Here is a 56,035-nt window from a genome sequence, read left to right as displayed (position 1 = left end):
CGCCCGGCGCCGGGTCCGCGAGCCCGAGAAGACCCTGGCCTACCTGCGGCAGACCGTCGTCAACCTGTCCCGCTCGACCCTGCGCCGACGGATCCTCGGCCTGCGCCTGCTGCCCAAGCCCATGCCTGACATGGCCAGTGCAGAAGAAGGCGCTTACGATGCGCTGGAGCGCGACCAGTTGAAGGCCGCGCTGCGTGGTCTGCAACGCCGTCAGCGGGAGGTTCTGGTGCTGCGTTACTTCGTGGACATGACGGAGGCGCAGGTCGCCGAGACCCTCGGCATCTCGCTCGGATCGGTGAAGGCCTACGGCTCGCGCGGACTCGCCGCCCTGCGCATCCAGATGGAGGCCGGGCATGGCTGACGGCGCCGGGCGGTGGCCCTCGGACGGTGAGGGCGACGGGCTCTCCGCCGAGGAACGAAGCGTCCGCGACCTGATGCGCGGCGCCGTCGCCGGCATCCAGCCCGAACCCGGCGGCCTGCCGCGGATCCGGTACGCCGTACCCCGCCGCCGGGCCGCCCGGCGCGGAGCCTGGACCGGCGCCGTCGCCCTCGCCCTCGCCGTCGCCGTCGCCCTGCCCGCCCTGCACGACGGTGAGCACCTGGGCCTGTCCGGCGGCCCCGGCTCGGCCGACGCCAGCAGCCCGGCCCCCGCCGCACCGACCGGCACCAGGGCCGGCGGCGCCTCCGGCACCGGCACGCCCTCGCGGCCCGGCCCCAGCGGCACCGGCGACACCGCGTCACCCTCCGGCACCCCCACCGCCTCACCCAGCCCCGGCGCCAGCACCACCCGCGCCGATGGCACCACCGCCCCGGCAGCCCCCGCCGCCAGTACCGGCGACAGCCCGATCACCCCGCTCTGCACCCGGGCGGACCTCGGCCAGGGCGGCGCACAGGTCGGCCCGGCCGACGCCGACGGCCGGATCCACGGCTCGTTCACCGTGTACAACGTCTCCGGCCGCAGCTGCCGGCTCGGCGGCCCCGGCGCCGTCGCCGTCACGGCGGTGAGCGGGATCGACCGCAGCCGCGTGCGCACCGCCGACCACGCCGTCGGCGACCCGGCCGGCGACCTGCCCGCGATGGACGTGGAGCCCCCCGTCCTCGCCCCGCAGGCCGGCTACCGGGTGTCGTTCGACTGGATCCCCGACCGGACCTGCCCCACCTCCGGCGGCAGCACCGCCACCACCGGCCCCACCAGCCAGGGCGGCGCCAACCAGGCCGCCGGGGCCTCCCAGGCACCCGCCGCCGCCACCGGTGCCGCCCCGGCGGCCTCGGACGCCTCGGCGGTCCCCAGCACCAACCCCCAGGCCAGCTCGTCCCCCAGCGCCGGGCCCACCAACGCCCCCAGCCCCACCGCCACCCCGACCGGCAACCCCACCACCGCGCCGGCCACCGCCACCATCGCCCACACCCCCGCCCCCGGCAGCCCTGCCGTTGCCACCGCCACCTTCCCCGTGGCCTGCGCCGGCACCCTGTACCGCGGCGGCGTCCAGGCGGTGGGCGCACCGGCGTCGCAGCCGTCGGACACGCCCCCGGCGGGCTGACGGGTTTCGCGGTCCGGCGGCGGTCAGGGGGCGGTCCGGCGGCGGGCGGTCAGGGGAGGCGGTCGGGGCCGGGCGGGCAGGGTCGGACGGGCGACCAGCCGGTCCGGAGCGGCCGATGGCGGACCCCTGCGGCCGGGACGGGTGTGAGGAGTGGTTACCGTGGGGGTGTGTACCGGTTCCTCCTGACTCCGCGCTGGCTCGGCGGCACCGCGCTGGCCGTCGCGGCCGTGGCGGTGTGCGTCTGGCTGGGCTCCTGGCAGCTCGGCCGGTTCGAGGACCGGTTCTCGTCGCACCAGGAGACCAAGCAGACCGTCACCGCTTCGAGTGATGTGCGGCCGATCGACGACCTGCTCAACCAGGCCACCCCGCAGGTGACCACCGAGACCGTCGGCAAGCCCGTCACCGTGACCGGCAGCTACGACGCGGAGCATCAGCTCCTCGTCCCGAACCGGATGGTCGACGGCAAGCAGGGCTACTACGTGCTCACCCCGCTGCGCACCGCCGACGGCCGGTTCGCCGCCGTGGTCCGCGGCTGGGCGCCCGGTGCGCCCGCCGAGGGCGCGTCCGCGGCCGCGCCGCCGCCTCCCGGCCAGGTGACCGTCACCGGGCGGCTGCAGGCCGGTGAGTCCAGTGGCAGCAACGGCGCCGTGGCGGGCGGTCTGCCGGCCGGTCAGCTCGGCACGGTCAACCGGGCGGCGCTGCTCAACGCGCTCGCGTACGACGGCTGGTACGACGGCTGGGTCGCCGCCGACGCGGTGCCGGCCGGGCTGACCCCGGTGCCGACGGTCCAGCCGCAGGGCGGCGACGGGCTCACCCTGCGGGCGTTCCAGAACCTCGGCTACACCCTGGAGTGGTTCGTCTTCGGGGGCTTCGTCATCTTCATGTGGTTCCGCCTGGTGCGCCGCGAGGGGGAGGCGGAGCAGGACCGGGCCCTCGGACTGGACCCGGTCCTGGACTGACCTCCGCGGTTCGGCGCCCCTGCTCGGCCGGCCCGCCCCCGCTCGGCTGGCCCCTGCTCGGCCAGCCCCTGCTCGGCCGGCCCGCCTCAGCGGGTTGGCTTGCCGGGGACGGAGGGAGCGGACGGCAGGGCCGGGACGACCGGTGCGGTCGTCGGCTTACCGGGCGCCGTCGGGGAGGACGGCACCGGCGTCGGCGACTCGGTGAACGCCGGCTCGTCGTGGCACCGGCCGTGGCCGCCGCTCACGTCGTCGTTCGAGTCGTAGCGGTCGATGTGGTGGTGCACGGTGCGCCCGGTCTTCGTCCCCTTGGAGCCGGAGCCCTTCGACCCGGAGCCCTTCGACCCGGAGCCCTTCGAGCCGGACGAGCCCTTCGACCCGCTGGATCCCCTGGCGAGCTGGACCGCGTCCTCGCCCGCCGCAGGCGCGTACGCCGCCCGGGCGACGGCGGGCCCCGGCCCCGGCGCGTTCGGCCCCGCTGCGCTCGCGCGGGTCGCGGTGGCGGCCGGTGCGGCCGGTGCGGCCGGTGCGGTTGGCGCGGCCGTGGTCGGCGTGGGGCCGGCCGGGGGCGGGCAGGCGGCCTCGGCGCCGTGCCCGCCCGAGCAGCCGGTGAGCACCAGGGCCCCGGCCACCGCCACCCCCGCGAGCGTCAGCAGACGCCTCACACCGTCTCCCCGTCGCCGGCCTCGGTCCCGGCCTCGGTCCCGGTCTCGGTTCCGGCCACGGCCTCGGCCTCCGACGCCGCGGCGAGGTGCCGCCGGACGAAGTCGATCTCCAGCCGCAGTTGCTTGATCCGCTCCTCCACCACCAGCGACCCGTGCCCGGCGTCGTACCGGTAGACCTCGTGCGGCTTGCCCAGCTGCTCCAGCCGCCCGACGTAGTTCTCGATCTGCCGGATCGGGCAGCGCGGGTCGTTGACCCCGGCGCTGATGTAGACCGGCACCCGCACCTGCTCGACGTAGCTGAGCGGCGAGGAGGCGGTGAAGCGCTCCGGGACCTCCTCCGGGGTGCCCCCGAAGAGGGTGCGGTCCAGCGACTTGAGCGCTTCCATCTCGTCGGCGTACGCGGCGTGGTAGTCCGCGACGGGCACGGCGGCGACGCCCAGCGTCCAGCTGTCCGGCTGGACGCCGATGCCCAGCAGGGTCAGGTAGCCGCCCCAGCTGCCGCCGGTGAGCACCAGCCGGCGCGGGTCGGCGAGGCCGCTGGCGACCGCCCACTCCCGGACGGCCGCGATGTCCTCCAGCTCGATCAGGCCGACCCGCTCGTGCAGGGCGTCGGTCCAGGCCTGGCCGTAGCCGGTGGAGCCGCGGTAGTTGACCCGGACCACCGCGAAGCCGTGGTCCAGCCAGGCGGCCGGGCCGGCGGCGAAGGAGTCGCTGTCGTGGTGGGTGGGGCCGCCGTGGATCTCGAACACGGTCGGGAAGGGCCCCTCGCCCGCCCCGGCCGGACGCTGCACCAGGGCGTGCACCCGCCCGCCGGGCCCGTCCACCCAGATGTCCTCGACCGGGACGGAGCCGGGCGGCACCGCGCCGGGCGCCCGCAGCACGACCGTCCCGGCGGTGGAGCGGACGGCGGAGGGCTCGGCGGCGGAGGACCACAGGTACTCGACGGTGCCGTCCGGGCGGGCGGTGGCGCCGCCGACGGTGCCGCGCGGGGTGTCCAGCCGGGTCAGCCGACCGTCGGCGAGCGTGTACGAGAACAGTTCGCTGCGCGCCTCGTACTCGTGCTCGACGAGCAGCGCCTCGGCGCCGGGGCACCACTGCGCGGAGACGTCGCCGGGCAGCTCGCGCCCCTGCTCGTCGCGCAGCGGCAGCGCGGTCTCGGCGCCGGTGGCGACGTCCCAGATCATCGGCTCCCAGCGGCCGGTGCGCTGGTGGGCCACCAGCAGCCGGGTGTCGCCGTCGACCGGGGCGAAGCCGAGGTAGGCGACGCCGCGCGGCTCGTCCCGGCCGGTCACCTCGTCGAGTTCGGCGACGGTTTCGACGGTTTCGACGGGTTCGGCGGGCTCGCCCGTCGTGCCGCTCGTGCCACTCGTGCCGTCCGAGAGGCGGACGATCCGGATCGCGGAGTGCATCGCGTCGCCGTGCTCGGTGTGGTCGATGGCGAGCAGCGTGCCGTCGTAGCTGAGGTCGCCGACGCCGCCGTACTCCGCGTGCCGGTAGATCTCGACGGCCTCGGCCGCTCCAGGGCGGCGCAGGTGCAGGGTGGTGCCGTCCTCGTCGGTGGAACGTCCGACGACCACCGTGCCGTCGCGGCCGAGCGCCAGGCCGGCCGAGTAGGAGGGGGCGAGGCCGGGCACGGCCTCCTCGTCGGGGGTGCCGGCGCTGCGGTCCGCAGGCCCGCCGGCGAAGGGCTGGCGGCGCCAGACGCCGAACTCGTCCCCGTCGTGGTCGTCGAACCACCACACCCAGGCGCCGTCGGGGGACAGCTCGGCGTCGGTGGTGCCGTTCGGCCGGTCGGTGACCTGCCGGTGGGTGCCGGTGACCCGGTCCCAGGCGTAGACCTCGTAGGTGCCGGTCGCGTTGGACACGTACAGCGCCCGGTCGGGGGCGTCCTCGGCCCAGTCGGGGAGTGACACCCGTGCTGCCCTGAACCGCTGCTCCCACGCCGGTACGGCGCTCTTCTCCTCGCTCATCCGACCATCCAACCCGATCGGGGGGACAGAACGGAACGGGCGGGCGACGGAACGGGGCGGGCGGGTGGCCGCAGCTCACCCGCCCGCCCCACCCGCCCCGTCCCTCCCACCCCCGTTCCCGGGATCCCGTCCGCTCCTGTGAGCCCGTCCGCTCGTGCGCGCCCGCTCGGTCCCGCTAGCCCTTCCGCGGCAGCAGCCGGACCAGGCCCACCAGCACCAGCTCCAGCGCCGCCAGCGCCGTCACGCTGCGGCCGAACGCGGCCGCCGGGTCGCCTCCGCCGTAGTAGAGCAGGCCGATCAGTGCGATGCCCAGCGCCCCGCCGACCTGCTGCACGGTGGCCAGCACCCCGGCGGCCGACCCGACCAGCTGGGGCTCGACCCCGGCCAGCACCACGGAGGTCACCGGGGCGATCACCAGGCCCATTCCCAGGCCGTCCACGAACAGCCCCGGCGTCAGCCACCACACGCTCCCGCCCGGCGCGCCGTACACCGCGAGGGCGAGCAGGCCCAGCCCGACGGCCATCAGCAGCCCGCCGACGGCGATCGTCCGGGCCCCGCCGAGCCGGGCGGCGACGCGGTGGGTGGCGTTGGAGGTGAGCAGGTAGCCGAGGCCGATCGCCGTGAACACCAGCCCGGCGCCGAGCGCGTCCAGGCCGCGGCCCAGCTGGAGGTACAGGGCGAGCACCAGGAAGAAGGACGCCTGGCCGAGCCAGAAGGCGAGCTGGGCGAGCAGACCGGCGCCGAAGGCCCTGGTCCGGAACAGCCGGGTGTCGACCAGCGGGGCGGCGGGGCCGGAGCCGCTGCCGGAGTCGGTGGCGGAGCCGGAGTCGGGGGCGGTGGCGGAGCCGGGGGCGGAGGCGCGGGTCCGGGTGCGGTGCTGATGCGCCACGAAGCCGGCCAGCAGGGCGACCGCGCCGCCCAGGCAGAGCCAGGTCCACAGCGGCCAGCCCTGCGCGGGGCCCTGGATCAGCGGCAGCACCAGGGCGGTCAGCGCGGTGGTGACCAGCAGCACGCCCACCGGGTCCAGGCCCGGCCGTTGCGGGGCGCGCGACTCCGGCAGGCAGCGGCGGACCAGGGCCAGAGCGGCCAGGCCGATCGGCAGGTTGATCAGGAAGCAGCTGCGCCAGCCGAGGCCGAAGAGGTCCGCCCGGATCAGCAGCCCGCCGATCAACTGGCCGAACACCGCGCCGACGCCCATGGTCAGCCCGTACCGGGCGAAGGCCCGCGCCTGCGCCGCGCCGCTGAACGCCGTCCGCAGGATCGCCAGCACCTGCGGGCCCATCAGCGCCGCCGCCAGACCCTGCACCACCCGGGCGCCGACCAGCGCGGCGGCGGTGGGGGCGAGGCCGCAGCCCGCGGAGGCGAGGGTGAACAGGGCCAGGCCGAGCCCGAACACCCGGCGCCGGCCGTACCGGTCGCCGAGTCGGCCGGCGGTGACCAGGCCGGCCGCGAGGGCCAGGCTGAATCCGGCGATCACCCACTGGACGGCGGCCGGTCCGGCGCCCAGGTCGGCCTGGACGGACGGGACGGCGACGTTGACGACGAAGAAGTCGAGGGCGGTCATGAAGGTGGCGGTCAGGACGACCGCCAGCAGGCCGCGCGGGGCGCCGGCCGCCGCCTCGGCCCCGGGCGCGGTGGTGCTCGCGGCGGTGCCGGGCGCATTGCCGGTCGCGGTCGATGGGCGGGCGGTCAGGGCGGAGCTCATCTCGGCTTCTCCTCAGTGGGGTTGGGGGGAGTGGGTCGGGGGCGGTGGGGGTCGCCCCCGACCCGTCCGGCCTGCCGTCAGGCGCCCGGGACGCGGTCCAGGAAGCCGTACACCGAGCCGATCCGCCCGTCCGGCGAGGCCACCAGGACGTCGAAGCCGATCACCACCGGCTCGGCGCCGGCCGGCCCGAGGTTCCAGGTGAACCGGGCGATGTCGTGGTGCGCGTCCACCGGGCCGAGGGTGAACTCCAGCCCGGGGAACTGGGCCTGGGCCGCGCCGATCAGCGCGCCGATCGCGTCCCGGCCGGCGACGGCGGCCAGCGGGTCGGTGTACCGGCCGTCCACGGCCCACACCTCGTCGATCAGCTTGCGGCGGGCGCCCGGGTCGGTCTCGTTCCAGACCGCGAGGTAGCGCTCGGCGAGCTGCTGGAGGGCGGTGGTGGTGATCTCGGTCATGGTCTTCTCCCGTGTCCCGGTGGGTGGTTGAGCGGCTCGTTCCCGCTGCTCACCAAGGTAGGGACGGGCCGGCGCGGGCGAATCAGTCACGTATCGGCATGGGGGTACGTAGCGTCCGGCGGGGGGGTACGTAGGTGTGCTCGGCGGGCCCGCCCGCACCTGCGGCCGGGAGGGCCTCGGTAGGGTCGGGGGCATGCTGTACGGGAGGGAACACGAACAGTCCGTCGTGGCGGGACTGTTGGACGCGGCACGCGAAGGCCGCAGCGGGGTGCTGCTGCTCCGGGGCGAGCCCGGGATCGGCAAGACCGCACTGCTGGACCACGCCGTCGGGCGGGCGGGCGAGGCGTTCCGGGTGATCCGGGCGGCGGGCGTCGAGTACGAGGCGGAACTGCCCTTCGCCGGGCTGAGCCTGCTGCTCGCGCCCGGCCTCGACCGGCTGCACGCCCTGCCCGGGCCGCAACGGCGCGCCCTGGAGGCGGCGTTCGGACTCTCCGAGGAAAGCGCCCCGGTCGACCGGCTGCTGGTCGGGCTCGCCACCCTCGGACTGCTCGCCGAACTCGCCACCGAACAGCCCCTGTTGTGCGTCCTCGACGACGCGCAGTGGCTGGACGACGCCTCCCTCGACGCCCTGCTGCTGGCCGCCCGCCGGCTCCAGGCCGAAGGAGTCGCCCTGCTGCTCGCCGCCCGCACCGGCGGCGGCGCACCGGAACTCCCGACCACGGGCTTCCCCGAGCTCCGGCTGACCGGCCTGCCCGAGCCCGACGCCGCCCGGCTCCTGGACCACCGGGCCGGCCCCGGCCTGCCCGCCGCCGTCCGCGAGCGGCTGCTCGTCGAGGCGGCCGGCAACCCGCTCGCCCTCACCGAACTCCCCATCGCCACCGGGACGCAGGCGAACACCCACGGCTCGCCGCCGCCCGCGCCCGGCGGCCTGCCGCTCACCAGCCGGCTGCTGATCGCCTTCCACGGCCAGGTCACCGGCCTGCCCCCGGCCACCCAGACCCTCCTGCTGGTCGCCGCCGCCGAGGAGACCGGCGAACTCGACGTCGTCCTGCCCGCCGCGGCCGCCCTCGGCGTCCCCGCCGAACACCTCGGCCCCGCCGAGGAATCGGGCCTGGCGAGCGTCACCCCCGACCGCCGGATCGCCTTCCGCCACCCGCTCCTGCGGGCTGCCATCCTGCAACGCGCCCCGCACCACCAGCGGCTGGCGATTCACCAGGCCATCGCCGGAGCACTGCCGGACGGCGACCGCCGCACCTGGCACCAGGCCCACGCCGCCACCGCCCCCGACGCCGCCCTCGCCGACGCGCTGGAACGCACCGCCGTCCGCGCCGAGGCCCGCGGCGCCCACGGCGGCGCCGCCGCCGCGTACGAGCGGGCTGCCCGGCTCACCCCGGACCGCGACGCCGCCACCCGCCGCCTCGTCCTGGCCGCCGAAGCCGCCACCGAAGAAGGGAAGTTGGTGCGGGCCGAGACGCTCGCCGACGAGGCCGGGGCCCGCACCGACAACCCCCTGGCACACGCCCTGCTCGACCAGGTCCGGGCCACCGCGCACTTCTGGCGCGGCTCCTACCCGACCGCCTACCGGCTGCTGCTCGACGCCGCCGGCACCGCCATCGAGGCGCCGCACGCCGCCCGGATGCTGTTCCAGGCCTTCCACACCGCCTGGTACGCGGGCGAGGAGCCGGTGATCGCCGTCCTCGACCGGCTGGCCGCGCTACCGCTCGCCGACGACGACCCGCTCGCCCCGCTCGCCCGCCACCTGCCCGCCGCCGTACTCCCCGCCCTCGGCCGGCCCGCACCACAGCCGCCCGCCGCCCGCGACACCGCCGCGGCAGCCCGCAAGGCCGGCGCCGAAACCCCCGTCGACCTCGTCCAACTCTGCGGCGCCACCCTCATCCTCGGCCGCGACGACGAGACCGCCGAACTCGGCGGCGAACTCGTCGCCGAAGCCCGGGCCAAGGGCACCATCGGTGTGATGCCCACCCTCCAGTTCTTCCTCGCCGAGGCCGAACTCTTCCACGGCCGCCACCGCGACGCCGAAGTCACCGCCACCGAAGCCCTCGCCCTCGCCCGCGACACCGGCCAGCACCAGTGGACCAGCCAACTCACCGCGCTCCTCGCCTACCTGGCGGCCCTCGACGGTGACACCGACCGCTGCACCCGGCTCACCGCCGAATCCCTCGCCACCACCGGCCCGCAGACCGCCGCCCCCGCGGCCGGCCGCCCCTGGGCCCACTGGGCACTCGCCCTGCTCGACCTCGGCCACGGCCGCGCCGGCGACGCCGCCGACCGCCTGCACACCCTCACCACCGGCCCCCACCGGCACCACGTCAGCGCCACCCGGGCCGTCCCCGACCTGGTCGAAGCCGCCGTCCGGTTCGGCACCCCCGAACGCTCCGCCGAACCCTACGAACGCTTCGCCCGCTGGAGCGCCGCCGCCGACCGCCCCTGGACCGAAGCGCTCCGACTCCGCTGCCAGGCCCTGCTCGGCCCCGACGAACTCGCCGAATCCGCCTACCGCGCCGCCCTCGACCTCCACGAAGGCACCCACCGCCCCTTCGAGCAGGCCCGCACCGCCCTCCTCTACGGCGAATGGCTGCGCCGCTCCCGCCGCCGCACCGACGCCCGCCCCCACCTGCGCGCCGCCCTCGAAACCTTCGAACGCCTCGCCGCCCACCCCTGGGCCGCCCGCGCCCGCACCGAACTCACCGCCACCGGCACCCCGGCCCCCACCACCAGCCCCACCGGCACCCCCGACTCCCCCCTCACCCCCCAGGAACTCCAGATCGCCCGCCTGGCCGCCCAAGGCCTCACCAACCGCGAGATCGCCGCCCAACTCTTCCTCAGCCCCCGCACCGTCGCCCACCACCTCTACAAGGCCTACCCCAAACTCCACATCACCTCCCGCGCCGACCTCCCCGCCACCCTCTGACACCCCACCCACACCAAAGGGCCCTCCCGAACACCTCCGGCAGGGCCCTGCTCTCCACTCGCCGACGCCGCACCCACCTTCGTCGCCGCCCCCCGATCCCAGGGAACTCCGCGAGGGCTGCGGCACAGGAGGGTGCTCCACACTGAGGCTCGGTCACTCAGTCGGTCACGCACAACGTTGGTCACGCACAACGCCAGAGGGCCCACCGGATTTCTCCGATGGGCCCTCTGTACTGGGTCGGGGTGGCGGGATTTGAACCCACGGCCTCTTCGTCCCGAATGAGGTTCGGGCAACTCCACGACCAGCGCGGGCAGATGAAAGCGCAGGTCGCAGTGTTGGTCTGCCTTGGTAGTGCTGGCCCCAAGACGGGCCCAATCTCAAGATCTTCTCCCAGGATTCTCCCGAGGGGCGATGAGGCACGTGGTCGGGCTGTCGGTGCTGTCGTCTACCGTCGAGGTATGACGACGGCCTCGAATGACATGCAGCCCGGCGAGATCCACACCCGTGCTGAGATCAAGCTGGTCTTCGGCGGCAGTCCGCAGGGTGGGATCTGTCCAGCTGATGAGGAGCGCAACGTCATGCTGTTCTCCGATGAGGCAGCCGGAGCGCTTTACGGTTACAAGGACGGCTGGCTCGCCGAGGAGGACGAACTCGGCCGCGTCTTCGAGTACACGGGGGCCGGCCGGGTTGGGCACCAGACGTTCGGTGGTCGGTTCGGCAAGGGCAACTCCGCGGTTCTCCGGCATGCTGAACAGAGCCGTACCCTGCGTCTGTTCGTGGCCGTGGGCGATGACCCGAACAGTGATGCCAAGCTCCATCGCTACGTCGGGCCGTTCAAGCTTGATGAGGACCAGCCCTACGTTGTCCGCGTCGCCCGTGACGAGAACAACGCTGAGCGGCGGGTGATCGTGTTCCGGCTGCGGGAGGCTGGTCCGGTCGAGATTGTCGAGGTGGACAAGATCAAACCCGCGCCGAAGACCACAGCCAAAACGGTGCCGGCCGACACCACCACGGCGAAGGTGGTGGAGCCCGAGCGGAACAAGAACAAGAAGGGTTACCGGTCCGCCTCCCCGGAAACGGAAGCCGAGCGGCGTGAGGCTGTCCTCAGCGACGCGTTCGAGGCGTACCTGAAGACCAAGGGTCACGAGGTCTGTCGCTTCGACATCCGGGTCAAGGGCAAGACCACGAGGCTGCTGACTGACCTCTACGACATGACCGACCATGTGTTGTACGAGCTCAAGGGCACCAATCGTCGAGAGGCTGTGCGGATGGCGCTCGGCCAACTTCTCGACTACGGGCGGTACGTGAAGACAAACGATCACCCCGAGGTGCCCCGCCGCGTCGTGCTGCTGCCCGCTCTGCCAGACGAGGACATGCAGGACCTGCTTGATGAGCACGGCATCGGAGTCGCATACCAGGCCGGTGATTCCTTCCTCGGTGTCCCGCCGTCATTCAACTGACTTGTGCCCTTGTGCACCCAATCGAATGGGCGGGTATTGGCAATCTGCCGATACCCGCCCTGAGCTAGGTATTCCGCGCTGACGGAGAGCGTGAGATTCGAGCCCGCGATGACGGGTCATGCCGCGACAGTTTTCAAGATCAGAGCCGCCTCACGATGGGCAGGGACCTCCCACCTGGGACGGAGCGCCCCCACTTCGAACGCTCCGTTATCGCTGGCCCACAACTGGCCCATGCTCATGGGATCTGGCAGAACGCGACCGCCGCATCGTCGCCTCGCTTGTAGCGCGGCCAGCGAACGCCATCCGGGTCCGTGGCCTCGACATCACGCACGGCCGAGATCAGCCCATCGGCGCCGACCGCCCTCAGCGTCGCGAAGACCTCTCGCCAGGAAGCCGCGCCGTAGTTGGTCACCAGCGTGGAGGCGCCGTCCGACATGACCGCGACCGCGCTGACGCCGGCGGTCGGCGCCACCCCCGTGACCGCGTGGCCGGCCGCCTCCCCGCTGGACGCTGCTACCCAGTAGCCACCCGGCGTGTTGCGCGTGAGCCTCTGCGCCGTGACCATGCGGCGCACGCTCTCCGCATGCTCCGGTGTTCCCGTGGCGAAGCGCTCGGTCTCGGCCCGGAGTTCCGGCACCACGGTGTTCACCCGCAGATCCGTCTTCACCAGGTACTCGCCGTTCCGTTCGAAGACGATGGGCGAGTCGGCGAGCACCAGGTAGTCGAACTGCTCGCCGCCGGCCCGGAGGATCGAGACCGTCGCCGATGGTGTCCCCGGGTTGGCCAGATCACAGGTGGAGTGCAGCGCCGCCACCTGATCGAGGGCTTGGGCCAGCCCGTCGGTCAGCGGGCGCTCAGCGCCGGCCAGTGCAGCCATCAGGTGGCCACCGAGTTGGGCGACGTACCAGGGGACGCCATGCTCGCAGCCGGTGTCGAGTCCGGCCGTGCTGAGCCCGTCCAGGACGATGGCCAGCGACGAGGTGGCGCCCACCCAGTCCTCGTTGGCACCCAGGCCGCCGGGCGCGGTGGCAAGAGAGACGCGCATGTCAGGCCTCGTGTCGGTAGATCGGGGTGACCCTGCTGCTCTCCAGAACCTCAAGGGTCTTCGGGTCGTAGCGGCACGAGATGAGCGTGGAGAAGCGCTTCGTCCTCACCTCGCGGTACAGCTCGCCCAGGTGGTTCTCCAGATAGTGGACGACACCGTTCGCGCCGATCGCGTGGATGCCGGCGATGTACAGAAACGTGCCCTTGCCGTCGAGTCGGGGCAACCGGGCCAGGTAGCCGACGTCCCCGGCCGTGCCGTCCTCGTCGAGCGGCGAGCGGTACTCGGTCTCGGTGCGTAGGTCCACGAGGTGCCAGGCACGATCCTTGCGGAAGCGCAGGTTGTCGTCCCCTTCGAGCACCTGGGCCACGATCGGCGACAGCCGCGGCCCGCAGACGACCACCAGGTGGTCACGGTTCAGGTTCACGATGCCGGACGGCGGGATCACCTCCGAGTCGGAGTCGAGCTTCAGGCTGGCGAACAGCTTGCGCAGGTGCTCGTAGTTGCTGAGGTCTTCCCTGGTCACGACCTCGCTCGGGTTCTCGTCCTGCGACTTCCCGGCCTCGTACTTGCCGCCGAGCGCCACCGTCATCGGGCCCAAGCCGAAGAACGCGCGCTCCGGGGCGGGACCGGCGGACGCGAGCTGACCGACACGCCCACGGCTGACACCGAGCAGGGCGGCAATCTCCGTCTGCGACATGCCCGACGCCGACGCCTCTTCGATGGCCTCGCGGCGGACGCGGGACAGTTCGACTACCCGGTTCTGATAGTCCGCCATCAGCGAGATTGCTGCCTTGGCCCGTTCGATCGGAACGGCGACGTTAGCCACCCGCTCCAGTTCCTCGTGCATGGTCATCCCTTCGCTGCCTAGGGGGGCGAAGCAAGGATATCGCGAGGGGGACTTGACGCCTAGACGAGCACTGCCTACCTTGGGTATCAGGCAAGCGTGAAAGCCCCCCTAAGCAATCCATGGGGAGGCTTCTCGCTTCTCTGACCTGCACAAACGCGCCCGGAGGGGTGGGGTGACAGCCCCCCGAAGGCAGCGCTTGTTCTTTGAAAACTCAACAGAGTGCTTAGACGACGGGGCTTGTCCCCGTCCCCGCGCGGACCGGGTGACGTCCGCTGCGTTTCGAGTGTCTTTGGTCCCCGATCCGTCCGCTCGTCGGTCGGGTCGGGGGCCATGGCTGCTCGTGATGTGACGAGTAGCTGGGCCCGCATGAGTCGGGCCGCCGCGCTCCCGGCCAAGGAACGCGCGGCGGCCCTGCGGGCTCACCCCCTGATTGGACGAGGTGAACCCATGAAACTGATTGTTGCAGGCCAGGAGGCCGCGACGCCCGAGGAGTTTGCGGAGCTGGCCTTCGGGACCGGCGCCGACTTCGGTTTCGGTGTCGACACCGAGCTGTTCGACGGCAGCACCGACGCGACCGACGAGGACCGGGTCGTCCGGCTCGACGTCGCCCAGGCGGTCCTGAAGGACCTGGACGGGCCGGCCGCCCGGTTCGCGTCCGCGCTGATGCGCACCGCCGAGCGCCGCCGGGTGCTGACCTGGAAGGCGGCGGCGTGATGGCTCAGCTCCGCACTCTGATCAGCGGCGCGACCCGTACCCCGCACCTGACCGCCCGCCCGGCGGCCACCGTGCTCGCCGAGTACCGCCCGAACCCCGAGAGCGATCTGCGCGGCGCCGCCTGCGCCGACAGCGACACGAACCTGTTCTACCCGGACCCCGAGGAGATGGGGCCCGAGACCGCCGAGTGGGCCGAGCGCCGCGCCAAGATGATCTGCGCCGGGTGCCCGGTGAAGTCCTTCTGCTTGGCCGACGCCATGGAGCGCAAGGAGGCGCACGGCATCTTCGGCGGCCTGAACGAGCGAGAGCGCAACACCCTGCTCCGGCGGGTGGCCCGTTCCCGGGTCGGGGTGAACGCCGGGGGTGCCGCGTGAGCGTTCACCGCTCCGCCGGGGGTGTTCACCCGGTGCTCGCCGAGGTGCCCACCCCGGCCCAGATCCGCCGCACGTCGCTCGTGATCAGCACCGGCACGTGGGTGCTGACGGGGGCGGTGGTCGCGGTGAGCATGTCCACCGCCGCCCCGTTCATCGACGCCCATTCACCCGGCTACGGCACCGGCCCGATCATGGCGGTCGCCGGTGACGGGTGCTTCATCCTGAGCCTCCAGGCGGACAGCACGCTGGCCCGCTTCGGGGTGAGCGCCGGACGCTGGCCGGCCCTCTTCCGGTGGGTCACCGGCCTGGCCACGGTGTGGCTCAACATCGGGGCCGCCGCACTGGCGAAAGACCTGGTCGGCGTGGTGATCCACCTGATCCCGCCGCTGTTGTTGCTGCTCGTCGCCGAGGCTGGACCGGCCTACCGCAGGGCCCTGGCCCGCATCGCGAAGCGGCCCCAACCGCCGCTCCGCACCCGCCCGGCGACGATCCCGCAGGCCGCCCGGCAGGTGGTGAACACCCCGCTGTTCACCCTCCCGCAGGCACCGTTCACCCCCGCCCCGCAGCCCACCGCAACCCTGCCGCCCAACCCCGGCATCGAGGCCCGGGAGGCGCTTCCGGCGGGTCCGGCGGAGGCGGTGAACACCGAGACCGTTCACCCGGCGCTCACCCCCGTTCACCCCGCCTCGGTCGACACTGCCGAACCGGCCGCCGACCCGGCCGACGACGTGGTCGACGGCCCGGTGTACCCGGTCGGCCCGGACCCGGTGAACACCCCGGAGCCCGAGCCGTTCACCGCCGAGCACGAGGTGAACACCGATGCCGACGCGGTGAACACCGCCACGCAGGAGCCTGACCGTCTGGATGGCGCCGAGGCCGCCCGCGTGATCGAGCAGTGCTGGCGCGACCGGGTCTCGCAGCGCGAGGCCGCCCGACGCTCCACCCGCTCCCCGGCCTACGTCAGCGCCGTCTACAAGCGGCTCAGCGAGCAGGACGGCGGCGGCGAGGCGGTGGCCGCATGAGTCGCCCCCGCCACTGGGACCCCGACGGCACCCGCCACGGCGGCACCCCCACCTACCTCTACCGCCTCGCGCTGGCCAAGCCCGTGAGGCCGATGACCCCCGCGAAGGCCGCCGCCCTCGCCAAGGCCCGCGCCGCCCGCCGCACCTGCCCCATCTGCGGGCAGGACGCCGGCTACGTGCTCCCCGCGCACCTCGGCACCTGCCTGGCCTGCGCGGACAGCACCACCATCGCGGCCTGAACTCACCCCTGACCCGCTCCGCTGACCCTCAGCAAGGAGACCCCTGTCATGTCCGTGACCGAAATCCAGGTGGTCAGCTTCGGCTACCTGCACGGCGCCCCGCCCGAGGCGCACCTGACCCTCGATCTGCGCCGCCACTTCCGTGACCCGCACGTCGACCCCGCCTTGCGCCACCAGACCGCGCACGACCTGCCGGTGCGCCGGGCGGTGCTCGCCACCCCGGGCATCCGGGAGCTGATCGCCAGCGCCGCGCTGGTGGCCGACTCGTTCGACGCCGGGCCGTCCGAGGCGCCGCTGACGATCGCGGTCGGCTGCGCGGGCGGCCGTCACCGCGCCGCCACCGTCGCGAGCGTGCTGGCCGATCGCTTGGGCAAGACCGGCACCCGCGTCGTCCTGGAGCACCGCGACCTGGGCAAGCCCGTGGTCGACCGCACCGCCGAGGGCGAAGCTGTCGCCCCGGCCCGAGGCTGAGGGTCGGAGGCCCCGCCGTGGCCCGTATCCGCACCACGAAGGTCCAGATACCCGCACAGCGCCAGCTCGGCCGGCGCAGGGCGCCCGCCGCGCACGTGCTCGACCTCGGCCGGGGCACCGCCCCGGTCGTGGTCGTCGTCCCCCAACAGCCCTCTCTGAGTGGCCGGTTGGCGCTCGCGGCCGGCCGCGCGCTGTGGCGCCGGCGCGTCGCCTGGGCGCCCGTCTGGGTCGGGATCGGCATCTTCGGCGCGGCCGGTGTGCTGTCCGCCGCCCCGGCCGCCGCGCTCGCCCTCGCCGTCCCGGCGGTGCTGCTGCCCGCCGGGTGGACGCTGATCGTGCGCCGCCACCCGCGATCGGCCGTGCGCCGCAAGGCCCGCGCCCACACCCGCGCCGTCGCCGCCTGGTCGGCTGGCCTCGCCTGGTCGGCGGCCGCCGTCTGGTTCGGCCCCACCGGCGGCCTGCTCGCCGCCGCGTGGCTGGCCGGCACCGCCACCGCACAGACGCTCTGGTGGCGCCACCGCCGCACGCTCGCCACCACCCCGCTCACCGCCCCGACCGACCTTCCTTAGGAGGCATCACAGATGAGCTCCACGCCCTTCAGCAGCCCGTTCCCGCCCCCGCGCCGCGCCGGGGGCACCGGTGGAGGCGGAAAGACCCCGCCCCCGCCCCCGCGTGGCGGCCCCAGCTACCACTTCTCCTACGACCGCAACACCGACAGCGGACGGGGCCCCGGCGGTCCCGGCCCGGCCGAGGACAGGATCGGCACCCCGTCCAGCAGCGGCCACAGCGGCGGCGGGCGCGGGTACTCGCCGCTGGGCGACCCGGAGTTCTTCACCAACGCCGACGTGCGCGAGTTCTGCGAGCGAGGCCGTGCCACGTTCGCCCAGCTCTCGTTCGACCTCGCCATGGCCCACGAAATCCTCCAGGCCGTGCTCAAGGAGGTCCCGGACCCCGACGGCCGGGTGTTCGGCTCCCAGACCCGCGCCCGCCGGGTAGCCAAGCACCTGAAGAAGGCCGCCGAGGACGCCAAGTCGGTCGCCGCCGAGGTCGCCCGCACCTACGCCGCGTTCCAGCGCGAGTACGACCCCGAGATCTCCCGCGTCGCCCGCCCGCGCCAGCCCCGCCGCCGCTTCGACTTCGGCGGCTAACCGCCCTTCCTCCCGGCCGGGGGCAGGGCGCGCACAGCCCCCGCCCCGCCCGGTCGGGTGAGCTGTGCCGCGCGTGCGCCCCCGGCCGGGCCCCTCCCCACCCCACGCCCCATGCAGCCCAGGGAGGCCGCCCGTGGCCCGGCACCACTCTCCTCAGGTCCAGCTCGACACCGGCCAGACCGGCTACCTGCACTTCGACCCCAACCAGCACGCCGGCGGCGTCGGCGAGTACCTGCTCCACCGCGTGAAGCCCTACCTGCCGCCGTGGATCGTCGCCGCGGGCACCGGCATCCTGTCCCTGCCCGCCAACGCCATGTGGGGCGAGTCCGCCGCCGCTGCGGTGGGGCTCACCCTCGCCTCGCTCGGCCTGACCGCCGCCACCTGGTGGGCGGGCGGGCCCACCAGCCAGCAGCGCCGCCTCCACTCCGCCATCACGGTCGCGGCCGGGACGTCGTGGTTCACCGCCGCCGCGCTCGCCGGACCGGCCGCGGGCCCGCTGCCCGGCCTCTACCTGATAGGGGCACCCGCCCTCGCCGCGACGTGGAGCATCCGCCAGCTCCTGCGGGTCAACCCCGAAGGCGCGGGTGTGGGCGCCGACAAGGGGCTGCTGGAGAAGGTCGGACTCGCCAAGACCATGGTCACCGGCGCGAAGGTCCAGCCGAACAAGGCGGAGTTCGAACTCCAGCTTCCCGGCGGGGAGTTGACCCCCGAGGACGTGTCCAAGGCGCTGCCCAAGCTCGCCGGCGCGCTGCGCGTCGCCAAGAACGCCCTGCGCACGACCCCCGACCCCGACGACGCGTCCCGCACGACGCTCACCGTCGTGCCCCATGACCTCCTCAAGGCCGGTGCCCCCTACCCGGGCCCCTCCCACCCGGGCGGCTCGATCGCCGACCCGGTCCACCTGGGCATCTACGAGGACGGCGCCGACATGGCGGCCTTCTTCCCCGGCGATGCAGCCGCCCACCGCAACGCGATGCACAAGCTGATCATGGGAATGACCGGCTCCGGCAAGTCCGAGGGCGGCCTGACCGCGCTGACCGAGGTCATCACCCGCCGCGACGTCATCGTCTGGGCGTCCGACCCGGCCAAAGCCGAACAGACCCTCGGCCCGCTGCTGCCCGCGATCGACTGGGCCGCGCTCGACATGGACTCCACCAAAGCCATGATCACGGCCCTGAGGGCGGTCATCCCGGCCCGCACGTCCTGGCTGGCCAAGTACGGCTACAAGCAGTGGGAAGCGCGCTGCGCCGAGACGCAGGCCGACGGCTCCCCGGGTATGCCCTACCTGCTCGCCTGGTTCGAAGAGGCAGCCAAGACCATCCGCGAGACCGACGACGACGTCTTCACCGGCGTCGCCCAGGAAGCACGCTCGGCAGGAGTCTCCCTGGTCGTCTCGCTCCAGCGCGCCTCCCACACCCAGATGAGCACCGACACCCGTGCATCCCTCGGCTCGTCCTGGGTGTTCGGCCTGCGCGACGAGCGCGACGCGCAGTTCGCGCTCCCGGATGAGGCCGTGGACGCCGGCGCCGCGCCGCAGACATGGAAGGACAAGAAGCCCGGCTACTGCTACCTGGTCGCCAACGGCATCCCCGAGACCTTCTGGGCCACCCCCGGCCGCGCCTACCTCACCCCGGTGGACGCCATGACCTGGGCCGTCGTCGAGTTCGCCGGCATCCGGTCCGTCTGCGACCCGGTCACCGGCAAGGCCGCCGCGAACGCGGTCGGCCCCGCCTTCACCCAGCGCACCCGCTACCCCCTCCCCACCCTCGCCGACGACGGCGACGAGGACGGGGTCTACGACCAGGAGAACGCCCCGGTGGACTACGACTACGACCTCGACCCCACCGACGACGACAGCGAGGACGAGGACGGGTGGATCGACCCGGACGCCGAACTCCCGCCCGTCGAGCGGGTCGTGGAGATCGCCCCGCCCGAGATCCCGCCGCGCACCAAGGTCGGCAAGTCCGAGGCCAAGAAGATCATGGCCGAGCTGCTGTCCGAGTTCGAGACCGAGAACCGTCGCGTGGTCGGCCCGGCCGACTTCATGGAGTACTGCGACCGCTTCCACCGTGGCCGCAGTTGGGTGTCCGGACAGGTTTCCGAGATGGTTGAAGCCGGCCGCCTGCGCGAGACCGATGAGGTCGGCCGCTACGAGATCATCCCGCTCCACCCGGCCGCCGCCTGACCCGCCCGTGACGGTCCTGACGCGTCAGACGCGTCAGACGGCCCTGACGTCGAACGGGCCGATTCCCCCAGGTAACGCGGGCGCGCGAGGGGTGTCTGACGCGTCAGACACCCCCGCCCCGCACACCCCTGACACCCCCTCCCTCACCGCTCGACCACGCCCCGGAACCGCTCCCGGGGCGCCCGGAAGGACCCGCCATGGCCGTCTCCATCTCCTCCGCCCTGCTGTTCGCGATCATCACCGTCGTCCTCGTCCGCTCCCAGCGCGTCAGCGCCGGAAGCGCCGCCCTCGTGTGGCTGTCCGGCTTCACCGTTGCCGGCACCGGCCTCGCCGACCCCGTCAACAACGCCCTCGGCGCCCTCGCGCACTACGTCTCCACCATCCACTGACCCAACGCCAGCCCGCCGACAGGAGAAAGCACCGTGGACCACACCACCCCGCAGCCGTACGCCGCCCCGGTGCTCTACACCCCGGACGGCACCCCCTACTACGCCACCCACCCCGCTCCCGCCCCGCTCGCCATCTACCACCCGCCCACCCCGCTCCCAGCCCCGATCCACCACCCCGGACCCAACTTCGCCTACCTGCCCGCCCAACACGCCCCCGCCCCGATGCGCGACCCGTGGCCCGCCCGCCTGCTCGCCGGCGGCATCGGCATCGGCGGCGCCGGACTCGGCATCGGCTTCCTGCTCCAGACCCTCGCCGCCGCCACCACCGGCCTCGGCCTGCTCATCGCCGCCCTCGGCGTCCTCTACCTCCTCAAGAACAGCGGAGGCACTGGCGGCCGAGGCGGGCAGGGCGCCGTGAACGTGCACGTCAACGTCACCAACCGCAACCGCTGACCCCGGAGGAACACATGGCCAACCCCATCAAGCCGGGAACCGTCTGGCTGATGCCCGACGGCGTCCACTACCTCCCCACCAACGCCTACCCCGGCTCGCCCTCCGTTGGACTGACGCCGGCCAAGTACGACACCGACACCGGTGAATGGCACCGCACCTGTCCCCTGCCTGTCACCCACATCGACTGGGCCACGCTGCTGACCACCGGCACCCCGATCCCGCCCGAACCCCTGCGGGACCCGCGCATCACCCGCCTCGCGCACCTGCTGGAACCGGTGCTCGCCGAGCTGCCCGCCGACCAGGCCGACCCGATCCGAACGGCCCTGGACGACGTCAAGAGGTTGCCCGACGAGGCCCGCCGCAACGCCAGCCGAGCCATGATCGCCGACCGCAGGAACACCTCTGCCTCAGCCCGCAGGGCAAGCCGACGGCGCTAGCAGCCCCCGCGTCCCGCAGCACCGTGCCCGACCGGCCATGCCGTCCGGGCCACGGCCGCAGCCAGCGGCGGGCCCGGACGATGCGGGGGTCCGGACAGACCGCTCCCACACAGCACGAAACCCCGCAACAGCCGTGCGGTTCTTGGCAGAGAGCCGGCTGCTGCGGGGCCCATCCAGCCTCTTCGCAGAGACCAGAGGACCCCAGTATGTCCGCAAGCACCCACGATCCGCAGCCCCGCTGCGAGGCCGCCCACCTCGGCGACGCCAGCCCCTGCGAGGGCCCGCGCGACGCCGTGACCGGCAACCCCCTGCTCACCGCCGCCCTCGCCGCCGTCGAACGCGGCTGGCACGTCTTCCCGCTACTGCCCGGCAGCAAGCGCCCCGCCCTGCACGCCGCCGCCGCCTGCCCCCGCACCGGCCCCTGCACCACCGGCCACCGCGGGTGGGAGCAGCGCGCCACCCTCGACCCCGACGCCGTGCGCCGGACCTGGTCGCACGGGCCGTACGGGATCGGCCTGGCCACTGGCCCGTCCGGGCTGGTCGTCATCGACCTCGACACCCCCAAGCCCGGCACCACCCCGCCCCCCGAGTGGGCCGACGAGCGGGTGATGGACGGAGCCGATGTGCTGGCCGCGCTGTGCGAGCGCAACGGTCGGCCGTTCCCGGCCGACACCTACACCGTCATCACGCCCAGCGGCGGCCGGCACCTCTACTTCGCCGCCCCCGCCGGGACGGCGCTGCGCAACACCGCCGGTCAGCACGGTTCCGGGCTGGGTTGGCTGATCGACACCCGGGCCGGTGGCGGCTACGTCGTCGCCGCGGGCAGCAACGTCGCCGGGCGCCGCTACGAGGTCGGGCGCGACACCGCCCCGGCGCCGCTGCCCGGCTGGATCACCCGCCTGCTCACCCCGCCACCCAGGCCCTTTACCACGCCCTTCCGGCTCGACCGCCGCACGACCGGCACCCGGCCCGCGTACGTGGAAGCCGCCCTGCGCAACGAGACGGCGAACGTCGCCAACACCCGTGAGGGAGGCCGCAACTGGGCCCTTACCAGGGCAGCCCGCGCGCTGGGCCGCTTCGTCGCCAGCGGCAAGCTCAGCCGCGACGAGGTCGAGAATGCTCTTAAGGGGGCGGCGGAGCAGGCCGGTCTGACCGCGCGTGAGGCCGACGCGACCATCACGAACGCCCTCAACTGGTCCATCGCCCACAACCCGGCCGGAGACGCCGCATGACGCACCCCAGCTCCCCCCTTAAGAGCACCAAAACCCCGGACCGGCCGGGCCCCGAGGACGGCGCCGCCCTGCTCGACGAGGTCGACGCGTTCCACCGCCGCTTCAACGTCTTCCCCAGCGAGGCCGCGTACACCGCCGTCGTGCTGTGGGACGCCCACACCCACCTGCTCGACTGCTTCGAGTCCACCCCGCGGATCGCCTTCCTGAGCCCCGAGCCCGGATCCGGCAAGACCCGGGCCCTGGAGATCATGGAGACGATCACCCCGCGCCCGGTGCTCACCACCGACGTCAGCCCGGCCGCGCTCTTCCGCACCGTCTCCGACGCCGACGCCCGCCCGACCGTGCTGTTCGACGAGATCGACACCGTCTTCGGCCCTAAGGCCGCTGGCAACGAGGACCTGCGCGGCCTCATCAACTCCGGCCACCGTCGCTCCGGCGTCGTCCTGCGCTGCGTCGGCGACGGCGGCACCCAGACCGTCCAGCCCTTCCCCGTCTACGCCGCCCTCGCCACCGCGGGGCTCGGCGACCTGCCCGACACCATCATGAGCCGCTCCGTCGTCATCCGGATGCGCCGCCGCGCCCCCAACGAGCGCGTTGAGCCCTACCGCGAGCGCATCCACCGGGCGGAGGGGCACAAGCTGCGCGACCGCCTCGCCGAGTGGGCCAGCAGCGTCCGCGACCAGCTCCACGACGTGTGGCCGGTACTGCCCGAGGGCATCAGCGACCGTCCCGCCGACGTATGGGAGCCCCTGCTCGCCGTCGCGGATGCCGCCGGCGGCGACTGGCCCGAGCGCGCCCGCACCGCGTGCGTCGAACTCGTCACCGCCTCCAAGGCCAACGACAAGGGCAGCGTGGGCATCCGCTTGCTGAGCGACCTGCGCGAGATCTTCGACGGCGCCGAGCGAATGCTCAGCGCCGAACTCCTCAGCAGGCTCGCCGAGTTGGACGACGCCCCGTGGGCCGACCTCGACGGCAAGCCCATCACCGCCCGCGCCCTCGCCAGGATGCTCGGCGACTACGTCACCGCCGACAACGACCCCATCAAGCCCCGCAACATCAAGACCGGCCCGAAGAGCAGCGCCAAGGGCTACTACGCCTCGGACCTGTCCGACGCGTGGCTGCGGTACTGCCCGCCCCGCCCGCCTCTCTCCCAGGAAGCCGCTACCGCCGCTACTGCCGCTACCGCGCAGGTCAGGGCCCTGTTTCCGGTAGCGGATACGCCCGAGGTAGCGGATACCGATCCGCTACCCGACGCCCCGGCCGCCGCCACGCCGTAGGCCAACCGCCGCTCCCGCCCACCCCGGCGGGAGCGGCACCAATCCGCTACCGCTACCCAATCCGCTACCAAAAACATGCCCCTGACCAGGGAGGTAGCGGCAGTAGCGGCAGTAGCGGATCCCAGAGAAGGAAGGGGCAAAGCCCCGCCGACGTCGATCTGGAGGGTTCCCCATGCTCAAGGACCGGGGCGCACTGCCTGCGCTCTTCTACCCGGTGGACGTCGCCAAGGCCCTCGGCATGTCCGAGTGGTGGGTGAAGGAGCAAGCCCGGCGCGGGCGCATCCCCTTCACCAAGCCCGGGCGTGCCTACCGCTTCACGGCCGAGCAGGTTGCCGAGATCGTCCGCATGTACGAGGCACGGCCGACGATCGTCGCCGCGCCTCAGGCCCGGGCCGTGGCGGCTGCGGCCCCGAAGAAGTCGGTCCGCGACCCGCAGCCGAGCCGGTCGACCACCCGACTCCGCGCGCGGATGCCGCGCAGGGCGGTGCTCCACCAGCAGGACGCTGCCTGATCACACCCCACTCGCCCCGCCCGGTGTCGTCGCCGGGCGGGGCCCTGTCGTAGAAGGACCACATTGGGATACGGCGAGAACCGTGGCGACTACTGGCGCGCCCGGTACAAGATCGCGCCCGGCAAGTACGGGACCGTCCTTGACGGCGGCGGGAAGGCGGTCCGCTACAAGACCAAGCGCGCGGCCGAGAAGGCCGCTGGGATTGCAGAGGAGGAGGCCGCCAAGGAAGCTGCTCGGCCGCCCGCCGCTCCGGAGCCTGAACAGATGACGTTCGGCGAGTACGCGGGCAACTGGTACGAGGAGCAGGACCTCGCTGCCTCCACCATGCAGAACTACCGCCGCCACATCGAGGAGCACCTGCTCCCCGAGTTCGAGGACGCGCTGATCGGCGAGATCAGTAAGAGTGACGTCGACGCCTGGGCACGGGAGGAGCGTGAGCGGGGATACGCGGCCAGCAGCATCAAGACGTGGCGGAGCACCCTGCACCTGATTCTCGGCGACGCCGTCGACGAGGGGCTGCGGGACTCCAACCCAGCGACCCGCCGCCGCGGCCGGGGCAAGCGGGCCGGCCGCTCGCGCAACCGCGGCCCCGAGAAGGTGGTGACGAACGCGCTGGGCGTACTGCTGGTCGCTGAGCGGGCGGCGCTGCTCTCGGGCCGCGAGGACGAGTTCGTCGCTGTGGTGCTCAAGGGCTACACCGGCATGCGGTGGGGCGAAATCGTCGGCCTGGAAACGGAGTTCGTCCGCCCGGCCGCCGTCCGGGTCGAGCACCAGCTGTACGAGTTGGACTCCGGCGAGTTCCACCGGTGCCCGCCCAAGGACGACTCCTACCGCACGATCGACTCGCCGGACTTCCTGTCCACCCTGCTCGCCGGGCAGCTGGCGCGGGCGAAGCAGGCGCCTTGCGGCTGCCATGGCCTGCGGTACCTGTTCAGCGGGCATGGTGCCGCCAATGGTGCGGCCCAGCGACCCGGCGCGAAGCTGACCGACGTCGCCCGGGCCGCCGGTGTCTCCGCCGGGACGGTGTCCAACGTGCTGAACCGCCCGGCGGCGGTCGCCGAGGGCACCAGGGTGAAGGTGGAGAAGGCCATGGCCGATCTCGGCTACATCCGCTGGCAGGCCTCCGGGGAGAACGCGGCGCACTGGCGGAGGAACGGGTTCGCCACCTGGCTGTTCCAGCCAGCGGCCACCGGCTGGTACCCGAAGAAGGCCCCGGAAGAGGCCCGCCCGGTACCGGTGCTGGCAGATCCGTGGCCTGGCATCCCGGCGCGTGGCCGGGGCGCCGCCGCCCGCGCCCAGGCCTGCTGGCTGCCGATTGCGCGCGGCCTCACGCCACACGGGCTGCGGCACTCGCACAAGACGATGATGGACGAGCTGCGGACGCCGGCGAAGCTCAAGGACGAGCGGATGGGACACGAGGACGGCTCCGTCCAGGCCCGCTACTCCCACATCACGCCGGAGATGCGCCGGGACCTCATGGAGGGGCTGACCCGGATGTGGCTCGGGTCACTCGAAGTCCGCCGGCGGATGGCGCCCGGCTCACCCGTGGCGGTACTCGACACCCTGCTGAGGAAGCCTCAGTCGTAGGCCCGGGAGACCGCTTTCCCGGCGGTTTTCTCCCAGGATTCTCCCGAGAGCCCTGGGGAAAGCAGTCAGGGCCGGTAACCCTTGCGGGTCACCGGCCCTGAGCTGGTGTTACTGGGTCGGGGTGGCGGGATTTGAACCCACGGCCTCTTCGTCCCGAACGAAGCGCGCTACCAAGCTGCGCCACACCCCGGTCCTGCGGTTTGTTGCTCCGTCTCCTTCGCAACGAGTAGAACTCTACCGGACGCTCGCCGAGACACGAAATCCGGTTCTTGGCGGGCGTCCGGTGCAGGTCAGCGGGGGGCCGGGGTGAGGGTGAGGAGGGTTGCCTCGGGGGGGCAGGCGAAGCGGACGGGGGTGTAGCGGTTGGTGCCGCAGCCGGCGGAGACGTGGAGGTAGGAGCGGCGGCCGCCGGCCTGGTGGGTGGAGAGGCCCTTGACCCGTCGGGCGTCGAGGTCGCAGTTGGTGACCAGGGCGCCGTAGAAGGGGATGCAGAGCTGGCCGCCGTGGGTGTGGCCGGCCAGGATCAGCGGGTAGCGGTCGGCGGTGAAGGCGTCGAGGACGCGCAGGTAGGGGGCGTGGACGACGGCGAGGGAGAGGTCGGCGTCGGGGGAGGGGCCGCCGGCGACCTCGCTGTAGCGGTCGCGGCGGATGTGCGGGTCGTCGAGGCCGGTGAATTCGAGGTCGAGGCCGCCGATGGTGAGTCGGCCGCGGGTGTTGGTGAGGTCGAGCCAGCCGGCCGCGTCGAAGCCGTCGCGGAGCTTCTCCCACGGGTTGTGGACGGCGCCGGTGATGCCGCGGCGGCCGGTGCCGTCGGCGTTGTTGAGGCCGTGGGCGCCGCTGCGCATCGCCTGGAGGTAGCGGGCCGGGTTCTTGCGGGCCGGGCCGTAGTAGTCGTTGGAGCCGAAGACGTAGACGCCGGGGAAGTCCATGAGGGGCCCGAGCGCGTCCAGGGCGGCGGGGACCCCGAGGGGGTCGGAGAGGTTGTCGCCGGTGTTGACGACGAGGTCGGGGCGCAGGCCGGCGAGGCTCTGCAGCCAGCGCTGCTTCTTGCCCTGCCCGCTCACCATGTGGATGTCGGAGACCTGCAGTACCCGGATGGGCCGGGCGCCGTGGGGCAGGACGGGGACCTCGACCCGGCGGAGCCGGAAGGAACGGACCTCGTACCCGACGGAGTAGGCGAGGCAGGCGGCGCCGGCGGCGGCGAAGCCGAGGGGAACGGAGTACAGCGGTCGCATCGCTCCATGCTCTCAGACGGTGGATCAGCCGGTGAACGTCCGGTGGCCGTGCGCGGATACGGGGCTGCAGGCGGGTCCGTTACGTGCCAGCGGGCCCGTTGCCTGCCGCCGGGCCGGTTAATGGCAAGCGACCGAACGTCGCAGGTGGGAGACTCGGGGCCATGACGACGCTCAAGGCGAAGCTGCACGAGGACCTCACGGCCGCGATCAGGGACCGGGACGAGCTGCGCTCGTCCACCATCCGGCTCACGCTGGCCGCCGTCACCAGCGAGGAGGTGGCGGGTAAGGCGAAGCGCGAGCTGTCCGATGACGAGGTGCTGAAGGTGATCGGCCGCGAGGCGAAGAAGCGCCGGGAGGCGGCGGAGGCGTTCGACACCGCCGGCCGGGTGGAGCAGGCGGCCCGGGAGCGCGAGGAGGGCGAGGTGCTGGCGGGGTACCTGCCCAAGCAGCTCTCCGACGAGGAGCTGACCGCGATCGTGGCGGACGCCGTCGCCGAGAGCGGGGTGGCCGGTCCGCAGGCGATGGGCGCCGTGATGAAGCTGGTGAAGCCGAAGGTGGACGGCCTGGCGGAGGGCGGCCGGGTGGCCGCCGCGGTGAGGGCGGCGCTGACGGGCTGAGCCCCGCCGCAAGGCCCGAAGGGCGCCAGCCGGCCAGGGCCCGGATGGCACCGTCCGCCGAGCCCGAAGGGGCGCCCTCCGAGAGTGATCTCGGAGGGCGCCCCTTCGTCGTGTCGTGCCCGGGTCGGGGGCCGGTCAGCCGTTGTTGCCGCCGTGCTTGCCGCCGTTGCCGTTTCCACCGTTGCCGCCGTTGTTCCCGCCGATGACGCCCGGCGGGAAGGTGAACCCGCCGCCGATCATCCCGCCGGCGTTGTTGCTGCCGCCGCCAGGGTTGCCCCCGCCCGGGTTGCCGCCGCCGGGGTTCCCGCCCGGGTTGCCACCGGGGTTGCCGCCCGGGTTCCCGCCCTGGGGCGGCGGGTTGCCGCCGGGCTGCTGCTGGGCGGGGTCGGCCGGCGGCGTGGCCCCGCCGGTCTGGTTGGCGTTGGGGTCGGTCTTGGGCGCCGGGTCCGGGATGTTGATGGTCTGGATCTGCTCCGGGGACGAGCCCTTGAGGGCCTGGTTCATCGCGAGCTGCCAGATCGGACCGGGGCCGTCGGCGCCGAACACCTCGTCGAAGTGCTTGCCGCCGATGTTGATGTTCTTCATCTTGACGCCGCCGGCCGGGCCGCCGAGCCAGACGGAGGTGGCCAGCGACGGGGTGTAGCCGCTGAACCAGGCGGCCTTCTTCTCGTCGGTGGTACCGGTCTTGCCGGCGATCTGCCGGCCGTCGTCGAGCTTGAGCGCGGCCGCGGTGCCCTTCTCGGTCACGTTGAGCAGGACGGTGTTGAGGGCGTCCGCGGTCTGCTCGGAGAAGGCCTGGCTGCAGGTGGTCTGCGGGACCTTGACGTCCTTGCCGTCGACCGTGCTGATCTTGTTGATCGCGATCGGGGTGCAGTACTTACCGCGGGCCGCGAAGGTCGCGTAGACGTTCGACATGGTCAGCGGGCTGAGCTCCAGGGTGCCGAGGACCATCGAGGGGACCTCCTGGAAGGCGTCGCCCTTGGCGGACTGGGTGATGCCCAGCTTGTTGGCCATCTGCTTCATCGCGCAGAGGCCGACCTGCTGTTCCATCTGCACGAAGTAGGTGTTGACCGAGAGGGCCATGGCCTGCTTGAGCTCGTACGGGCCGATCTCGCCGGCCGACTCGTTCTTCACCGTGGCCTTGGGCTTGTCGGTGTTCCTCCAGGTGCCCGTGCAGGTGGTCATCTGCGGGTAGTCGATCTTGTTCTCGGAGGGGAACGGCTGGGTGGGCGACAGGCCCGACTCCAGGGCCGCCGCAGCGAGGATCGGCTTGAACGTCGAGCCGGTCTGGAAGCCGTTGCCGCCGCCCATCGCGGAGTCGACGTTGAGGTTGACGACGGTCTGGTTCTTGTTCGGGTCCAGGCCGTACGGGCGGGTCTGGGCCATGGCCAGGATCTTGCCGGTGCCGGGCTCCATCATGGTCGCGGCGGCCGAGACCGTGTCCGTCACGTTGACCTTCTTGGTGACGGCGTTCTGGGCGGCGGCCTGCTTGTCCGGGTCCAGCGTGGTGTAGATGTTGAGGCCGCCGGTGTCCCACAGCTTCTTGCGGTCGGCGGCGCTCTTGCCGAACGCCGGGTCCTGCTTGACCACGTGGCGCACGTAGTCGCAGAAGAAGCCCATGCCGGCCTGGGCGGTGATGCAGCCGTTCTGCGGGTCCTTGAACTTCAGGCCCAGCGGGGCGGCCTTGGCCTCCTTGGCCTGGTCCGCGGTGATGTGCTTGTTCTCGAGCATCTTGTCGATCACGACGTTGCGGCGCTTGACCGTGTTGTCGGGGTAGCGCACCGGGTCGTAGGACGACGGGTTCTGCACCATGCCGGCCAGGGTGGCGGCCTCGGCGACGGTCAGGTCCTTGTTGCTCTTGCTGAAGTAGCGCTGGGAGGCGGCTTCGATGCCGTAGGCCTGGTGGCCGTAGAAGGTGATGTTGAGGTAGTTGGTGAGGATCTGGTCCTTCGACAGGTCCTCTTCCAGCTTGATCGCGACCTTGAGCTCCTGGATCTTGCGACCCAGGGTCTTGCGCTGCGCCTCCAGCACCGCGGCCTGGTCGTCGCCGGCCTTCTCGACGTTGACGTTCTTCACGTACTGCTGGGTCAGCGTCGAGGCGCCCTGCGAGGTGGTGCCGCTCTCGGCGTTCTTGCCGATGGCGCGGAGCACGCCCTTGAGGTCGACGGCGCCGTGCTCGTAGAAGCGGGCGTCCTCGATGTCGACCTGGGCGTGCCGCATGAACGGTGACATCTGGTCGGCGGTGAGGACGGTGCGGTCGCGCTCGTACACCTTGGCGATCAGGCCGCCCTTGGCGTCGAAGATCTGCGTCGCCTGGGTGAGCGGCGGGGTCTTGAAGTCGTCGGAGATGTTGGAGAAGCTCTCCGCCGTGTCCTTGGCGGTCAGCCCGATGGCGCCGACGGCGGGCAGGGCGAGGCCTGCCAGCAGGACTCCGGAGAGCACGCTGACGCCCAGGAACTTCACTCCGTGTCCCGCGATGTCGAGCGGCGACTCGCGGCGCTTATCGCGCGGAGCTCCGGTGTTGCCTGGGGGCTGGGATGCCTGGGGGCGCTTCGGTGCCATGAGGAGAACCCTACGTCGCGGAATCCCGCCCACAGGGGCAGGTGTTCCCCTACGCTTGTCACAAGCTTGCGACAGCTTCGGTGCGTCAACACCATTCACTCTTGTGAGTGCAGAGACTTGCCCGAATTGCCCGATATTAGAGGGTTTTTGAGGCAGCTGTGGCCTGCTGTACCCGTGTGAACGGTAGCGCTCCGTGATGACACGCGTGGCGAGAGTTGCCGCGTCGCGATTGACAAGGCTTGCGACCTGCGATCACTCCAACGAGTGAGCTGACCGGTACCCATAGTCCAATCGGGTCATTCGAGATTGAGCCCGGAGGGGCTGTTGCTCGCTGTCGTTCTTCCGTAACGTCCTCAACTGGCAACGGTGAATATGCCGTTGCCGCCGTGGGGGAGCCTCGATACGGGAGAGGACGGCGCCGGGATGGGCTGGGTTGACGACTGGAGTGCGCAGGCCGCCTGCCGCACGAGTGATCCGGACGAGTTGTTCGTCCAGGGGGCGGCGCAGAATCGCGCCAAGGCGGTGTGCAGCGGTTGCCCCGTCCGCACGGAGTGCCTGGCGGACGCACTGGACAACCGGGTCGAGTTCGGGGTCTGGGGCGGGATGACGGAGCGCGAGCGCCGGGCGCTGCTGCGCCGCCGCCCGACGGTCATCTCGTGGCGGAGACTGCTGGAGACGGCCCGCACCGAGTACGAGGAGTCGCTCGCGACCGGCGTGATACTGACGGACTACGCCCAGGCGGGCTGAGCACACCGGCGCGGTGCGGACCCGCGCCGTGGCAGACCGGTGCCGGGGGGCCATCGGGCTGAGGACATCGGTGCCCAGCGCACCCGTGTCCGGCGCACCCGCGCCGAGGACGTTCGCGCCGAGGACGTTCGGGCTGAGGACATCCGTGCCGACGACGTTCGCGCCGGGCGCACCGGTGTTGGGCGCCCGGGTCGGGCCGGTGCCTACGCGGTGCCGCTGAGCCGGTCCCCGATGGCGCGCAGCCCGTCCAGGTCGTGCACGTCGCCCGGCAGCGCGGCGACCTCCACGATCGGCACGTCCGGGTACACGGAGACGAAGCGGTCGCGGGTTCGGCGCTCCCGCCCCATGATCTGCATCCGTTCGGCGTGCAGCCTCAGCAGCCCGGCCGCGAGCAGTTCGGCCTCGGGCGAGGCGTGCTCCGAGCCGTTCTCCTCCAGCGCCTCGGCGGCCGCCAGCGCCCGTTCCGCGGTGAGCTGCGGCGCGCCCGAGCCGTGCACCCGGTTGAGCACCAGACCGGCCAGCGGCATCCGGTCCGCGGCGAGCCGGTCGACGAAGTACGCCGCCTCGCGCAGCGCGTCCCGCTCCGGCGCGGCCACCACCAGGAACGCCGTGCCCGGCGCCTTGAGCAGCTGGTACGTGCGGTCGGCGCGCTCGCGGAAGCCGCCGAACATCGAGTCCATCGCGCTGACGAAGGTCTGCACGTCGGTGAGCAGCTGGGCGCCGAAGATCTTGCCCAGGGTGCCGGTGATCAGGCCCATGCCGGCGTTGAGGAACCTCATCGCACTGCGGCCGCCGACCTTGGCCGGGGCGGTCAGGATCCGGATCACCCGGCCGTCGAGGAAGGAGCCGAGCCGGTTGGGCGCGTCCAGGAAGTCCAGTGCGGAGCGGGACGGCGGGGTGTCGACGACGATCAGGTCCCATTCCTCGGCATCGCGCAGCTGCCCGAGCTTCTCCATCGCCATGTACTCCTGCGTGCCCGCGAAGCCGGCCGACAGGGACTGGTAGAACGGGTTCTCCATGATCGCCTTGGCCCGTTCGGGCTCGGCGTGGGCGAGCACGACCTCGTCGAAGGTCCGCTTCATGTCGAGCATCATGGCCTGCAGCTCGCCGTTGCCGGTGACCCCCTTGACGACCCGGGGGGTGTTGTCCAGCTCGGTCAGGCCCATCGACTGGGCGAGCCGGCGGGCCGGGTCGATGGTCAGAACGACGACCTTGCGGCCGCGTTCGGCGGCCCGCAGGCCGATCGCCGCGGCGGTGGTGGTCTTGCCGACGCCGCCGGAGCCGCAGCAGACGATGATCCTGGTCCTCGGGTCGTCGATCAGCCCGTCGACGGCGAGCCGGCTGCCGGCGGCCCGGACACCGCTGCCGCCGTCGCCGACCCCACCGCTGCTACCGCCGCCGTGGGCCCGGCCGGCCCCGCCGTTCCCGCTGGTTCCGTTGGTGGTCACGCCGCCCCCTGCCGCTTCAGTTCGCCCGCCAGCCGGTACAGCCCGCCGAGGTCCACGCCCTCGCCCAGCAGCGGCAGTTCGTACGTGGGGAGCCGCAGCTGCTGGAGGTCGGCGCGCTGCTCGCGCTCCAGCTCGACCCGCTCGGCGTGCTCCCTGGCCTGCTCCAGCAGCGGGTCGAGCAGCGGCTCCACCGCCGCCCGGACCGTCTCCGGCTTGCGCGAGCGCCCGCCGAGCCCGGCCTCGCCGAGGGCCAGGGCGACCTCCTCGCGGTGGTTCCCGTCCACCGCGGCCACCGCCGCGGCGTCCAGCACCGGCGGCCGGACCATGTTGACCATCACCCCGCCCACCGGGAGCCTGGCCTCGCGCAGCTCGGCGAAGCCGTCGACCGTCTCCTGCACCGGCATCTCCTCCAGCAGGGTGACCAGGTGCACCGCGGTCTCCGGCGACTTCAGCACCCGCATCACGGCCTGTGCCTGGGTGTGTATCGGCCCGATCCGGGCCAGCCCGGCGACCTCGGCGTTCACGTTCAGGAACCGGGTGAGCCGCCCGGTCGGCGGCGCGTCCATCACGACCGCGTCGTAGCGGCGGCGGCCGTCCGGGCCCTTGCGCCGGGCCGCCTCGCAGGCCTTGCCGGTGAGCAGGACGTCCCGGACGCCGGGCGCGATGGTGGTCGCGAAGTCGACGAAGCCGACCTTCTGCAGCGCCTTGCCGGCCCGGCCGAGCTTGTAGAACATCTCCAGGTACTCGAGCAGCGCCTGCTCGGGGTCGATGGCCAGCGCGAGCACCTCGCCGCCGCCTCCGCCGCCCCCGTCGTCGGGGGGCAGGCCCAGCTGGGCGCGGGAGACCGCGGCGATCCGGCGCTCCTCGTACGGGAGGGCGGCGATGCCGAACAGCTCGGCGATGCCCTGGCGCCCCTCGACCTCGATCAGCAGCACCCGGCCGCCGTCGGCGGCGAGCGCCAGCGCCAGCGCGGCGGCCAGCGTGGTCTTCCCGGTGCCGCCCTTGCCGCTGACCACGTGCAGCCGGACGCCCTCCCAGTCGGGGTCGCGCCGGGCCGCCTGGCCGGGGGTGCGTGCCACGCTCCGTCTCCGTCCGTCTCGTGGGCCGGGGCCGCTCCGTCGGCCGGCCCGAACTACCGGTGCCCTCTCGCGAGGGTAACCAGGGAGCGCGCCGGATGCCCGGAGCACCAGGGGGGCCGGGCCTGAATCATGCCCCCTTTGTGGGCCACCTCACACGCCGGTCCGTGGGCGGCGCCGATCGCCGTGGCCGCTCGTCTAGAGTCTGGCCATGACCAAGTGGGAATACATGACGGCGCCTCTGCTCGTACACGCCACCAAGCAGATCCTGGACAACTTCGGCGAGGACGGCTGGGAGCTCGTCCAGGTCGTGCCGGGCCCGAACCCGGAGCAGCTGGTGGCCTACTTCAAGCGGGAGAAGAACGCATGAGCAAGGTCGAGGCCAAGCTCGCCGACCTGGGTCTGACCCTGCCGCCGGTGGCCGCTCCGGTCGCCGCGTACGTGCCGGCCCTGCGCTCGGGCGAGTTCGTGTTCACCTCCGGCCAGCTGCCGGTCGTCGGCGGCAAGCTGCCGAGCACCGGCAAGGTCGGCGCCGAGGTCTCCCCGGAGGAGGCCAAGGAGCTCGCGCAGACCTGCGCGCTGAACGCGCTGGCCGCGATCAAGTCGGTGATCGGTGACCTGGACCAGATCGAGCGGGTCGTGAAGGTGGTCGGCTTCGTCGCCTCCGCCCCCGACTTCACCGGTCAGCCGGGCGTGATCAACGGTGCCAGCGAGCTGCTGGGCAAGGTGCTGGGCGAGGCCGGGGTGCACGCCCGCAGTGCGGTCGGCGTCGCGGTGCTGCCGCTGGACGCCCCGGTCGAGGTCGAGCTCCAGGTGCGCGTCAAGAGCAGCTGAGCGTGATCGCGAAAGGCGGGGTTGGGCCTGTCCAACCCCGCCTTCGTGCGCTTAGCATCCGGGCATGGACCATCGAGCGACGACGCTCCCGATGCCGCCCGGTTGGCCCGCCCGGATCCGGGCGGTCGACTCCGGCGTGCTGACCCCGCCGGTGCCCAGGCTGGCCGCGACGGTCGTGCTGCTGCGCGACGCGGCCGCCGGGCCGCAGGCGTACCTGCTGCGCCGGCGCACCTCGATGGCCTTCGCGGCCGGCATGTACGCCTACCCGGGCGGCGGGGTGGATCCGCGCGACGCCGAGGTGGAGACGGGCTGGGCCGGACCGGCGCCCGAGGAGTGGGCGCGACGGCTCGGGGTGGACGCCCGGACGGCACGGGCGGTGGTCTGCGCGGCCGTCCGCGAGACCTTCGAGGAAGCCGGCGTCCTGCTGGCCGGCCCGGACGCGGACAGCGTCGCCGCGCCGCGCGACTGGAGCGCCGAGCGGGCGGCGCTGGAGGCGCACGAGCTGTCCTTCGCCGAGTTCCTCCGCGACCACGCTCTGGTGCTGCGCAGCGACCTGCTGGGCGGCTGGGCCCGCTGGGTCACCCCGGAGTTCGAGGAGCGCCGCTACGACACGTGGTTCTTCGTCGCGGTGCTGCCGGCCGGGCAGAGCGCGGCCCTGGAGGTCGGCGAGGCCGACCGGGTGGCCTGGCTGACGCCCGCCGAGGCCGTTCTCGGCTACCGGGAGGGCCGGTTCGGGATGCTGCCGCCGACCGTGACGGTGCTGCGCGAGCTGGCGCCGGTGCGCACCGCCGCGGAGGCGCTGACCGCGGCCTCCGGGCGGTCGCTGGAGCCGGTGCTGGGCCGGGCCGAGGTCCGGGGCGACCGGATGACGGTCCGCTGGCCCGGGTACGACGAACTGACCATCGACGGGGACTTCCCCGAGGACGCCTGACCGACCGGCGCCGCCCTCGTCGGCACTGTCGCCCGACGACGCCGACGACGCCGACGACGCCGCCGAACAGACTCGAAACAGAGAGGACCGACGCCCGATGACCCACAACGCCGTGGCTCGCCGGACGGCACCCGAGCTGCCCGCCCGCCGCCTGATCCCCCGTACCCCGGCCTGCGAGAGTCCGGTCCCGTTCGTCGAGGCCCAGCGGCCGCTCGTCCGGGTCCTGCCGCTCAGGGCCCTGCACCGGCCCGGCGGGGACAACCGGTGAGCGGGCTCCTGCCGGGCGACCCGGCCGCCACCATCGACGGCGAGGCCACGGCCCGGGCGCTGTGCGTGCTGGCGCCCAACCCGTCGCCGATGACGCTGGACGGCACCAACACCTGGCTGCTCTCCGAGCCCGGCTCGGACCTCGCCGTGGTGGTCGACCCCGGCCCGCTGCACGAGGGCCACCTGCGCCGGGTGGTCGACCTCGCGGAACAGCAGGGCAAACGCGTCGCGCTGACCCTGCTCACCCACGGCCACGCCGACCACTCCGAGGGCGCGGCCCGCTTCGCCGAACTCACCGGCACCGAGGTGCGCGCGCTGGACCCGGCGCACCGGCTGGGCTCCGAGGGCCTGGTCAACGGCCAGCGGCTGGACGTCGGCGGCCTCGACCTGCGGGTGGTCGCCACCCCCGGCCACACCTCGGACTCGCTGACCTTCCACCTGCCCGCCGACGCCGCGATCCTCACCGGCGACACCGTCCTCGGCCGTGGCACCACGATGGTCGCCCACCCCGACGGTCGGCTCGGCGACTACCTGGACTCGCTGCGCCACCTGCACACGATGGCCTCCGCGCACGGTGTGCGGACGGTGCTGCCCGGCCACGGTCCGGCGCTCGCGGACGCGCTCGGCGCCGTCGACTACTACCTCGCCCACCGGGCCAACCGGCTCGCCCAGGTGGAGACCGCGGTCGAGGCCGGCTGCCGGACCGCGGACGAGGTGGTGGCCCGGGTCTACGCCGACGTCGACCGGGCGCTCTGGCCGGCCGCCGAGCTCTCGGTCCGGGCGCAGCTGGAGTACCTGGAGGAGCACGGGCTGATCCCGGGCCTCGACTGATCCCGTCGCGCGCGGGGCGGGCAACGGAACGCCGAAGGGGAACGCCGAAGGGCCCGTCCGAGCGGACGGGCCCTTCGGCGTTTACGGCGTGAAGGCGTGAAGACGTGCGCGCCGAGGTCAGCGCGAGCGGCGCGACAGCCGCTCGACGTCCATCAGCACCACCGCGCGCGCCTCCAGCTTCAGCCAGCCGCGGCCGGCGAAGTCGGCGAGCGCCTTGTTGACCGTCTCGCGGGAGGCGCCGACCAGCTGGGCCAGCTCCTCCTGGGTGAGGTCGTGGGCGACGTGGATGCCCTCCTCGGACTGCACGCCGAACCGGCGGGAGAGGTCCAGCAGGGCCTTGGCGACGCGGCCGGGCACGTCGGAGAAGACCAGGTCGGACATCACGTCGTTGGTCCGGCGCAGGCGGCGGGCGATGGCCCGCAGCAGCGCGATGGAGACCTCGGGGCGGGCGTGCAGCCAGGGCTGCAGGTCGCCGTGGCCCAGGCCGAGCAGCTTGACCTCGGTCAGCGCGCTGGCGGTCGCGGTGCGCGGGCCCGGGTCGAACAGCGACAGCTCGCCGATCATCTCGCTGGGGCCGAGGACGGCGAGCATGTTCTCGCGGCCGTCCGGCGAGGCGCGGTGCAGCTTGACCTTGCCCTCGGCGACGACGTACAGCCGGTCGCCCGGGTCGCCCTCGTGGAACAGCGACTCACCACGGGCGAGGGTCACCTCGGTCATGGAAGCGCGCAGCTCGCCGGCCTGTTCGTCGTCGAGTGCCGCGAAGAGTGCGGCGCGCCGCAGAACGTCGTCCACGTGCTTCCTCCTTCTCGGCCGTTCGGCGGGTGGGCCGTCCGGCGCAAGTTCCGTACCGTGCTCTGCATCACCAAGCATGGCGCATGTCGCTCCGATCATATGAGGAGGGGGTGTGCCGAGGTGTGCGGTGCGGGGCCATTCGTACCGGCGGGTCACCGGGTGGGGCGTCGCGGGGGCGGCACCGGGTCGAACGCGTCATCGGACGGTTCGAACAGTGAATCGCCCACCGCCGTACGGGCGTAGAGGACGCTGTGACCGGCCCGGTGGGCGCTGGTCAGACCCGCCGCGCGCAGGGCGGTCAGGTGCTGCGATACGCCGGCGGCGGACAGACCGGTGCGGCGGGCCAGCTCGGTGGTCGAGGCCGGGGAGTCCAACTCGGCCAGCAGCCGGGCCCGGGACCGGCCCAGGACGGCGGCCAGCGCGTCCGGGCGCCCGTTCGGGCGCGGCTCCCACAGGGTGGCCGCGCCGCGCGCCGGGTAGCTCAGCTGCGGCGGGTCCGGCGGCAGCACCCGGGTCAGCACCCGCGGCCAGGCGAAGGCGGACGGCAGGAGCAGCAGCCCGGCCCCGGCGCTCAGCCGGGCGACCGCGCAGTGCCGCCGCTCCAGACGCAGCGCCGCGCCGTCCCAGCGGACCGTCTCGTGCAGGTCGTCCAGCATCCGCGCGGTGCCGTGCTCGGCGGCCTGCCGGGAGCGGTGGAACACGTCCGCCTCCAGCAGGGCGCGGATCCGGGCCCAGTACGGGGCGAGCGCGAGCTGCCAGTACGCCTCGATCTCGGCGGTGAGCCGGGGCAGCTGCGCCGCCGGGTCGCGGTACAGCGGCTCCAGGACGGGCGGCAGGCGGCCGCCGGCCTCGGCGGCGAGGATGTCCAGGTCGGCGCGGACCTGCCCGGCGCCGGTGGCGGCGATCGCGGCCAGTTCGTCGGCGAGGGCGGGGGAGAAGCCCGCCGGTGCGGGGTTGAGGAAGTCGGGCAGGTGGCCGACGGCCGGGACCATGACGGCCAGCCGGCCGCGGTCGAGTCCGGTGGCGGCCAGCCGGTCGCGCACCTGGTCGGCCCAGCGGCGGTGCAGCGCGGGGACGGGGGAGTGGGCGAGGGCGCGGAGGCTGGTCACCACCTCCTGCAGGGGGGAGAGGGCGAAACGGGTCAGCGCCAGGTCGTTCGCGGAGAAGTGCAGTGCCGTCCGCATGCCGGGCCCCTCCCAGAAGATTCGGGCCCAGCTTAATCAGTGGTGACCCGCCCGGGCCGGGCCGCACGATGCGGGGGAACCGAGGCAGCACCCGACGGCACGGAAGAACGGTGACCCCGCATGTCCATTCCCCCTCAGGCCCCCACCCCCACCCCCACGCCGCGCGAGCGGGCGCTGCGGCTGCGGGAGCTCGTCGTGGACGGCCCGCTCGTCCTGCCCAACGCCTGGGACGCGGGCAGCGCCGCCGTCATTGCCTCGGCCGGCGCCCCGGCGATCGCCACCACCAGCGGCGGCGTCTCCTGGTCGCTCGGCCACGGCGACGGCCACCGGCTGGACCGGGCGCAGGCCGTCGAGGCGGCCCGCCGGATCGTCGCGGCCGTGGACGTGCCGGTCACCGTCGACGCCGAGGGCGGCTACGGGCCGACGCCCGCCGACGTGGCCGCGACCGTGGCGGCACTGGTCGGGGCGGGTGCCGTCGGCGTCAACCTGGAGGACTCGACGGCCGTCGGCGGCCCGCTGTTCCCGGTGGCCGAGCAGGCCGACCGGCTGCGGGCGGCCCGGACGGCGGCGGCCGCGGCCGGGCTGCCCGAGCTGGTGGTCAACGCCCGCACCGACGTCCTCCTGTTCGGGCTGGGCGGCCTCGACGACGTGTTGGCCCGGGCCGAGGCCTACGCCGAGGCGGGCGCCGACGGCCTGTTCGTCCCCGGGCTGCTGGACCTCGACGCCCTCGCCGGGCTGTGCGAGCGCTCCCCGCTGCCGGTGAACGCCATGGCCGTCGCGGGCGGGCCGACCGTCGCCGAACTCGCCGCCACGGGGGTGCGGCGTGTCAGCGTCGGCACCGGGCTCGCCCAGCTCGCGTACACCGCGGCGCGCCGCGCGGCCGCCGAACTGCTCGGCGCCGGGACGCTGGCGGAGCTGGACGGCGCGCTCGGCTTCGGCGAGCTGAACGGGCTGTACCGGGGCTGACCACGGGCCCGCCGGGAGCACGGCCGCTCGGCCCCGTTCACCCGGCCCGTTCACCCGGCCCGTTCACCCGCCCTGTTCACCCGCCCTGTTCACCCGGGCCGGGCTCGCCGGGCAGGGGGTCAGCCGGTGAAGCCCAGTTCGCCGAGGGTCTTCTCGATCCGGGTGCGGTGCGCCGCCTCCCAGTCGTCCAGCGTCTCGGCGGCCTCCTTGGCCAGCTTGGCGCGGGCCGCCTCCAGGGCCTCGGCACGTCGGTCGGCGGGCACCACCACGACCCCCTCCTCGTCGGCCACCACGATGTCACCGGCCGCCACCAGCACGCCGCCGCAACGCACCCGGGCGCCGTGCGTGCCGAGCTCCCGCTTGGCCCCCGGGATCGGGATCACGCCGCGGGCGAAGACCGGGAAGCCCAGCTCCCGCACCTCGCCCAGATCCCGGATCAGGCCGTCGGCGACGAACGCCACGACGCCCCGGCGCTGCGCGACGGCGCACACGTTGCCGCCGGCCAGCGCGTAGTCCAGGTCTCCCGACTCGACGACGATCACGGTGCCCGGCTCGGCCCGGTGGATCGCCGCGTGCAGCATCAGGTTGTCGCCGGGCGGGCACTGCACGGTGAACGCCGGGCCGGCCACCCGCGGCGCCCCCGCCCACAGCGGACGGATGCCGATGTCCATGACCTGGGCGCGCCCGAGCACGTCGGCCAGGGTGGTGGTGGGGATGTCCTTGAAGTCCTGGTCCATGCTTCCTCGTTCTTCGGTGGGCAGGCGGCGGCCGGCCGCCGCCGGTCACGCTAACCCGCGACGGTTCGGGCGAGGAAGGCCCTTCGGCCGGAGAACTGCACCGGCTCGGGCGCGGTGGGCTGCGTCGCCGCGCACCCGCGCACCCGCGCACCCGGGCGGCCGTGCACCCGGGCGGCCGTGCCGGACGGCCGTGTCGGACGGGGGCTCAGACGCGGAAGGCCGCGACGTAGCGGCGGGGGTCGCGGCGGAGGTCGGTGTCCCAGCGGGCCGTGCACTGCTCCGCGAAGGTCTGCCCGGTGCGCAGCACCTCGTCGAGCGGGTCGAGGTAGTCCAGCACCTTCGGCTGTTCCAGGCCGGCGCGAACCCGGGCCCGCAGGCCTGCCCGGGCGAGCCGGACGAGTTCCGCCGCGAGTTCGCGGACCCGGTCGCCGCCGAGCAGGGTGTCCAGGCCGTCGGCGGGGAGCCGGGCCTTCGCCGCGCGGTGCTCCGCCACGCCGTGGTGGCGCAGCAGTTCCCAGGCCGCCGTCCGCGACGGGGGGTGGTAGGCGAGCCCCGTCCACAGTGCCGGTACGGCCGGGATGTGCGGGTACGGCGGGCCGTCCCCGGCCCGCAGTTCCAGGGTCCGGCGGACTCTGACGTCCGTCCAGATCTGCGACATGTGGGAGACCCAGTGGTCGAAGGTCGGCATGGTGCCGTCGTCGAAGCCCTGCCGCAGGATCTCGGCGAACGGCCGGTCGGGGGCGAGCCGGTACCGTCCGTCCGGGTCGCGGTAGTAGATCATCGGGATCCCCAGCGCCCAGTCGATGACGTCGTCGGCGGTCACGTCGGGCCGCAGCGCGGGCGGCAGGACGCCGCAGCGGCGCGGGTCCATCCGCAGCCAGTTCTGCGACCTGTGCGAGAGCAGCCCGTTCGATCGGCCGCCCTGGAGCGGCGAGTTGACGAGGAGTGCGGCGACCACCGGGGACGCGGCGGTCAGCATCCGCAGCTTCTGGGTGAAGTCCTCGTCGGACAGGTAGTCCAGGTGCACCTGGGTGGACAGCGACATCGACATGATCTTCGGGGCCCCGCTGCCGGCCTCGCCGATCCGGTCGAAGAAGTCGCGCATGACGGCACCGCGGAGCATCGGCACCCAGGAGACGGTGTCGAGCCGGTCGAAGGGGAGGTTGCCGCCGGGCAGGAGGGCCAGGCCGAAGCGCCCGACGAGTCCCGCGAGGCGCTCCATCGTGGCCCGCATGTCGTCCACGGCCGTGGCCAGGTCGGCGGCCGGGGCGGAGGAGTACTCGACCTGGCCGCCGTGTTCGAGCGTGATCTGGGCGGTGTCCGTCAGGTCCACGCCGGTCAGCCGACCGTTGTCGCGCCGGTCCGTGCCGCCCCATTCGGCGAGGACGGCCTCCAGGACGGCCCGGACGCCGTTCCTCCCCTCGTAGGGGGCGGCCAGCCCGGTTTCCGGGTCGACGATGCCGTTCTCGATCTCCAGCCCGATCCGCTCGGTCGCGGACGCCGCCGGGGCGAGCAGCGGTCCGAGGTCGTCGCGGCGCAGCGCCGCTCCCGTCGCCGGGCCGCCGCTCTGTTCGCCGGGTCGGCGCCGGGGCGCCGGTGCCGCGCTCACCCGGCCCGCAGCCGGGCGGTGTCGTCGGCGTGCTGCCCCCGGTCGATCACCTGGCCGACCACGGCCAGGGCCGACTGGGCGGCGCCCTGCATCCAGGCGTGCGCTCCGGACAGGTGCTCCCCGGCGAAGAAGATCCTCGGGTCGTCGGTCGGGTGCGGGGCGCCGAGCCCGGTCAGGTACCGGGTGTGCTCGCCGGGCGCGAGGTGGGCGAAGGCGCCGCCGCCCATGCCGACCTGGTCGTCCCAGTTCCAGTGCACGATGTCGTCCGCGTCGCGGAGGATGCCGGGGTGCAGCCGTTCCAGGCACTTCAGGACCAGCAGGTCGCGGTCGGCCGGCGGCAGGGTGGTGAAGCGGCGGGCGTTGGCCCCCCACAGGTAGGCGCCGACGAGCACCGCGGGCTCGTGGGAGCGCTGCGGGTCCCGGGCGGCCCAGCGCCTGCCGACGGTGCTCCCGTTGGTCCGGCCGTCGACGGGCCGGGCGTTGTCCGACGGGTACCAGCACTGCTGGATCGGCATGTCGGTGAAGCTGCCGCCGCCGAAGATCCGGTCGTCCAGTTCCCAGCCGCGCCGCTTGGTGTGCACGAGCGTCTTCGTGCTGCTGGCGTAGCTGATGCCGCGGATCGCGTGGCGCTGGTGGTGGGGCAGGCCGGGCCGGAAGCTGATCTGGTCGAGGGCGGGGACGGGGACGCAGCAGACGACGAAGTCGACGTCCTCGGTGATCGTGCCGCCGAGGCGCCGCCCGTGCACCCGGACGCCCCGGCGGGTCAGCGAGAGTTCGTCGATCTGGGTGGACAACTGGAGGGTCCTCGGCCGCAGCCGGCGTACGAACGCGTGCACCAGGCGGTCGGTGCCGTCGACCAGTTCCACCTGGCCCGCGTGGAACAGGCCGAAGTAGTCGACGAGGACCTCCAGCAGGGAGGACTGCTCGTAGTGGACCAGGCCGCTGGCGTGGCCGAGGAGGTCCCAGGCGTCCTGTGACAGGTGCTCGTGGACGTACTGCCACAGCGACACCGAGACGAGCCGGTCGAGCGCCGGGTCGTCCCAGTGGCCGTCCAGCACCCGCCGGCGCTGGTCGGGGGTGAGCGTCTCCCAGGCGGCCGTCAGCAGCCGGTCCAGGATCCGCACCGGGTCCTGCTTCTCGGCGGCGCGCAGCGCGTACGCCGGGTGCAGCGCGTGCACCTCCTGGACGCGGGCACGACGGCCGCGCAGGTGGTAGTAGGCGTCCGGGTTGAAGTTGACGAACGGCCTGGTCCGCAGGCCGAACTGGGACACGTAGTGGAGGACGCAGTGGTGGTTCCCGGGGATGCGCATGGCGCCCAGGTCGGCGTGCGTGCCGTCCCAGAAGCGGTGCGTGCGCACCCGTCCGCCGGGTTGGTTCGACCGCTCGTACAGGACGATGCCGAAGCCCCGGCGCTGGAGCTCGTAGGCGGCGACGAGGCCCGCCACCCCGGCCCCGATCACCGCGACGCGTCCGGTGGCGCCGGTCACCGGGCGCAGCAGGCCGCTGGGAAAGGCGAAGCTCTCGTCGAACATGGGCACCTCGCGTCGTCGTAGCCCTCAGCCTGGGGCAGCCCGCCGTCGCGAGCCACCAGACCGCGCCCATCCGAAGGTCGGTCCGCGGCTCCCGCGGGCTCCGGTGATCCGCTGCCCGCCGTCGGCCGTTCGGCGTAGCCTTCGTGCATGGCAGAGAGCAAGGTCCGGGCGGCGGCGGCACCGAAGGCGAAGGCCGTGCCGGGGGTGAAGCCGGGGAAGCCGGAGTCGCACCTGGCGATGGTGCGGCGGGCGCGGCGGATCAACCGCGAGTTGACGGAGCTGTACCCGTACGCGCATCCGGAACTGGACTTCGAGAACCCGTTCCAGCTGCTGGTGGCGACCGTGCTGTCGGCGCAGACGACGGACCTGCGGGTGAACCAGACGACGCCGGCGCTGTTCGCGAAGTACCCGACGCCGGAGGACATGGCGGCCGCGAACCCGGAGGAGCTGGAGGAGGTCATCCGCCCGACCGGGTTCTTCCGGAACAAGGCGAAGTCGCTGATCGGCCTCTCGATCGCCCTGCGCGACGACTTCGGCGGCGAGGTCCCGGGCCGCCTGGACGACCTGGTGACGCTGCCGGGCGTGGGCCGCAAGACCGCCAACGTGGTCCTCGGCAACGCCTTCGGGGTGCCCGGGATCACCGTGGACACGCATTTCGGGCGGCTGGCCCGGCGGTTCGGCTGGACGGCGGAGGAGGACCCGGTGAAGGTCGAGGCGGCCGTCGCCGAGATCTTCCCGAAGTCGGAGTGGACGATGCTGTCGCACCGGGTGGTCTTCCACGGCCGCCGGATCTGCCACTCCCGCAAGCCCGCCTGCGGCGCCTGCCCGGTCGCGCCGCTCTGCCCGTCGTACGGGGAGGGCGAGACCGACCCGGAGAAGGCGCGCAAGCTGCTCAAGTACGAGCTGGGCGGGCAGCCCGGGCAGCGGCTGAGGCCGCCGGGGGACTTCCCGGGGGAGGCCGCCGCCCGGGCCGACGCCGCCGAGCACCAGGGGCGGATCGCGGACCTGGCGGTGGGCGAGTGACCCGCGAGGCACGGCGGACTCCGGAGCCGTCGGCGGTGCGGGTGGTCGAGGCGGACGGCCTGCCGGCCTGGCTGGAGCCGGTGCGGGAGGCGGCCGAGCGGGTGCTGCCGGAGCAGCTGAGCCGCTTCCTGCCGCCGGTGGAGGGCGGCCGGGCGGCGGCGGTGCTGATGCTGTTCGGCGAGGGCCCGGACGGGCCGGACCTGCTGCTGATCGAGCGGGCCCGTTCGCTGCGCTCGCACGCCGGGCAGCCGTCCTTCCCGGGCGGCGCGCTGGATCCGGAGGACGGTGACCCGGACGGCCCTGGCCCGGTCGCGGCGGCGCTGCGCGAGGCCTGGGAGGAGACCGGGCTGGACCCGGCCGGGGTGCAGGTGTTCGCGGTGCTGCCGGCGCTGTACATCCCGGTCAGCCGGTTCGTGGTGACGCCGGTGCTGGGCTGGTGGCGCGAGGAGTCGCCGGTGCGGCCGGTGGACCAGGGCGAGACCGGTGCGGTGTTCCGGGTGCCGGTCGCCGATCTGGCCGACCCGGCGAACCGGGTGCGGCTGCGCCACCCGTCCGGGCACGTGGGGCCGGCCTTCGCGGTGGCCGGGCGGCTGGTCTGGGGGTTCACGGCCGGGGTGATCGACCGGGTGCTGCACCACGGCGGGCTGGAGCTGCCCTGGGACCCGTCCCGGATCGTCGACCTCTCGGACGAGGCGCTGGCCCTGGTGCAGGGCGATCTCGACCACTCCCGGGCGCTGCCCGGCGGCGACGCCGGTCCCACGTGAGGGGCCGTCTGCACGGCCGGGCCGCGGGCCGTGGGAGGGTGTCCGGGTGAACGTCCTGGATGTGCTGCTGATCGCCGCTGCCGTGGCATTCGCCGTGTCGGGCTACCGGCAGGGCTTCGTCGTGGGTGTCCTGTCCCTGGTCGGCTTCCTGGGCGGCGGCCTGCTGGCCGTCCAACTGCTGCCGCTGCTGCTCGACCACCTCAGCCCGGGCACGACGGCCTCGGTGGTGGCCGTGGTGGTGGTGATCGTGTGCGCCGCGATCGGCCAGGCGGTCACCGCGCACTTCGGCTGGAAGCTCCGGGGCCACATCGGCCGCCGTCCGGCGCGGGTGCTGGACGCGACCGGCGGCGCGGCCGTGAACGTGGTCTCGATGCTGCTGGTGGCCTGGCTGATCGGCTCGGCGCTGGCCGGGGCGTCGCTGCCGACGGTGTCCAAGCAGGTCCGCTCCTCGGCGATCCTCGGCGGCGTGCAGAACGCGCTGCCCGACGACGCGCCGAACTGGTTCTCGGACTTCTCCAAGGTGCTGGCCCGCAACGGCTTCCCGCAGGTCTTCAACCCCTTCGAGCACGAGCCGATCACCCAGGTCGACACCCCCGACCCGGCGCTGGCCGGCAGCCCGGCGGTGGCGCGGGCCAAGCAGAGCCTGGTCAAGGTGGTCGGCACCGCCACCTCCTGCAGCAAGACCCTGGAGGGCAGCGGTTTCGTCTTCGCCCCGCACCGGGTGATGACCAACGCCCACGTGGTCGGCGGGGTCGACGAGCCGACCGTGCAGATCGGCGGGGTCGGCCAGCTGTACGACGCGACGGTGGTCCGCTACGACTGGCAGCGCGACATCGCCGTCCTGGACGTGCCCAAGCTGAACGCGCCCCCGCTGTCGTTCGCGGGCGAGGCGAAGACCAACGACAGCGCGATCGTGGCGGGCTTCCCGGAGAACGGCGCCTTCAACGTCCAGCCGGCCCGTATCCGCGGCCGGATCCAGGCCAACGGCCCGGACATCTACCACCGCGGCCAGGTGGTCCGCGACGTCTACTCGGTCCGCTCGCTGGTCCGCCAGGGCAACAGCGGCGGCCCGCTGCTCACCCCGGACGGCCAGGTCTACGGCGTGGTGTTCGCCAAGTCGCTGGACAGCGCCGACACCGGGTACGTGCTGACCGCGGCCGAGGTGCGGGAGGACGCGGAGAAGGGCGGCACCGCGAGCACCCGGGTGGACACCCAGGGCTGCGCGCTCTGACCGGGCCCCGGGGCGCTCCGACGCGCCGGATCCGACGATCCGATATCCGTCACACCGTCAGTCCGCCCTGGTAGCCTCTGCCGCGCTCACCCGTTCGGCTCAACCGGGCGCCGTCCCGGAGTGAGTCTTACGGGAGGTCGTGGTAGTCCGATGATGGGTCACTCGCACGCGGTCAGTGGGGCGATGCTGTACGCCGCCTCCGCACCGTTCCTGCCCCCGCTGCTGCTGCACACCACGCTGCAGCCGGCGGACATACTGATGGGCACGGTGCTGTGCGCGGGGGCGGCCCTGCTGCCGGACCTCGACCACCACGACGGCTCGATCGCCAACTTCCTGGGGCCGATCTCCAAAGCGCTCTGCCGCTTCGTGGCCTGGGCCTCCGGCGGGCACCGGCACGCCACCCACTCGCTGCTGTTCGTCGCGCTGATGGGCGCCGGCACCTGGGCGGGCGTCACCTACCTGGGCCGCAACTTCACCCTGGTGCTGACGTTCTTCCTGATCGCGCTCGCGATCCGGGCGCTGCGGCTCTGCCCGCCGGGGGACGGCCCGGAGAGCTGGATCACCGTCATCGGGCTGTCCGCGCTCGGCACCTTCGGGATGAACACCTGGATGCCGAACTCGCCGGGCTGGCTGCCGTACGCGGTGGCGCTGGGCACCCTGGCGCACCTGCTGGGCGACTGCCTGACCAAGAAGGGCGCGCCGCTGCTCTGGCCGCACAAGGAGCGCTACGAGGTGGTGCTGATCAAGCGCAGCGGCAACAACGTCGAGACCAAGGTGCTGGTGCCGATCATGTCGGTGGCGACCTTCGTCCTGCTCTGGTTCACCGCGGTGTCGCCGACGATCGTGAACTGACCGGCCGGCCTGACCGTCCGGCCTGACCGGCCGAACCGATCGGCCGGCCGACCCGGCCGACCCGGCCGACCCGGCCGACGGGACCGACCGGCCGGATGACGCGGCGCGAGGCCTCAGGTCTCGCGCCGCAGTCGTGCGCCGACCCAGCGGGCGCGCCGGCCGAGGATGCGGGGGATGCCGAGCTGCCGCTGCGCCGGGCGCGGACGGCGGTCGGGGCCGTCGTAGCCGAGGTCGTCCGCCCAGTCGGGGCGGTGGGCGGAGCGTTGGGAGCTGTTGTGGCGTCGGGCGCGCGGGGCGCCGCCGCGATCGGGCATCCAGGTCATACCGGAATGGATGCCCCTGGGCCGGTGGGGGTAACCGCCGGGCACGCGTCGAAATTGGCCTATGCGGTTGTCATATGTGCGTCAGATCAAGGGAGTTGGGACCAAGGGCCCTTCCCGCCCGGCCCCTTCGCCGCTCCTGCACCGTCACTCCTTGTGACGGCCGACCCAGTCCAGCAACTCCGCGGTGAACTGCTCCGGGGCCTCCTCGTGCGGGAAGTGCCCGACTCCCGGCATCAGCCGCCAGCGGTACGGCGCCGCCACGTACTCGCCGCCGCCCAGCGCGGTGTGCGACAGCAGCACCGGGTCCGCCGCGCCCTGGACGTGCAGGGTCGGCGCCGTGATCGGCTTCTTCATCCGCCGGGCGAACTGGATGCCGTCCGGGCGCGCCATCGAGCGCAGCAGCCAGCGGTACGGCTCGATCGAGCAGTGCGCCGTGCTGGGGATCTGGATGGCCTGCCGGTACGCGTGCACCGCCTCCTCGTCCAGCCGGTTCGGACCGGCCCAGGCGTCCAGGTAGCGGCCGACCAGCGCGGCGTCGTCGGCCACCAGGCGGCGTTCCGGTATCCACGGCCGCTGGAAGCCCAGCACGTGCTCGAAGGCGGCCGCCTGGCGGCGGTCGGTCAGCAGGGCCCGGCGCAGGTCCCGGGGGTGCGCGGCGGAGACCACGGTGAGGCTCTGGATCACCGACGGGCGCATCACCGCCGCCACCCAGGCCAGCGTGCCGCCGGCGGCGTGCCCGACCAGGTGCGCCCGGCGTTCGCCGAGCGAGCGGATCACCCCGGTGATGTCCAGGGCGAGGTTGCCCGGGTCGTACCCGCGCGGGGTGCGGTCGCTGCCGCCGATGCCCCGCAGGTCGAGCGCCACCGCCCGGTAGCCGGCCTCGGCGAGCGCGGTCAGCTGGTGGCGCCAGGCCCACCAGTACTCGGGCCAGCCGTGCACCAGCAGCACCAGCGGGCCCGAGCCCAGCTCGGCGATGTGGAACCGGGCGCCGTTGGCCGCGAGGTCGCGGTGCGTCCACGGGCCGCTCTGCCGGACGCTCCAGGCCTCGGCGCCGCCGTCGGGGGCGGTGTCGGGGGTCTCCTCGGCGGGCTCCCCCCCGGGTGCCAGGTCGGGTCCGGAGTCGGCGGACGGCTGCGCGGGCACGGGCTTCTGGTCAAGCGGCATACCGAGAGCGTGTCACATCCGTGCGCCGGACGGCGCCCGGTACTCGCTCCCGGCGGGTCCGGGCGGGCGGCTGTGCGCCGCCACCGGAAGGGCCGTTACGGGATGCGGCCCAGGGCCCGGTCGATCTCCTCCTTGGTGGCCGGGCGCGGCCGGGCGTTCTTCAGCACGTCGGCGGTCTTCTGGGCGCCCTCGATGGTGCGGTGCGGCTTCTCGATCCGCTTGAACGAGCGCCAGGCCATCAGCCCGAGCAGCACCGCGAGCAGCAGGTAGGCGCCGGCCACGATGAGGAACGACCAACCGAGCGACAGGCCCAGCGCGTGGATGCCGAAGGCCGCCGCGGCGCTCAGCATCGGGACGGCGGCCAGCGCCACCACGGCGGCGACGCCCAGCGAGACGCCCCCGGAGACGCCGCGCTTGACGTCCGCCCGGATCTCGGCCTTGGCGAGCGCGATCTCGTCGTGGACCAGTGCGGACAGGTCGGCGGTGGCCGCCGCGAACAGCTGCCCCACCGAACGCTCGCCCTCGTAGGGCGCCCGGCCGTTGCTGGACGGGTCTGCGGCTCCTGCGGGCATCAGCGGTTCTCCTCTGCGGCTGTGCGGCGTGACGCCGCCGCGTGGTGCGGTTCGGGGGGCCGGAGGGGCCCGGAGGCGTCAGTGGACTGTCGACAGCTCAGAATCATGCCCCTACCGGTCAGTCGCACACCACTCCGGGGCCCCGCCGGGGGGACGTGTCCGGGCGCTGCCGGGCCGCTGGCGGGCCTCAGCGGGGCTTCTCCGGCCCCTCGCCGTCGGGCCGAGGGGCGAGTTCGGCGGTCCGGGCCCGCCAGGCCGGGTCGTCCTCCTGGTAGACGTCCGGGACGCCGTCGCCGTCCACGTCCCGGTCCTCCTCCTCGCACAGCTCGCGGTAGTGCCGGTTGCGGAGCTTGAGCAGCACGGTGGCCACCGTCGCGCAGAGCAGCGAGCCGACCAGGACGGCCGTCTTGGAGAGGTCGGCGAGGGCCAGGTCGTCGCGGAACGCCAGTTCGCTGATCAGCAGCGAGACGGTGAAGCCGATGCCCGCGAGCACCGAGACCGCGAACATGTCGGCCCACTTGAGCTTCGGGTTCAGCTCGGCCCGGGTGAACCGGGCGGCCAGCCACGTGCCGCCGAATATGCCCACCGTCTTGCCGACCAGCAGGCCGATGACGATGCCGAGCGGCGTGGCCTGGGTGAACACCTCGCGCAGCGTCGGGCCGGAGATCGTCACCCCGGCGGCGAACAGCGCGAACACCGGGACGGCCAGGCCGGCCGAGAGCGGACGGACCAGGTGCTCGATGTGCTCGCCGGGGGAGTGCTGCTCGTCGCCCTCCCGGTGGCAGCGCAGCATCAGGCCCATCGCGACGCCCGCGACCGTGGCGTGGATGCCGCTCTCGTGCATCAGCGCCCAGTTCACGACGGCCAGCGGCACGAACAGGTACCAGCCGTGCACCCCGCGCCGGTGCAGGAACCAGAACAGCACCAGGCCGGCGAAGGCCAGGCCGAGCGCCCAGAACTTGATGCCGGAGCTGTAGAAGACCGCGATGATCAGGATCGCGATCAGGTCGTCCACCACGGCGAGGGTGAGCAGGAAGGCGCGCAGGGCGGACGGCAGGTGGCTGCCGACCACGGCCAGCACGCCGAGCGCGAAGGCGATGTCGGTGGCGGTCGGGATGGCCCAACCGCTGGGGTGACCGCCGCTGCCCGAGTTGACGAGGGCGAACAGGATCGCCGGCAGCGCGACCCCGCAGACGGCGGCCACCACCGGGAGCAGCGCGGCGCTCGGGGTGCGCAGCTCGCCCGCGACGAACTCGCGCTTGAGCTCGATCCCGGCCACGAAGAAGAAGATCGTCAGCAGGCCGTCCTTGGCCCAGTTGCCGAGGGTGAGGTCGAGGTGCAGCGGGGCGGACGGCCCGACGGTGTAGTCGAGGACGCTCTCGTACGCGTGCGGCCAGACGTTGGCCCAGACCAGTGCGACCACGGCGGCGAGCAGCAGCAGGATGCCGCCGACGGTCTCGGTGCGCAGGGCGTCGGTGATGAACGTCCGCTCGGGCAGGGACAGCCGGCCGAGCAGCTGCCGGCGGCGGGTCGTCGGCTCGTGGACGGGCGGCTGTTCGGTCACGAGGACCTCCTGAGGGGCTGGGAGCGGCAACGGATGCACGTGTGGTGCAGTTGCCGACCAGACTTCCCGGCGCGCCCTGTGACGCTCGGATTCCCGTTCAGGGATCTTGATGCGTCGTTAACAGTCTAGGGGATCGTTCGGGTGACATCCGGATTGTCCTATTAAAGGACTTAAGCCCTGAGGGGTGGTTCTGCACTCCGGAGGAGCAGTGGCACGGCACCCGAATGGCCTAGGCCGCTCGCAGACGGGTGAACGCGGCCCTGCCGTCCCTGTCGTCTCTGTCGTCCCTGTGGTCTCCGTCGCCCTTGCCGTCGGTCGCAGGCGCCGCCCGGCCCCGGCCGCCCCGCTGGCACACCCCGGCGGCCGACCGGAAGCGGGCTTCGGACTCACGGCATCGCTGTGCCCCGGGCGGTGACCACCGCCCGGGGCACGCTTCACCGTGTCGGCCGGCTCAGCCGTTGCCACCCGCCGGCGGCAGCTGGGCCTGGATCTGGCTCATCACCGTGCTGTCGGCGAGGGTGGTGGTGTCACCGACCTCGCGGCCCTCGGCGATGTCGCGCAGGAGACGGCGCATGATCTTGCCGGAGCGGGTCTTCGGCAGCTCGCCGACCACCTTGACCTGCTTCGGCTTGGCGATCGGGCCGAGCGTGCGGCCGACGTGCGCGCGTAGCTCCTCGACCAGCTCCGGGCTCTCGGTGGCGCCGCCGCGCAGGATCACGAAGGCGACGATGGCCTGGCCGGTGGTGGCGTCCGCGGCGCCGACCACGGCGGACTCGGCCACCGACGGGTGGCCGACCAGGGCCGACTCGACCTCGGTGGTGGAGATGTTGTGGCCCGAGACGAGCATGACGTCGTCGACCCGGCCGAGCAGCCAGATGTCGCCGTCCTCGTCCTTCTTGGCGCCGTCACCGGCGAAGTAGCGGCCCGCGAAGCGCGACCAGTAGGTGTCGATGTAGCGCTGGTCGTCGCCCCAGATGGTGCGCAGCATGGACGGCCACGGCTCGGTGAGCACCAGGTAGCCGCCGGAGCCGTTCGGGACCTCGTTGGCCTCGTCGTCGACCACGGTGGCCGCGATGCCCGGCAGGGCGCGCTGGGCCGAACCCGGCTTGGTCTCGGTGACGCCCGGCAGCGGGCTGATCATCATGGCGCCGGTCTCGGTCTGCCACCAGGTGTCCACGATCGGGGTCCTGCCGGCGCCGATGTGCTCGCGGTACCAGATCCAGGCCTCGGGGTTGATCGGCTCGCCGACGCTGCCCAGCACCCGCAGCGAGGACAGGTCGAACTTCGCGGGGATGTCGTCGCCCCACTTCATGAAGGTGCGGATCGCGGTCGGCGCGGTGTAGAGGATCGTCACGCCGTACTTCTGGACGATCTCCCAGAACCGGCCCTGGTGCGGGGTGTCCGGGGTGCCCTCGTAGATGACCTGGGTGGCGCCGTTGGAGAGCGGGCCGTAGACGATGTACGAGTGGCCGGTGACCCAGCCGATGTCGGCGGTGCACCAGTAGACGTCGGTCTCCGGCTTGAGGTCGAAGACCGCGTGGTGGGTGTAGCTGGCCTGGGTGAGGTAGCCGCCCGAGGTGTGCAGGATGCCCTTGGGCTTACCGGTGGTGCCCGAGGTGTAGAGGATGAACAGCGGGTGCTCGGCGTCGTGCGCCTCGGGGGTGTGCTCGGTGGACTGGCGCGCGGTGATCTCGTGCCACCAGACGTCACGGCCCTCGGTCCAGGCGATGTCCTGCCCGGTGCGGCGGATCACCAGGACGTGCTCGACGCCGTCGACCTTGGTGAGCGCCTCGTCGATGGCCGGCTTGAGCGCGGACGGCTTGCCGCGGCGGTAGCCGCCGTCGGCGGTGATGACGAGCTTGGCCTGGGCGTCCTCGATGCGGGAGGCGACGGCGTCGGCGGAGAAGCCGCCGAAGACCACCGAGTGGGTGGCGCCGATCCGGGCACAGGCGAGCATCGCGACGACCGCCTCGGCGATCATCGGCAGGTAGACCGCGACCCGGTCGCCCTTGCGGACGCCGAGCTCCAGCAGCGCGTTGGCGGCCTGCGAGACCTCGTCCTTGAGCTGGGCGTAGGTGATCGAGCGGCTGTCGCCGGGCTCGCCCTCGAAGTGGATCGCGACCCGGTCGCCGAGTCCGGCCTCGACGTGGCGGTCGACGCAGTTGTAGGCCACGTTGAGCTTGCCGTCGGCGAACCACTTGGCGAAGGGCGGGTTGGACCAGTCCAGCGTCTCGGTCGGCTCGACGGCCCAGCTGAGGCGGCGGGCCTGCTCGGCCCAGAAGCCCAGGCGGTCCTCGGAGGCCTGCGCGTACGCGGCCGCGGTGACGTTGGCGGCGGCGGCGAGCTCTGCCGGCGGGGCGAATCGCCGCTCCTCCTTGAGCAGGTTGGCCAGGCTCTCGTTGCTCAACGCGCACTCCTCATCGAGTCATGATCGGAGACGATCCCGTGCGTGGGGATTGTCCCGTGTGTCCCAGCGCACAGCTCACCAGGCGAATGGGGCACTTGACAAGAGCCTCCGGGTAATTGGTGTAGACCTTTGACCGGCAGTCGAACGGACCATCGTACGGCGTACCGCCTCTGGGCGGTGCGCCGTACGACGGCCGGAGGGCCCGCGCCCCGGCCCGCCCGGCGGGGACGCGGGCCCGGCTCTCAGGCGGCCAGCCGGGGGCCGTCCTCGGCGCCGTCGGCGGGAACCCGGCCATCTTCATTCACCCGTTCGGGCGTGTCGCCCGCCGGCGACCCGGTCGGCGGTGCCCCTGGCGCTGCCCGGCCGGCCGTGGTTCCGGCCGCTGCCGTCCCGATGCGCGCCTCGATCGGACTGAACGTCCCCTCGGCCCGGTCGAGCACGTAGGCCTGGGCGGTCGCGAAGTCGAAGTACATCCCGACCAGTCGCAGGGTGCCCTCCTCCACCCGGCGCTCCACGGCCGGGTTGGCCAGCAGCTGGTCCAGCTGCTGGACCACGTTGGTGATGCAGAGCTGCTCCACCAGGTCCACCACCGGCCGCGCGTCGAACCCGGCGGGGATCCGGCGGAGCCGGTCCAGCGAGCCGCGGCCGTTGCGCAGCCAGCGGGCCAGCGGGGTGGGCGGCCCGGGGCGCTCGTGCACGCCGTCCAGCAGGGCCTTCATCGCGCCGCAGCCGGAGTGGCCGCAGACCGTGATCGAGCCGACCTCCAGGACCTCGACCGCGTACTGCACCGCGGCCGCCACCGAGTCGTCGGCCGCGCCGGGCTCGTACGGGGCCGGCACCAGATTGCCGACGTTGCGGACGGTGAACAGGTCCCCCGGGCCGCTGTTGGTGATCATGCTGGTGACCATCCGGGAGTCCGCGCAGGTCAGGAAGAGCTGGGAGGGCGTCTGCCCCTCCCGGGCCAGCCGGGCGAGTTCGGGCCGGATCAGCGGGGCGGTGTGCTGCTGGAACACCCGGACGCCGTCCAGCAGTCGGCCGTGTGGGTCCTCCTGCTGCTCGATGCAGTGGTGGCCGACCCAGGGCGTCCAGGCCCGGCAGCGGTGCGGACCGGGTGAACTGCCCGCCCGGACGGTCCCGTCGGGGTCGAGCACCTCGTCGTCCCTGCGGCGCGTCACCATCGAGACCCGGCCGCCCGCGGCCTGGTGGCCCGTCCGCCAACTGTGCAGCGTCTCGTACGCGGCGTGGTCCAGGAAGGAGCCGTCGTGGACCACGGTGACCTCGGAGCCGGAGGGGATCCCGGCCAGCGCCCGGCTCAGCCGGGGCACGGCGGTGAAGGTGAGCGGCCCGTGCGTCTGGACGGTGACCGCGCCCGCCGGGCCGGCCAGCACGTCCACGTGGGCGCGGGTCAGCCGGTAGAGCGCGAGCAGCACGGCGGTGCCGGCGCCGAGCGCGACGCCCCACAGCACGCCGAGCGCCACCACGGCGAGCACGGTGGTCAGGTAGACCGGGAACTCGCGGTGCCGGTGCACGTTGCGGATGTGCGCGAAGCTCACCATCTGCAGCCCGACCACCAGCACCAGCGCGGCCAGCGCGGCCAGCGGGATCCGGCGCAGCCCGCCGGTCAGCGCCAGTGCGGCGGCGAGCACCCAGACGCCGTGCAGCACCGAGGACCACCTGCTCTGGCCGCCGGCCCGCACGTTGGCGGTGCTGCGGACGGCGCCGCCGGCGACGGGCAGCCCGCCGACCAGCCCGCTGACGATGTTGGCCAGGCCCTGGCCGCGCAGTTCGCGGTCGAGGTCGCCGGTGCGGCGGGACATCCGGTCGACCGCGACGGCGGACAGCAGCGACTCCACGCTGGCGACGGCGGTGACGGTCAGGACGGCGGCCAGCACTCCGGCCAGCGGGCCGTGCGGCAGCGCGGGCACGAGGGCGTGCGGCTGCCAGGCGGGCAGCCCGATGTGGGCGAGCCGCAGGTCCAGGGCCAGGGCGAGCGCGGTCGCGGTGGCGACGGCGGCCAGCGGGCCCGGCACCTTGGCCAGCCTGGCGCCGAACTCGCCCGCGCGGCCGGGGAGCCGACCGAGTCGGGGCCAGCCCAGCAGGACGGCCGCGGTCACCGATCCGGCCAGCAGCGCGGGCGGGTGCGGCCCGGCCAACTGGCCTGGCAGCGCGAGGAGGTTGGCGATCGCGGAGCTCTGCGGGGAGCCGCCGAGGACGACGTGCAGCTGCGCGATGGCGATGGTGAGCCCGACCCCGGCCAGCATGCCGTGCACGATGGCGGGCGAGACGGCGAGCGCGGTCCGGGCCACCCGGCGCACGCCGAGCAGGAGTTGGAGCAGCCCGGCGGCCAGGGTGATGGCGCAGGTGGCCCGCCACCCGTACTGGACGATCAGTCCGGCGGTGATCACGGTCAGCGCGGCGGAGGGGCCGCTGACCTGGAGCGGGGTGCCGCCGAACAGCCCGACGACGATGCCGCCGACGGCCGCGGCGGCGAGGCCGGCGGTGAGCGGGGCGCCGGTGGCGAGTGCGATGCCGAGGGAGAACGGCACGGCGATCAGGAAGACCACCAGGGAGGCTGAGAGGTCCTGGGCCCAGCGGGCCTTGGTGCCGGGGCCCGGTGGCGCGTGGTCGGTGGTGTCGGAGGCGATGGGGGCGCTGGAGATGTCGAGGGTCATTGTCTTCCCGTCTGTCCGGGGGAACGAACGCAGTCAGGTCCGGCGGTGAGTCCGGGGTGGGGCTCCGGGGCGGATCGGCTGTCGTGGGTCGCGACGGTGTGGCGGGATGGCGTGGGCGCGGCGGGGAGTGCGGGTGTCACCGGCCGGACCTCGACCATCAGGGCCCGCCAGGGACCTGGGCGAGGTGCGGGACGTCTCGCCGAGGGCCGTCGGGACGGACCATCAAGACTCGGTAAACCGAGGGTAATGAAAGCTTTGCACAGCGTCATTCCGGGAGGGAAGGGGAAAACCCCCCGATTCACCCCATTGGGTGGTGTTCGAACCGCTGGGAATCTGCTGGCGGAGCCGGGGACGGCCGGGCGTTCGGTGGCGCCGGGCGGTCCGGACGTGCGGAACGGGCCGTGGCCCTCCCCGGGGAAGGGGGGAGGGGGCCGGCCCGTTCGGGCGGTGCGGCGGGAGGGGCGCGCCCCCGCCGGGGCG

52 protein-coding genes, 1 tRNA gene and 1 pseudogene (1 of these 54 cut by a window edge) are annotated in these 56,035 nt (G+C 73.4%); 32 read left to right on the top strand and 22 right to left on the bottom strand.

The features are described 5' to 3' along the window. The 3 genes from AB0O82_RS02170 to AB0O82_RS02160 all read left to right on the top strand — a co-directional run. Window positions 1-361, top strand: the 3' portion of a protein-coding gene (locus tag AB0O82_RS02170; RefSeq protein ID WP_363579722.1) for a SigE family RNA polymerase sigma factor. The gene continues 185 nt to the left of window position 1, outside the view; 361 of the gene's 546 nt are visible here — the last part of the coding sequence; its start codon lies off the left edge, out of view; its stop codon occupies window positions 359-361. Next, on the top strand, window positions 354-1,541 hold the full coding sequence (locus tag AB0O82_RS02165) for a hypothetical protein (protein WP_363579721.1): 1,188 nt from the start codon (window positions 354-356) through the stop codon (window positions 1,539-1,541). Before AB0O82_RS02170 ends, AB0O82_RS02165 begins: the two co-directional genes overlap by 8 nt. Window positions 1,542-1,708: 167 nt before the next feature. After that, window positions 1,709-2,500, top strand: coding sequence for an SURF1 family protein (locus AB0O82_RS02160; RefSeq protein WP_363579720.1), 792 nt, complete (start codon window positions 1,709-1,711; stop codon window positions 2,498-2,500). 86 nt (window positions 2,501-2,586) lie between these two features. Here AB0O82_RS02160 and AB0O82_RS02155 read toward each other — a convergent pair whose 3' ends face one another. The 4 genes from AB0O82_RS02155 to AB0O82_RS02140 form a co-directional block, all read right to left on the bottom strand. Continuing rightward, complete coding sequence (locus AB0O82_RS02155; RefSeq protein ID WP_363579719.1) at window positions 2,587-3,162, bottom strand: hypothetical protein; 576 nt, start codon at window positions 3,160-3,162, stop codon at window positions 2,587-2,589. After that, window positions 3,159-5,132 (bottom strand): prolyl oligopeptidase family serine peptidase, encoded by a 1,974-nt coding sequence (locus AB0O82_RS02150; protein ID WP_363579718.1) that lies wholly within the window; start codon window positions 5,130-5,132, stop codon window positions 3,159-3,161. The genes AB0O82_RS02155 and AB0O82_RS02150 overlap by 4 nt, the downstream gene beginning before the upstream one ends. Window positions 5,133-5,307: 175 nt before the next feature. Then, window positions 5,308-6,837 carry an MFS transporter gene (locus AB0O82_RS02145; RefSeq protein WP_363579717.1) on the bottom strand — a complete coding sequence of 510 codons (1,530 nt, stop codon included), beginning with the start codon at window positions 6,835-6,837 and terminating at the stop codon, window positions 5,308-5,310. A 77-nt stretch (window positions 6,838-6,914) separates the two neighbouring features. Then, window positions 6,915-7,292 carry a nuclear transport factor 2 family protein gene (locus AB0O82_RS02140; RefSeq protein ID WP_363579716.1) on the bottom strand — a complete coding sequence of 126 codons (378 nt, stop codon included), beginning with the start codon at window positions 7,290-7,292 and terminating at the stop codon, window positions 6,915-6,917. Between the two features lie 193 nt (window positions 7,293-7,485). Between AB0O82_RS02140 and AB0O82_RS02135 the strand changes: the two genes are divergently transcribed. Both AB0O82_RS02135 and AB0O82_RS02130 read left to right on the top strand, forming a co-directional pair. Beyond that, on the top strand, window positions 7,486-10,224 hold the full coding sequence (locus AB0O82_RS02135; protein ID WP_363579715.1) for an AAA family ATPase: 2,739 nt from the start codon (window positions 7,486-7,488) through the stop codon (window positions 10,222-10,224). A gap of 458 nt (window positions 10,225-10,682) precedes the next feature. Further along, window positions 10,683-11,684, top strand: a complete 1,002-nt coding sequence (locus tag AB0O82_RS02130) for a hypothetical protein (RefSeq protein ID WP_363579714.1) — start codon at window positions 10,683-10,685, stop codon at window positions 11,682-11,684. A gap of 235 nt (window positions 11,685-11,919) precedes the next feature. Here AB0O82_RS02130 and AB0O82_RS02125 read toward each other — a convergent pair whose 3' ends face one another. Then, on the bottom strand, window positions 11,920-12,729 hold the full coding sequence (locus AB0O82_RS02125) for a protein phosphatase 2C domain-containing protein (protein ID WP_363579713.1): 810 nt from the start codon (window positions 12,727-12,729) through the stop codon (window positions 11,920-11,922). Window position 12,730: 1 nt separating this feature from the next. Further along, a complete protein-coding gene (locus AB0O82_RS02120) occupies window positions 12,731-13,576 on the bottom strand; it encodes a sigma-70 family RNA polymerase sigma factor (RefSeq protein WP_363579712.1) in 846 nt (281 codons plus the stop codon). 447 nt (window positions 13,577-14,023) lie between these two features. Here AB0O82_RS02120 and AB0O82_RS02115 point away from each other — a divergent pair, with 447 nt between their 5' ends. From AB0O82_RS02115 to AB0O82_RS02045, 15 genes and pseudogenes are all read left to right on the top strand, one after another. After that, window positions 14,024-14,290: a hypothetical protein gene (locus AB0O82_RS02115; protein WP_363579711.1), complete on the top strand. Its 267-nt coding sequence runs from the start codon at window positions 14,024-14,026 to the stop codon at window positions 14,288-14,290. After that, complete coding sequence (locus AB0O82_RS02110; protein ID WP_363579710.1) at window positions 14,290-14,664, top strand: WhiB family transcriptional regulator; 375 nt, start codon at window positions 14,290-14,292, stop codon at window positions 14,662-14,664. The genes AB0O82_RS02115 and AB0O82_RS02110 overlap by 1 nt, the downstream gene beginning before the upstream one ends. Beyond that, a complete protein-coding gene (locus tag AB0O82_RS02105) occupies window positions 14,661-15,686 on the top strand; it encodes a hypothetical protein (protein WP_363579709.1) in 1,026 nt (341 codons plus the stop codon). Before AB0O82_RS02110 ends, AB0O82_RS02105 begins: the two co-directional genes overlap by 4 nt. 32 nt (window positions 15,687-15,718) lie before the next feature. After that, window positions 15,719-15,925 (top strand): annotated as a pseudogene (locus AB0O82_RS02100) (RRQRL motif-containing zinc-binding protein); the annotation flags it as partial. Between the two features lie 48 nt (window positions 15,926-15,973). Beyond that, window positions 15,974-16,396: an RNase adapter RapZ gene (locus tag AB0O82_RS02095; protein WP_363579708.1), complete on the top strand. Its 423-nt coding sequence runs from the start codon at window positions 15,974-15,976 to the stop codon at window positions 16,394-16,396. Window positions 16,397-16,413: 17 nt separating this feature from the next. Continuing rightward, window positions 16,414-16,965: a hypothetical protein gene (locus AB0O82_RS02090; protein WP_363579707.1), complete on the top strand. Its 552-nt coding sequence runs from the start codon at window positions 16,414-16,416 to the stop codon at window positions 16,963-16,965. A gap of 12 nt (window positions 16,966-16,977) precedes the next feature. Then, on the top strand, window positions 16,978-17,544 hold the full coding sequence (traA, locus tag AB0O82_RS02085) for a plasmid transfer protein TraA (RefSeq protein ID WP_363579706.1): 567 nt from the start codon (window positions 16,978-16,980) through the stop codon (window positions 17,542-17,544). Between the two features lie 133 nt (window positions 17,545-17,677). Then, window positions 17,678-19,729 carry a plasmid transfer protein TraB gene (gene traB / locus AB0O82_RS02080; RefSeq protein WP_363579705.1) on the top strand — a complete coding sequence of 684 codons (2,052 nt, stop codon included), beginning with the start codon at window positions 17,678-17,680 and terminating at the stop codon, window positions 19,727-19,729. A 197-nt stretch (window positions 19,730-19,926) separates the two neighbouring features. Beyond that, the gene (locus tag AB0O82_RS02075; protein WP_363579704.1) at window positions 19,927-20,118 is read left to right on the top strand and encodes a hypothetical protein; all 192 of its coding nucleotides are present in this window, start codon (window positions 19,927-19,929) and stop codon (window positions 20,116-20,118) included. A gap of 33 nt (window positions 20,119-20,151) precedes the next feature. Next, window positions 20,152-20,571: a hypothetical protein gene (locus AB0O82_RS02070; RefSeq protein WP_363579703.1), complete on the top strand. Its 420-nt coding sequence runs from the start codon at window positions 20,152-20,154 to the stop codon at window positions 20,569-20,571. A gap of 14 nt (window positions 20,572-20,585) precedes the next feature. Next, the gene (locus AB0O82_RS02065) at window positions 20,586-21,008 is read left to right on the top strand and encodes a hypothetical protein (RefSeq protein ID WP_363579702.1); all 423 of its coding nucleotides are present in this window, start codon (window positions 20,586-20,588) and stop codon (window positions 21,006-21,008) included. 206 nt (window positions 21,009-21,214) lie between these two features. Continuing rightward, entirely contained in the window at window positions 21,215-22,240 is a 1,026-nt protein-coding gene (locus tag AB0O82_RS02060) for a bifunctional DNA primase/polymerase (protein ID WP_363579701.1), read from the top strand. Next, window positions 22,237-23,517 (top strand): DUF3631 domain-containing protein, encoded by a 1,281-nt coding sequence (locus tag AB0O82_RS02055; RefSeq protein WP_363579700.1) that lies wholly within the window; start codon window positions 22,237-22,239, stop codon window positions 23,515-23,517. The genes AB0O82_RS02060 and AB0O82_RS02055 overlap by 4 nt, the downstream gene beginning before the upstream one ends. Window positions 23,518-23,689: 172 nt before the next feature. Further along, on the top strand, window positions 23,690-24,028 hold the full coding sequence (locus AB0O82_RS02050; RefSeq protein WP_363579699.1) for a helix-turn-helix domain-containing protein: 339 nt from the start codon (window positions 23,690-23,692) through the stop codon (window positions 24,026-24,028). 63 nt (window positions 24,029-24,091) lie between these two features. After that, on the top strand, window positions 24,092-25,615 hold the full coding sequence (locus tag AB0O82_RS02045; protein WP_363579698.1) for a LacI family DNA-binding transcriptional regulator: 1,524 nt from the start codon (window positions 24,092-24,094) through the stop codon (window positions 25,613-25,615). 116 nt (window positions 25,616-25,731) lie between these two features. On the opposite strand, the gene AB0O82_RS02040 is transcribed toward AB0O82_RS02045, so the two are convergent. Further along, window positions 25,732-25,805 (bottom strand) — tRNA-Pro (locus tag AB0O82_RS02040). 100 nt (window positions 25,806-25,905) lie between these two features. After that, window positions 25,906-26,850: a metallophosphoesterase gene (locus AB0O82_RS02035; RefSeq protein WP_363579697.1), complete on the bottom strand. Its 945-nt coding sequence runs from the start codon at window positions 26,848-26,850 to the stop codon at window positions 25,906-25,908. Window positions 26,851-27,011: 161 nt separating this feature from the next. Here AB0O82_RS02035 and AB0O82_RS02030 point away from each other — a divergent pair, with 161 nt between their 5' ends. After that, the gene (locus AB0O82_RS02030) at window positions 27,012-27,467 is read left to right on the top strand and encodes a GatB/YqeY domain-containing protein (protein ID WP_363579696.1); all 456 of its coding nucleotides are present in this window, start codon (window positions 27,012-27,014) and stop codon (window positions 27,465-27,467) included. 135 nt (window positions 27,468-27,602) lie between these two features. Here the strand turns inward: AB0O82_RS02030 and AB0O82_RS02025 are convergent, their stop codons facing one another. Next, on the bottom strand, window positions 27,603-30,029 hold the full coding sequence (locus tag AB0O82_RS02025) for a transglycosylase domain-containing protein (protein ID WP_363579695.1): 2,427 nt from the start codon (window positions 30,027-30,029) through the stop codon (window positions 27,603-27,605). A gap of 423 nt (window positions 30,030-30,452) precedes the next feature. Here AB0O82_RS02025 and AB0O82_RS02020 point away from each other — a divergent pair, with 423 nt between their 5' ends. Continuing rightward, entirely contained in the window at window positions 30,453-30,776 is a 324-nt protein-coding gene (locus AB0O82_RS02020) for a WhiB family transcriptional regulator (protein ID WP_030240986.1), read from the top strand. Between the two features lie 203 nt (window positions 30,777-30,979). On the opposite strand, the gene AB0O82_RS02015 is transcribed toward AB0O82_RS02020, so the two are convergent. After that, window positions 30,980-32,098, bottom strand: coding sequence for an ArsA family ATPase (locus AB0O82_RS02015; RefSeq protein ID WP_363579928.1), 1,119 nt, complete (start codon window positions 32,096-32,098; stop codon window positions 30,980-30,982). Between the two features lie 122 nt (window positions 32,099-32,220). Beyond that, the gene (locus tag AB0O82_RS02010; RefSeq protein WP_363579694.1) at window positions 32,221-33,303 is read right to left on the bottom strand and encodes an ArsA-related P-loop ATPase; all 1,083 of its coding nucleotides are present in this window, start codon (window positions 33,301-33,303) and stop codon (window positions 32,221-32,223) included. A 208-nt stretch (window positions 33,304-33,511) separates the two neighbouring features. Between AB0O82_RS02010 and AB0O82_RS02005 the strand changes: the two genes are divergently transcribed. The 5 genes from AB0O82_RS02005 to AB0O82_RS01985 all read left to right on the top strand — a co-directional run bounded on the left by AB0O82_RS02005 (window position 33,512) and on the right by AB0O82_RS01985 (window position 36,163). Next, the gene (locus tag AB0O82_RS02005) at window positions 33,512-33,670 is read left to right on the top strand and encodes a DUF4177 domain-containing protein (protein ID WP_094743074.1); all 159 of its coding nucleotides are present in this window, start codon (window positions 33,512-33,514) and stop codon (window positions 33,668-33,670) included. Next, window positions 33,667-34,134: a RidA family protein gene (locus AB0O82_RS02000; protein ID WP_350881963.1), complete on the top strand. Its 468-nt coding sequence runs from the start codon at window positions 33,667-33,669 to the stop codon at window positions 34,132-34,134. Before AB0O82_RS02005 ends, AB0O82_RS02000 begins: the two co-directional genes overlap by 4 nt. A 64-nt stretch (window positions 34,135-34,198) precedes the next feature. Continuing rightward, on the top strand, window positions 34,199-35,065 hold the full coding sequence (locus AB0O82_RS01995; protein WP_363579693.1) for an NUDIX hydrolase: 867 nt from the start codon (window positions 34,199-34,201) through the stop codon (window positions 35,063-35,065). Between the two features lie 97 nt (window positions 35,066-35,162). Then, on the top strand, window positions 35,163-35,333 hold the full coding sequence (locus AB0O82_RS01990) for a hypothetical protein (RefSeq protein ID WP_363579692.1): 171 nt from the start codon (window positions 35,163-35,165) through the stop codon (window positions 35,331-35,333). After that, window positions 35,330-36,163 (top strand): MBL fold metallo-hydrolase, encoded by an 834-nt coding sequence (locus AB0O82_RS01985; protein WP_363579691.1) that lies wholly within the window; start codon window positions 35,330-35,332, stop codon window positions 36,161-36,163. Before AB0O82_RS01990 ends, AB0O82_RS01985 begins: the two co-directional genes overlap by 4 nt. 117 nt (window positions 36,164-36,280) lie before the next feature. Here the strand turns inward: AB0O82_RS01985 and AB0O82_RS01980 are convergent, their stop codons facing one another. Beyond that, window positions 36,281-36,955: a Crp/Fnr family transcriptional regulator gene (locus tag AB0O82_RS01980; RefSeq protein WP_030240972.1), complete on the bottom strand. Its 675-nt coding sequence runs from the start codon at window positions 36,953-36,955 to the stop codon at window positions 36,281-36,283. A gap of 152 nt (window positions 36,956-37,107) precedes the next feature. Next, the gene (locus tag AB0O82_RS01975; RefSeq protein WP_363579690.1) at window positions 37,108-38,139 is read right to left on the bottom strand and encodes a winged helix-turn-helix domain-containing protein; all 1,032 of its coding nucleotides are present in this window, start codon (window positions 38,137-38,139) and stop codon (window positions 37,108-37,110) included. Window positions 38,140-38,259: 120 nt separating this feature from the next. Between AB0O82_RS01975 and AB0O82_RS01970 the strand changes: the two genes are divergently transcribed. After that, a complete protein-coding gene (locus tag AB0O82_RS01970; protein WP_363579689.1) occupies window positions 38,260-39,105 on the top strand; it encodes an isocitrate lyase/phosphoenolpyruvate mutase family protein in 846 nt (281 codons plus the stop codon). 119 nt (window positions 39,106-39,224) lie between these two features. Here the strand turns inward: AB0O82_RS01970 and AB0O82_RS01965 are convergent, their stop codons facing one another. From AB0O82_RS01965 to AB0O82_RS01955, 3 genes are all read right to left on the bottom strand, one after another. Next, on the bottom strand, window positions 39,225-39,842 hold the full coding sequence (locus AB0O82_RS01965) for an RraA family protein (protein WP_363579688.1): 618 nt from the start codon (window positions 39,840-39,842) through the stop codon (window positions 39,225-39,227). A 205-nt stretch (window positions 39,843-40,047) separates the two neighbouring features. After that, window positions 40,048-41,451: a glutamate-cysteine ligase family protein gene (locus tag AB0O82_RS01960; RefSeq protein ID WP_363579687.1), complete on the bottom strand. Its 1,404-nt coding sequence runs from the start codon at window positions 41,449-41,451 to the stop codon at window positions 40,048-40,050. Next, window positions 41,448-42,983 carry an FAD-dependent oxidoreductase gene (locus AB0O82_RS01955; protein ID WP_363579686.1) on the bottom strand — a complete coding sequence of 512 codons (1,536 nt, stop codon included), beginning with the start codon at window positions 42,981-42,983 and terminating at the stop codon, window positions 41,448-41,450. Before AB0O82_RS01955 ends, AB0O82_RS01960 begins: the two co-directional genes overlap by 4 nt. A gap of 147 nt (window positions 42,984-43,130) precedes the next feature. Between AB0O82_RS01955 and nth the strand changes: the two genes are divergently transcribed. The 4 genes from nth (at window position 43,131) to AB0O82_RS01935 (ending at window position 46,853) form a co-directional block, all read left to right on the top strand. Further along, window positions 43,131-44,006, top strand: coding sequence for an endonuclease III (gene nth, locus AB0O82_RS01950; RefSeq protein WP_363579685.1), 876 nt, complete (start codon window positions 43,131-43,133; stop codon window positions 44,004-44,006). Next, complete coding sequence (locus AB0O82_RS01945) at window positions 44,003-44,770, top strand: CoA pyrophosphatase (RefSeq protein WP_363579684.1); 768 nt, start codon at window positions 44,003-44,005, stop codon at window positions 44,768-44,770. Before nth ends, AB0O82_RS01945 begins: the two co-directional genes overlap by 4 nt. Window positions 44,771-44,816: 46 nt before the next feature. Then, window positions 44,817-46,001, top strand: coding sequence for a MarP family serine protease (locus AB0O82_RS01940; protein WP_363579683.1), 1,185 nt, complete (start codon window positions 44,817-44,819; stop codon window positions 45,999-46,001). Window positions 46,002-46,151: 150 nt separating this feature from the next. Further along, window positions 46,152-46,853, top strand: a complete 702-nt coding sequence (locus tag AB0O82_RS01935) for a metal-dependent hydrolase (RefSeq protein WP_363579682.1) — start codon at window positions 46,152-46,154, stop codon at window positions 46,851-46,853. Window positions 46,854-46,966: 113 nt separating this feature from the next. Here AB0O82_RS01935 and AB0O82_RS01930 read toward each other — a convergent pair whose 3' ends face one another. The 6 genes from AB0O82_RS01930 to AB0O82_RS01905 form a co-directional block, all read right to left on the bottom strand. Further along, on the bottom strand, window positions 46,967-47,176 hold the full coding sequence (locus AB0O82_RS01930; RefSeq protein ID WP_063348672.1) for a hypothetical protein: 210 nt from the start codon (window positions 47,174-47,176) through the stop codon (window positions 46,967-46,969). A gap of 144 nt (window positions 47,177-47,320) precedes the next feature. Further along, window positions 47,321-48,340, bottom strand: a complete 1,020-nt coding sequence (locus AB0O82_RS01925) for an alpha/beta hydrolase (RefSeq protein ID WP_363579681.1) — start codon at window positions 48,338-48,340, stop codon at window positions 47,321-47,323. 95 nt (window positions 48,341-48,435) lie between these two features. Continuing rightward, entirely contained in the window at window positions 48,436-48,912 is a 477-nt protein-coding gene (locus AB0O82_RS01920) for a phage holin family protein (protein ID WP_063348673.1), read from the bottom strand. Window positions 48,913-49,099: 187 nt separating this feature from the next. Then, on the bottom strand, window positions 49,100-50,476 hold the full coding sequence (nhaA, locus tag AB0O82_RS01915) for a Na+/H+ antiporter NhaA (protein WP_363579680.1): 1,377 nt from the start codon (window positions 50,474-50,476) through the stop codon (window positions 49,100-49,102). A gap of 451 nt (window positions 50,477-50,927) precedes the next feature. Beyond that, complete coding sequence (gene acs / locus AB0O82_RS01910; protein WP_363579679.1) at window positions 50,928-52,883, bottom strand: acetate--CoA ligase; 1,956 nt, start codon at window positions 52,881-52,883, stop codon at window positions 50,928-50,930. Between the two features lie 242 nt (window positions 52,884-53,125). Continuing rightward, window positions 53,126-55,555, bottom strand: a complete 2,430-nt coding sequence (locus AB0O82_RS01905; RefSeq protein WP_363579678.1) for a SulP family inorganic anion transporter — start codon at window positions 55,553-55,555, stop codon at window positions 53,126-53,128. Window positions 55,556-56,035 lie beyond the last annotated feature (480 nt).

The organism is Kitasatospora sp. NPDC088264, from assembly GCF_040685715.1.
Classification (GTDB): domain Bacteria; phylum Actinomycetota; class Actinomycetes; order Streptomycetales; family Streptomycetaceae; genus Kitasatospora.
This window is presented reverse-complemented; position numbering and strand designations above follow the sequence as displayed.

Coding starts and splice junctions, on each gene's coding strand:
- AB0O82_RS02165 (WP_363579721.1), top strand. CDS start 354: ATGGCTGACGGCGCCGGGCGGTGGCCCTCGGACGGTGAGGGCGACGGG.
- AB0O82_RS02150 (WP_363579718.1), bottom strand. CDS start 5,132: ATGAGCGAGGAGAAGAGCGCCGTACCGGCGTGGGAGCAGCGGTTCAGG.
- AB0O82_RS02145 (WP_363579717.1), bottom strand. CDS start 6,837: ATGAGCTCCGCCCTGACCGCCCGCCCATCGACCGCGACCGGCAATGCG.
- AB0O82_RS02140 (WP_363579716.1), bottom strand. CDS start 7,292: ATGACCGAGATCACCACCACCGCCCTCCAGCAGCTCGCCGAGCGCTAC.
- AB0O82_RS02135 (WP_363579715.1), top strand. CDS start 7,486: ATGCTGTACGGGAGGGAACACGAACAGTCCGTCGTGGCGGGACTGTTG.
- AB0O82_RS02130 (WP_363579714.1), top strand. CDS start 10,683: ATGACGACGGCCTCGAATGACATGCAGCCCGGCGAGATCCACACCCGT.
- AB0O82_RS02125 (WP_363579713.1), bottom strand. CDS start 12,729: ATGCGCGTCTCTCTTGCCACCGCGCCCGGCGGCCTGGGTGCCAACGAG.
- AB0O82_RS02120 (WP_363579712.1), bottom strand. CDS start 13,576: ATGCACGAGGAACTGGAGCGGGTGGCTAACGTCGCCGTTCCGATCGAA.
- AB0O82_RS02115 (WP_363579711.1), top strand. CDS start 14,024: ATGAAACTGATTGTTGCAGGCCAGGAGGCCGCGACGCCCGAGGAGTTT.
- AB0O82_RS02110 (WP_363579710.1), top strand. CDS start 14,290: ATGGCTCAGCTCCGCACTCTGATCAGCGGCGCGACCCGTACCCCGCAC.
- AB0O82_RS02095 (WP_363579708.1), top strand. CDS start 15,974: ATGTCCGTGACCGAAATCCAGGTGGTCAGCTTCGGCTACCTGCACGGC.
- traA (WP_363579706.1), top strand. CDS start 16,978: ATGAGCTCCACGCCCTTCAGCAGCCCGTTCCCGCCCCCGCGCCGCGCC.
- AB0O82_RS02075 (WP_363579704.1), top strand. CDS start 19,927: ATGGCCGTCTCCATCTCCTCCGCCCTGCTGTTCGCGATCATCACCGTC.
- AB0O82_RS02065 (WP_363579702.1), top strand. CDS start 20,586: ATGGCCAACCCCATCAAGCCGGGAACCGTCTGGCTGATGCCCGACGGC.
- AB0O82_RS02060 (WP_363579701.1), top strand. CDS start 21,215: ATGTCCGCAAGCACCCACGATCCGCAGCCCCGCTGCGAGGCCGCCCAC.
- AB0O82_RS02055 (WP_363579700.1), top strand. CDS start 22,237: ATGACGCACCCCAGCTCCCCCCTTAAGAGCACCAAAACCCCGGACCGG.
- AB0O82_RS02050 (WP_363579699.1), top strand. CDS start 23,690: ATGCTCAAGGACCGGGGCGCACTGCCTGCGCTCTTCTACCCGGTGGAC.
- AB0O82_RS02035 (WP_363579697.1), bottom strand. CDS start 26,850: ATGCGACCGCTGTACTCCGTTCCCCTCGGCTTCGCCGCCGCCGGCGCC.
- AB0O82_RS02030 (WP_363579696.1), top strand. CDS start 27,012: ATGACGACGCTCAAGGCGAAGCTGCACGAGGACCTCACGGCCGCGATC.
- AB0O82_RS02025 (WP_363579695.1), bottom strand. CDS start 30,029: ATGGCACCGAAGCGCCCCCAGGCATCCCAGCCCCCAGGCAACACCGGA.
- AB0O82_RS02020 (WP_030240986.1), top strand. CDS start 30,453: ATGGGCTGGGTTGACGACTGGAGTGCGCAGGCCGCCTGCCGCACGAGT.
- AB0O82_RS02005 (WP_094743074.1), top strand. CDS start 33,512: ATGACCAAGTGGGAATACATGACGGCGCCTCTGCTCGTACACGCCACC.
- AB0O82_RS02000 (WP_350881963.1), top strand. CDS start 33,667: ATGAGCAAGGTCGAGGCCAAGCTCGCCGACCTGGGTCTGACCCTGCCG.
- AB0O82_RS01995 (WP_363579693.1), top strand. CDS start 34,199: ATGGACCATCGAGCGACGACGCTCCCGATGCCGCCCGGTTGGCCCGCC.
- AB0O82_RS01990 (WP_363579692.1), top strand. CDS start 35,163: ATGACCCACAACGCCGTGGCTCGCCGGACGGCACCCGAGCTGCCCGCC.
- AB0O82_RS01975 (WP_363579690.1), bottom strand. CDS start 38,139: ATGCGGACGGCACTGCACTTCTCCGCGAACGACCTGGCGCTGACCCGT.
- AB0O82_RS01970 (WP_363579689.1), top strand. CDS start 38,260: ATGTCCATTCCCCCTCAGGCCCCCACCCCCACCCCCACGCCGCGCGAG.
- AB0O82_RS01965 (WP_363579688.1), bottom strand. CDS start 39,842: ATGGACCAGGACTTCAAGGACATCCCCACCACCACCCTGGCCGACGTG.
- AB0O82_RS01955 (WP_363579686.1), bottom strand. CDS start 42,983: ATGTTCGACGAGAGCTTCGCCTTTCCCAGCGGCCTGCTGCGCCCGGTG.
- nth (WP_363579685.1), top strand. CDS start 43,131: ATGGCAGAGAGCAAGGTCCGGGCGGCGGCGGCACCGAAGGCGAAGGCC.
- AB0O82_RS01935 (WP_363579682.1), top strand. CDS start 46,152: ATGATGGGTCACTCGCACGCGGTCAGTGGGGCGATGCTGTACGCCGCC.
- AB0O82_RS01930 (WP_063348672.1), bottom strand. CDS start 47,176: ATGACCTGGATGCCCGATCGCGGCGGCGCCCCGCGCGCCCGACGCCAC.
- AB0O82_RS01925 (WP_363579681.1), bottom strand. CDS start 48,340: ATGCCGCTTGACCAGAAGCCCGTGCCCGCGCAGCCGTCCGCCGACTCC.
- AB0O82_RS01920 (WP_063348673.1), bottom strand. CDS start 48,912: ATGCCCGCAGGAGCCGCAGACCCGTCCAGCAACGGCCGGGCGCCCTAC.
- AB0O82_RS01905 (WP_363579678.1), bottom strand. CDS start 55,555: ATGACCCTCGACATCTCCAGCGCCCCCATCGCCTCCGACACCACCGAC.